44 protein-coding genes, 1 tRNA gene and 1 pseudogene (1 of these 46 running past the window's edge) are annotated in these 49,790 nt (G+C 70.2%); 19 read left to right on the top strand and 27 right to left on the bottom strand.

Annotated elements, in window-relative coordinates:
• The 3 genes in view from ACH5AC_RS08145 to ACH5AC_RS08155 are tightly spaced (at most 39 nt apart) and all read right to left on the bottom strand, a layout consistent with a single transcriptional unit that may run on beyond the window.
• Positions 1-479, bottom strand: partial view of an LLM class flavin-dependent oxidoreductase gene (locus ACH5AC_RS08145; protein WP_398860857.1) — the 5' portion only. 556 nt of this gene lie to the left of the window's left edge; 479 of the gene's 1,035 nt are visible here — the first part of the coding sequence; the start codon lies at positions 477-479; its stop codon lies off the left edge, out of view.
• A 19-nt stretch (positions 480-498) separates the two neighbouring features.
• Entirely contained in the window at positions 499-1,233 is a 735-nt protein-coding gene (locus ACH5AC_RS08150) for an SDR family NAD(P)-dependent oxidoreductase (protein ID WP_398860858.1), read from the bottom strand.
• Between the two features lie 39 nt (positions 1,234-1,272).
• Positions 1,273-1,713: a nuclear transport factor 2 family protein gene (locus ACH5AC_RS08155; protein WP_398860859.1), complete on the bottom strand. Its 441-nt coding sequence runs from the start codon at positions 1,711-1,713 to the stop codon at positions 1,273-1,275.
• A 234-nt stretch (positions 1,714-1,947) separates the two neighbouring features.
• Between ACH5AC_RS08155 and ACH5AC_RS08160 the strand changes: the two genes are divergently transcribed.
• On the top strand, positions 1,948-3,015 hold the full coding sequence (locus ACH5AC_RS08160) for a glucose-1-phosphate thymidylyltransferase (RefSeq protein ID WP_398860860.1): 1,068 nt from the start codon (positions 1,948-1,950) through the stop codon (positions 3,013-3,015).
• Positions 3,012-3,995, top strand: a complete 984-nt coding sequence (rfbB, locus tag ACH5AC_RS08165; RefSeq protein WP_398860861.1) for a dTDP-glucose 4,6-dehydratase — start codon at positions 3,012-3,014, stop codon at positions 3,993-3,995. Before ACH5AC_RS08160 ends, rfbB begins: the two co-directional genes overlap by 4 nt.
• Positions 3,996-4,054: 59 nt before the next feature.
• Here the strand turns inward: rfbB and ACH5AC_RS08170 are convergent, their stop codons facing one another.
• Together ACH5AC_RS08170 and ACH5AC_RS08175 are read right to left on the bottom strand one after the other, a co-directional pair.
• Positions 4,055-5,425: an NDP-hexose 2,3-dehydratase family protein gene (locus ACH5AC_RS08170; RefSeq protein WP_398860862.1), complete on the bottom strand. Its 1,371-nt coding sequence runs from the start codon at positions 5,423-5,425 to the stop codon at positions 4,055-4,057.
• A 37-nt stretch (positions 5,426-5,462) separates the two neighbouring features.
• Positions 5,463-6,695 (bottom strand): nucleotide disphospho-sugar-binding domain-containing protein, encoded by a 1,233-nt coding sequence (locus ACH5AC_RS08175; protein ID WP_398860863.1) that lies wholly within the window; start codon positions 6,693-6,695, stop codon positions 5,463-5,465.
• 195 nt (positions 6,696-6,890) lie between these two features.
• On the opposite strand from ACH5AC_RS08175, the gene ACH5AC_RS08180 reads away from it, so the two are divergent.
• Positions 6,891-7,637: an FkbM family methyltransferase gene (locus ACH5AC_RS08180; protein ID WP_398860864.1), complete on the top strand. Its 747-nt coding sequence runs from the start codon at positions 6,891-6,893 to the stop codon at positions 7,635-7,637.
• 119 nt (positions 7,638-7,756) lie between these two features.
• Complete coding sequence (locus ACH5AC_RS08185; RefSeq protein ID WP_398860865.1) at positions 7,757-7,897, top strand: hypothetical protein; 141 nt, start codon at positions 7,757-7,759, stop codon at positions 7,895-7,897.
• Between the two features lie 674 nt (positions 7,898-8,571).
• Here ACH5AC_RS08185 and ACH5AC_RS08190 read toward each other — a convergent pair.
• The 6 genes from ACH5AC_RS08190 to ACH5AC_RS08215 form a co-directional block, all read right to left on the bottom strand.
• Positions 8,572-8,997, bottom strand: a complete 426-nt coding sequence (locus ACH5AC_RS08190) for a PIN domain-containing protein (RefSeq protein ID WP_039657652.1) — start codon at positions 8,995-8,997, stop codon at positions 8,572-8,574.
• Positions 8,994-9,272, bottom strand: a complete 279-nt coding sequence (locus ACH5AC_RS08195) for a CopG family transcriptional regulator (RefSeq protein ID WP_039657654.1) — start codon at positions 9,270-9,272, stop codon at positions 8,994-8,996. The genes ACH5AC_RS08190 and ACH5AC_RS08195 overlap by 4 nt, the downstream gene beginning before the upstream one ends.
• Positions 9,273-9,336: 64 nt before the next feature.
• On the bottom strand, positions 9,337-10,230 hold the full coding sequence (locus ACH5AC_RS08200; protein ID WP_141594967.1) for a phosphorothioated DNA-binding restriction endonuclease: 894 nt from the start codon (positions 10,228-10,230) through the stop codon (positions 9,337-9,339).
• A gap of 125 nt (positions 10,231-10,355) precedes the next feature.
• On the bottom strand, positions 10,356-12,899 hold the full coding sequence (locus ACH5AC_RS08205; protein WP_398860866.1) for an ATP/GTP-binding protein: 2,544 nt from the start codon (positions 12,897-12,899) through the stop codon (positions 10,356-10,358).
• Between the two features lie 280 nt (positions 12,900-13,179).
• Positions 13,180-14,423, bottom strand: a protein-coding gene (locus tag ACH5AC_RS08210; protein ID WP_398860867.1) for an IS3 family transposase whose coding sequence is annotated in 2 segments (ribosomal slippage) — positions 13,180-14,141 and positions 14,141-14,423 — 1,245 coding nt in all. Because the reading frame shifts where the segments join, the coding sequence is not laid out codon by codon here.
• 207 nt (positions 14,424-14,630) lie between these two features.
• A complete protein-coding gene (locus ACH5AC_RS08215) occupies positions 14,631-15,119 on the bottom strand; it encodes a hypothetical protein (protein WP_237313526.1) in 489 nt (162 codons plus the stop codon).
• Between the two features lie 132 nt (positions 15,120-15,251).
• Here ACH5AC_RS08215 and ACH5AC_RS08220 point away from each other — a divergent pair, with 132 nt between their 5' ends.
• Complete coding sequence (locus ACH5AC_RS08220) at positions 15,252-16,094, top strand: PE-PGRS family protein (RefSeq protein WP_398860868.1); 843 nt, start codon at positions 15,252-15,254, stop codon at positions 16,092-16,094.
• Here the strand turns inward: ACH5AC_RS08220 and ACH5AC_RS08225 are convergent.
• From ACH5AC_RS08225 to ACH5AC_RS08240, 4 genes are all read right to left on the bottom strand, one after another.
• Entirely contained in the window at positions 16,024-17,658 is a 1,635-nt protein-coding gene (locus tag ACH5AC_RS08225) for a PE-PGRS family protein (RefSeq protein ID WP_398860869.1), read from the bottom strand. The genes ACH5AC_RS08220 and ACH5AC_RS08225 overlap by 71 nt on opposite strands.
• 237 nt (positions 17,659-17,895) lie before the next feature.
• A tRNA-Pro gene (locus ACH5AC_RS08230) sits at positions 17,896-17,969 on the bottom strand.
• Positions 17,970-18,002: 33 nt separating this feature from the next.
• Entirely contained in the window at positions 18,003-18,791 is a 789-nt protein-coding gene (locus ACH5AC_RS08235) for a Pr6Pr family membrane protein (protein WP_398860870.1), read from the bottom strand.
• 194 nt (positions 18,792-18,985) lie between these two features.
• Positions 18,986-19,933, bottom strand: coding sequence for a metallophosphoesterase (locus tag ACH5AC_RS08240; protein ID WP_398860871.1), 948 nt, complete (start codon positions 19,931-19,933; stop codon positions 18,986-18,988).
• 75 nt (positions 19,934-20,008) lie between these two features.
• Between ACH5AC_RS08240 and ACH5AC_RS08245 the strand changes: the two genes are divergently transcribed.
• Complete coding sequence (locus ACH5AC_RS08245) at positions 20,009-20,473, top strand: GatB/YqeY domain-containing protein (RefSeq protein ID WP_398860872.1); 465 nt, start codon at positions 20,009-20,011, stop codon at positions 20,471-20,473.
• A 161-nt stretch (positions 20,474-20,634) separates the two neighbouring features.
• Here the strand turns inward: ACH5AC_RS08245 and ACH5AC_RS08250 are convergent, their stop codons facing one another.
• The gene (locus ACH5AC_RS08250) at positions 20,635-22,944 is read right to left on the bottom strand and encodes a transglycosylase domain-containing protein (protein ID WP_398860873.1); all 2,310 of its coding nucleotides are present in this window, start codon (positions 22,942-22,944) and stop codon (positions 20,635-20,637) included.
• 418 nt (positions 22,945-23,362) lie between these two features.
• On the opposite strand from ACH5AC_RS08250, the gene wblA reads away from it, so the two are divergent.
• Positions 23,363-23,701 carry a transcriptional regulator WblA gene (wblA, locus tag ACH5AC_RS08255; protein WP_398860927.1) on the top strand — a complete coding sequence of 113 codons (339 nt, stop codon included), beginning with the start codon at positions 23,363-23,365 and terminating at the stop codon, positions 23,699-23,701.
• Positions 23,702-23,760: 59 nt separating this feature from the next.
• Here the strand turns inward: wblA and ACH5AC_RS08260 are convergent, their stop codons facing one another.
• Positions 23,761-25,329, bottom strand: a complete 1,569-nt coding sequence (locus ACH5AC_RS08260; protein WP_398860874.1) for an ArsA family ATPase — start codon at positions 25,327-25,329, stop codon at positions 23,761-23,763.
• Positions 25,326-26,303: an ArsA family ATPase gene (locus tag ACH5AC_RS08265; RefSeq protein ID WP_398860875.1), complete on the bottom strand. Its 978-nt coding sequence runs from the start codon at positions 26,301-26,303 to the stop codon at positions 25,326-25,328. Before ACH5AC_RS08265 ends, ACH5AC_RS08260 begins: the two co-directional genes overlap by 4 nt.
• A gap of 140 nt (positions 26,304-26,443) precedes the next feature.
• On the opposite strand from ACH5AC_RS08265, the gene ACH5AC_RS08270 reads away from it, so the two are divergent.
• The 5 genes from ACH5AC_RS08270 (at position 26,444) to ACH5AC_RS08290 (ending at position 29,949) form a co-directional block, all read left to right on the top strand.
• The gene (locus ACH5AC_RS08270; protein WP_003975360.1) at positions 26,444-26,605 is read left to right on the top strand and encodes a DUF4177 domain-containing protein; all 162 of its coding nucleotides are present in this window, start codon (positions 26,444-26,446) and stop codon (positions 26,603-26,605) included.
• On the top strand, positions 26,602-27,066 hold the full coding sequence (locus ACH5AC_RS08275) for a RidA family protein (protein WP_398860876.1): 465 nt from the start codon (positions 26,602-26,604) through the stop codon (positions 27,064-27,066). The genes ACH5AC_RS08270 and ACH5AC_RS08275 overlap by 4 nt, the downstream gene beginning before the upstream one ends.
• Before the next feature lie 94 nt (positions 27,067-27,160).
• Positions 27,161-28,105: an NUDIX hydrolase gene (locus ACH5AC_RS08280; protein WP_398860877.1), complete on the top strand. Its 945-nt coding sequence runs from the start codon at positions 27,161-27,163 to the stop codon at positions 28,103-28,105.
• Positions 28,102-28,935 carry an MBL fold metallo-hydrolase gene (locus ACH5AC_RS08285; protein ID WP_398860878.1) on the top strand — a complete coding sequence of 278 codons (834 nt, stop codon included), beginning with the start codon at positions 28,102-28,104 and terminating at the stop codon, positions 28,933-28,935. The genes ACH5AC_RS08280 and ACH5AC_RS08285 overlap by 4 nt, the downstream gene beginning before the upstream one ends.
• Before the next feature lie 48 nt (positions 28,936-28,983).
• Entirely contained in the window at positions 28,984-29,949 is a 966-nt protein-coding gene (locus tag ACH5AC_RS08290) for a DMT family transporter (protein ID WP_398860879.1), read from the top strand.
• Here ACH5AC_RS08290 and ACH5AC_RS08295 read toward each other — a convergent pair.
• The gene (locus ACH5AC_RS08295) at positions 29,906-30,580 is read right to left on the bottom strand and encodes a Crp/Fnr family transcriptional regulator (RefSeq protein ID WP_029382547.1); all 675 of its coding nucleotides are present in this window, start codon (positions 30,578-30,580) and stop codon (positions 29,906-29,908) included. The two genes, ACH5AC_RS08290 and ACH5AC_RS08295, sit on opposite strands and share 44 nt — an antisense overlap.
• Before the next feature lie 276 nt (positions 30,581-30,856).
• Between ACH5AC_RS08295 and nth the strand changes: the two genes are divergently transcribed.
• Genes nth through ACH5AC_RS08310 form a run of 3 tightly spaced genes read left to right on the top strand, consistent with a single transcriptional unit; the run spans position 30,857 to position 33,797 of the window.
• A complete protein-coding gene (nth, locus tag ACH5AC_RS08300; protein WP_398860880.1) occupies positions 30,857-31,840 on the top strand; it encodes an endonuclease III in 984 nt (327 codons plus the stop codon).
• Between the two features lie 54 nt (positions 31,841-31,894).
• Positions 31,895-32,584 carry an NUDIX hydrolase gene (locus ACH5AC_RS08305; protein ID WP_398860881.1) on the top strand — a complete coding sequence of 230 codons (690 nt, stop codon included), beginning with the start codon at positions 31,895-31,897 and terminating at the stop codon, positions 32,582-32,584.
• Between the two features lie 13 nt (positions 32,585-32,597).
• Positions 32,598-33,797, top strand: coding sequence for a MarP family serine protease (locus ACH5AC_RS08310; protein ID WP_398860882.1), 1,200 nt, complete (start codon positions 32,598-32,600; stop codon positions 33,795-33,797).
• A 209-nt stretch (positions 33,798-34,006) separates the two neighbouring features.
• Here the strand turns inward: ACH5AC_RS08310 and ACH5AC_RS08315 are convergent, their stop codons facing one another.
• The 6 genes from ACH5AC_RS08315 to ACH5AC_RS08340 all read right to left on the bottom strand — a co-directional run bounded on the left by ACH5AC_RS08315 (position 34,007) and on the right by ACH5AC_RS08340 (position 42,330).
• Positions 34,007-34,186 (bottom strand): hypothetical protein, encoded by a 180-nt coding sequence (locus tag ACH5AC_RS08315; RefSeq protein WP_398860883.1) that lies wholly within the window; start codon positions 34,184-34,186, stop codon positions 34,007-34,009.
• A 169-nt stretch (positions 34,187-34,355) separates the two neighbouring features.
• The gene (locus tag ACH5AC_RS08320) at positions 34,356-35,309 is read right to left on the bottom strand and encodes an alpha/beta fold hydrolase (protein ID WP_398860884.1); all 954 of its coding nucleotides are present in this window, start codon (positions 35,307-35,309) and stop codon (positions 34,356-34,358) included.
• The gene (locus tag ACH5AC_RS08325) at positions 35,306-35,794 is read right to left on the bottom strand and encodes a phage holin family protein (protein ID WP_398860885.1); all 489 of its coding nucleotides are present in this window, start codon (positions 35,792-35,794) and stop codon (positions 35,306-35,308) included. The genes ACH5AC_RS08320 and ACH5AC_RS08325 overlap by 4 nt, the downstream gene beginning before the upstream one ends.
• A gap of 105 nt (positions 35,795-35,899) precedes the next feature.
• A complete protein-coding gene (gene nhaA / locus ACH5AC_RS08330) occupies positions 35,900-37,363 on the bottom strand; it encodes a Na+/H+ antiporter NhaA (protein ID WP_398860886.1) in 1,464 nt (487 codons plus the stop codon).
• A gap of 216 nt (positions 37,364-37,579) precedes the next feature.
• Positions 37,580-39,535 carry an acetate--CoA ligase gene (acs, locus tag ACH5AC_RS08335; RefSeq protein ID WP_398860887.1) on the bottom strand — a complete coding sequence of 652 codons (1,956 nt, stop codon included), beginning with the start codon at positions 39,533-39,535 and terminating at the stop codon, positions 37,580-37,582.
• 239 nt (positions 39,536-39,774) lie between these two features.
• A complete protein-coding gene (locus ACH5AC_RS08340) occupies positions 39,775-42,330 on the bottom strand; it encodes a SulP family inorganic anion transporter (protein ID WP_398860888.1) in 2,556 nt (851 codons plus the stop codon).
• Between the two features lie 293 nt (positions 42,331-42,623).
• On the opposite strand from ACH5AC_RS08340, the gene ACH5AC_RS08345 reads away from it, so the two are divergent.
• A complete protein-coding gene (locus ACH5AC_RS08345; RefSeq protein WP_398860889.1) occupies positions 42,624-43,898 on the top strand; it encodes a hypothetical protein in 1,275 nt (424 codons plus the stop codon).
• Here the strand turns inward: ACH5AC_RS08345 and ACH5AC_RS08350 are convergent, their stop codons facing one another.
• Entirely contained in the window at positions 43,899-44,879 is a 981-nt protein-coding gene (locus ACH5AC_RS08350; protein WP_398860890.1) for an ATP-binding protein, read from the bottom strand.
• A gap of 101 nt (positions 44,880-44,980) precedes the next feature.
• Between ACH5AC_RS08350 and ACH5AC_RS08355 the strand changes: the two genes are divergently transcribed.
• Positions 44,981-45,805 carry an oxidoreductase gene (locus ACH5AC_RS08355; protein ID WP_398860891.1) on the top strand — a complete coding sequence of 275 codons (825 nt, stop codon included), beginning with the start codon at positions 44,981-44,983 and terminating at the stop codon, positions 45,803-45,805.
• Between the two features lie 353 nt (positions 45,806-46,158).
• Here ACH5AC_RS08355 and ACH5AC_RS08360 read toward each other — a convergent pair whose 3' ends face one another.
• Positions 46,159-46,998, bottom strand: coding sequence for an HAD family hydrolase (locus tag ACH5AC_RS08360; RefSeq protein ID WP_398860892.1), 840 nt, complete (start codon positions 46,996-46,998; stop codon positions 46,159-46,161).
• Positions 46,999-47,550: 552 nt separating this feature from the next.
• On the opposite strand from ACH5AC_RS08360, the gene ssd reads away from it, so the two are divergent.
• Both ssd and ACH5AC_RS08370 read left to right on the top strand, forming a co-directional pair.
• Positions 47,551-48,663, top strand: coding sequence for a septum site-determining protein Ssd (ssd, locus tag ACH5AC_RS08365; protein WP_398860893.1), 1,113 nt, complete (start codon positions 47,551-47,553; stop codon positions 48,661-48,663).
• Positions 48,664-48,859: 196 nt separating this feature from the next.
• A pseudogene (locus ACH5AC_RS08370) lies at positions 48,860-49,702 on the top strand (TadA family conjugal transfer-associated ATPase); the annotation flags it as partial.
• Positions 49,703-49,790: the final 88 nt, after the last annotated feature.

A 49,790-nucleotide genomic window follows, 5' to 3' on the forward strand; every position in this document is an offset into this window, starting at 1 on the left:
AGATAGACGGGGACGGAGGTGCCCGCCGGCTCGGTGATGACGTGCAGCGGGGCCCCCACGGAGCCGGAGTACGGCAGCCGGTAGTGCTCGCCCGCGTAGACGACCGGCCTGCCGGACAGTGCCGCCCGTACGATCTCCACGTACTCGCGGGTCCGCTCCAGCGGCCGGTCGAACGGCACCCCGTACCAGCCGTCGGAGACATCGGGGTTGGACACCCCGAGGCCCAGCCGGAACCGGCCGCCGGAGAGCGAGTTCAGCGTCGCCGCGGTCAGCGCCGCCATCCCCGGTGTGCGCGCCGGGATCTGCATCACGCCCGAGGCGAGCCCGATCCGGTCGGTCTTCCCGGCCACCAGGCCGAGGACGCTGGCCGCGTCCGATCGGTAGCCCTCGGGGGCGAAGGCGACATCGTAGCCGAGACGTTCGGCGGTGACGGCCAGGTCCGACGCCCCTTGGTACGTCAGGTTCACGCCCAGTTTCACAGTCGTAGCCCCTTCCGGCTCAGATCAGCAGATGCGCGCCGCCGTCGACGAGGACGACCTCGCCGGTGGTGTAGGCCGCGCGCTGCAGCCCGGCCACGACCTCGGCCACGTCCTCCGGCGTGCCGACCCGGCGCAGCGGCGTCGTGGCCTCGACCCGGTTCCGGATCTCGGTGAAGCCCTGGGTCCAGGGCGTGTCGATCAGCCCGGGCGCGACCGCGTTCACCCGGACGTCGGGGCCGAGCGCCCCGGCGAGCAGCCGGGTCATGTGGTCCACCGCGGCCTTGCTGACCGCGTACGGAATGGAGCTGCCTGCCGGACGGGTGCCGGCGACCGACGAGATGTTGACGACATGGCCGCCGCCGGGCGAACGGCGCAGCCATGGCGTGGCCGCGACCGTCGTCTGCCACGTGCCGATGACGTTGAGGCCGAGGATGGTCCGCCAGACCTCACCCGTCGCCGCGGTCAGATCCGCGTGCGGGATCGGCTTCGTGACGCCGGCGTTGTTGACCAGCAGGTCAAGCCGTCCGTACTCGGCGACGACACGTTCGACGAGGTGCTGGGCCTCGGCCTCGTCGGAGACGTCGGCGCGGACGAAGGCGGCGTCGGGCAGCGACGCGGCCAGCTTCTCCCCCGCCGCGACACTGCGGACCGAGTTGACGACGACAGCCATGCCCTCGGCGGACATCCGGCGGGCGATGGCGGCGCCGATTCCGGACGACGACCCGGTGACGAGGGCGACGGGCTTGTCAGTCATACGATTCCTTTCCAGGGAGGACAGCGTTCTGCGCGGAGGTCAGGCGAGCGTGAACATGTGGTCGTGCTCCACTCGGCGGGAGCGGTTGCGTACCTCGCCGTCCTCGATCACCAGCACGTCGTGGACCAGGCAGCTCGGGCCGACGACCGGCTCCTTGACGCCGGGACGGGTGGTGAGGACCAGGGCGTAGAAGCGGGCGTCGTAGGCGCCGTCCTCGCGCGGGGTCAGGTCGAGCATGCTGAACATGTGCCGGCGCTGCACCGGGTCGCTCTCGAACCGGGTGTTGAACCGGCGCAGCTCCTCGATGATTCCGGCACGCGTGCGCGCCGGAGGGACACCGGGAGTGTGCTGGAACTCCCCGTCGGGGGTGAAGGTCCGGGCATACTCCTCGAATCGGTTGCTGTCGAGCAGTTGGACCTGCCTGCCGTAGAACTGGCAGACGGCGATGTAGATGTCCGTGAAAGTCGCCGTGGTCGGCATACGGGTGAGACCTCCGCTGAACTCGGGGTGGAGGGGCCAGGGGCGGCCCGGTCCCAGGGCAGCGAGTCTGCGTCGATCGCCTTGAACCCGGCTTGAAACGTGCCATCGCCGCCGCACGCGTACCAGGGGCCGGCATTCCGGTGTACCTCTGCCACGGCTCGACCTGACCTGCAGCGGCGGCGCTCACGCTGCGGACGGAAGAAGACCGGTGCCATCTGCTCTGGAGGCTCGCACATGAAGGCGCTCGTACTGTCCGGCGGGTCCGGGACCCGGCTGCGCCCCATCACCCACACATCGGCCAAACAGCTGGTGCCGGTGGCCAACAAACCCGTTCTCTTCTACGGCCTGGAGGCGATCGCCGACGCCGGCATCACCGACGTCGGTGTCGTCGTGGGCGACACCGCCGAGGAGATCACCGAGGCCGTCGGGGACGGCTCCCGCTTCGGCCTCGACATCACCTACATCCGCCAGGACGCGCCGCTGGGCCTGGCGCACGCGGTCGTCGTCGCGCGGGACTTCCTCGGCGACGACGACTTCGTGATGTACCTCGGCGACAACTTCATCGTCGGAGGCATCACCGGTCTGGTGGACGAGTTCCGCACGGAGCGGCCTGACGCGAGCATCCTGCTGACCCGGGTGCAGGACCCACGCGCGTTCGGTGTGGCGGAGTTGGACGCGGACGGCCGGGTGGTCTCGCTGGTCGAGAAGCCGGAGTTCCCCAAGAGCGACCTCGCCCTGGTCGGCGTCTATCTCTTCTCTCCCGCCGTCCACGAGGCCGTACGATCCATCCGGCCCTCGGGGCGCGGCGAGCTGGAGATCACCCACGCCATCCAGTGGCTCCTCGACCAGGGCCAGGACGTGCGGTCGACCATGGTCTCGGGGTACTGGAAGGACACCGGCAACGTCGCCGACATGCTGGAGGTCAACCGCTCGGTCCTGGAGACGGTGGAGCCGAGCATGTCCGGGACCGTCGACGCCGGAAGCGAGATCATCGGCCGGGTCCGGATCGAGGAAGGCGCGACGGTCAGCGGCAGCCGCGTGGTCGGCCCGGCGGTCATCGGAGCCGGTGCCGTGATCAGCGGCTCGTACGTCGGTCCCTTCACCTCCATCTCCGAGGGGTGCCGCATCGAGGACAGCGAGGTGGAGTACTCCATCGTCCTGCGGGACTCGAGGCTCACCGGTGTCCGCCGTGTCGAGGCATCGCTGATAGGCCGGGATGTCGAGGTGACACCGGCCCCGCGCACCCCGTCCGCCCACCGCCTCGTACTCGGTGATCACAGTAAGGTGCAGATCTCCTCATGACGACCCGTCTCCTCGTGACCGGCGGGGCCGGATTCATCGGCTCCCACTACGTCCGCACGCTGCTCGGCCCCGACGGGCCGGGCGACGTCTCCGTGACGGTGCTGGACAAGCTCACCTACGCGGGCAACCTCGCCAACCTGGACGAGGTGCGCGCGCATCCCCGCTTCTCCTTCGTCCAGGGCGACATCTGCGACGCCGCGACGGTCGAGCAGCTGACGGCCGCGCACAACCAGGTGGTCCACTTCGCGGCCGAGTCCCATGTGGACCATTCCATCGACGGCGGCGGGCAGTTCGTGCACACCAACGTGTTGGGCACGCACATCCTGGTCGACGCCGCGCACCGGACGGGCATCGAGCGGTTCGTGCACATCTCCACCGACGAGGTGTACGGCTCGATCGAGTCCGGCTCCTGGCCCGAGACCGATCCGCTGCGGCCCAACTCCGTCTACTCCGCGTCGAAGGCGTCCAGCGACCTGGTGGCACTCGCCTACCACCGCACCCACGGCCTGGACGTCCGGGTGACCCGCTGCTCCAACAACTACGGCCACCACCAGTTCCCCGAGAAGCTCATCCCGCTCTTCGTCACGCATCTGCTGCAGGGCAGGAAGGTGCCGCTCTACGGTGACGGCGGCAACGTCCGCGACTGGCTGCACATCGACGACCACATCCGGGGCATCGAACTCGTGCGCACCGGCGGCCGGGCCGGCGAGGTGTACAACATCGGCGGCGGCGAGGAACTCACCAACAACGAGATCACCGGCATGCTGTTGAAGGCGCTCGACGCCGACTGGGACTCCAGCGTGGAGTATGTCGCCGACCGCAAAGGCCACGACCGCCGTTACTCGGTCGACTGGACCAAGATCCGTACAGAGCTCGGATACGCCCCGCTCGTACCGTTCGACGAGGGCCTGGCCGCCACGGTGCGCTGGTACCGCGATCACCGTGCCTGGTGGGAACCGCTGAAGGCCGCCACGGTCTGACGGGACCGGTACGACAGCGCCCGGCCGGGGGAGCCCCGGCCGGGCGCTTTTGCCTGCCCCTACGCCGCGTTCCGCAGCACCGGAGCGCGCAGGTCGGCGAAATTGAGGAGGGTCAGGAGGCTTCTGGCCTCCACATTGATGTAGTTGCCGTAGCGGACGAATTCGGTCAGCTGGCGGAGCGTCATCCACGCGTAGTTCGGCCGGGCCTCGGTGGGGAAGTCGTCGTCGGCCTCGACGAGCATGTACCGGTTCTGCGCATGGTAGAAGCGGCCGCCCTCCTCCGAATGGACGGACTCGAAGCGGATCCGCTCGGGGGGAGCGTTGACCACGTCGTCCAGGTAGACGGGCCGCGCGCCATTGAGCGGGTAGTTGGCCGGCTGGCAGTGGACCGTCGGCGCCAGCTCGATCACGTCGCCGGCCCCGGTCTCGGTCCGCGCCTGCACCAGCAGGTGCATCACACCGTTGAGGCGCTTGGCCAGGAAGGCGATGACCCCCTCGCTGCGCGGCTGGAGCATCACCTGGGACCAACTGGCCACTTCCCGGCTGCTGGCACTGACGTCCACCCCCACCACGGTGAAGTGCTTGCCGCCGTCGTGGGCGATGACACCTTCGGCTCTCGACCAGCCGTCCACGTCCGCCAGGGGGATGCGCCGCCGGGTCAGGGAGGACCGGCACTTGGTGTCGGTGAACCAGCTCAGCAGCTCCGCCGTGTCGCGGTACGGCTCCGCATCCGGCCGCCACGAGCGGTTCAGCGCGTCCCGGAAGCCGCCGCCGTCGTGTGCGGGGCCGGTCAGCCGGAACGGGGTCGCGCCGGAGAGCACGGTCCGGGTGTCCATGTTGACCAGGTTGTCGACGGTGAGCAGTTCGCTGATCTGGGCGGCGGTCAGCCAGCAGAAGTCGTCGAGGAGTTCGATCTCCTCGTCGACCTCGATGACCATGTTGCGGTTGCGTTTGCCCAGGAACCAGGATGCCTGCTCGGACTGGAGTGCGTCGTGCAGCACGCGCCCGCCATGCGGGGCGATGAAGTGCTCCAGGTAGGGGACCGGCTTGCCCCCGTGCACCCGGGTGTAGTTGCTCTTCGTCGCCTGCACGGTGGGAGAGAGCTGGACCAGGTTGACGTTGCCCGGCTCCATCTTGGCCTGGAGCAGGAAGTGCGGGACGCCGTGGAACCTCTTGACCAGGATCCCGAGGATCCCGTACTCGGGCTGAACGATGATCGGCTGCTGCCAGGCGTCGACCTCACGGCCCGCGTCCCGCACGTCCAGGCCCTCGACGGAGAAGAAGCGGCCGCTGCGATGGACCAGGTTTCCGGTGCCCCGCTCGAACCGCCAGCCGTCGAGCCGGTCGAGCGGCACCCGGGACACCTGGTACTCGTGCGCCCGGCAGCGGACGGCGAACCAGTTGTTGAAGTCTGCCGTTGTGGAGAACAAGTCGAGCTCCTAAGTGCTGATCCGAGCCGGACAGTGGCTAGCGGAGAGCCAGTTGCCGCACGAGTCGGTCGATCACCGATGCGGGGCTGGGCTGGGTCGCCATCTCCGCGCCGATCGCCCGTGCCGTGTCAGCGAACGCGGTCTCCTCGAGCAGGCGGCGCACCAGCTGCCGTACCTGCGTCAGCTCGATGTCGGCGAAAGGCAGCGACAGACCGGCCTTGCAGTCGATCACCCGCTGCGCCACCAGGGGGTTGTCGGCGCCCTCGGGCAGGATCAGCTGCGGCACGCCGTAGTGCAGCGCGGCGGCCGTGGTGCCCGAGCCGCCGTGGTGCACGATCAGCGAGCAGGTGCCCAGGAAGGCGGACAGGGGGAGATATCCGGGCAACACGACATTGTCGGGCAGCGTCCCCAGAGCCGACACGTCGGTCGAGTGGTCCGCGAGGATCACCTCGGCGTCCAGTTCCCCCAGCGCCTGCATCAGGATCTTGAGTTTGCTGCCGTCGGACATGAGCGGGATGACGGTGCCGAGGGTCAGGCAGATCCTCGGCCGCTCCGGTCGGCGCAGCGCCCAGTCGGGCACCAGCGCGCCGCCGTTGTACGGGATGTAGCGCATCGGCCACCAGGGAGCGCCGCCGTCGCGGTCCGGGGCGTCCGCCGTCAGGCCGCCCAGGCTCGGCGCCCGCGGGTCGATCCTGGCGATCAGATCGGGCTGTCGGTGTCCGATGCCCAGCCGCTCGCGCAGCCCGGCGATGAGCGGCGAGTCCTGCGGGATGACCCCGGTACGGTGGTTCTGCGCGCCGCTGGCCGTGACGTCCTCGTCCCGCATCGACCACGAGACGCGGTTGCCGACCTCAAGGGCCGGCACGCCCAGGGCCGCGGCCGCCAGCATCCCCGCGGCATGGTCGGACGGGTACACCACGAGGTCCGCCCCGAAGCTGCGGCCGGCCTGGATGGTGCCCTCCGTCATGGCCAGTGTGAACAGATCGAACGGGCGCATCGCACCGGCCAGCTCCCAGTACCCGGGCGGAAGGCCGTCTCCGGCCTCCTCGGCCGTCGGGGCCTTCCCCTTGGAGCCCAGCAGCAGGTCGGCGCCGACATCGCGGGCCGGGAAGACGTCCACCGTCGGGAGCCCCGACTCGGCGGCGGCCTTGGTCACATAGGCGGTGGTCGCGAGCAGTACCTCATGGCCGGCTGCCCGGGCAGCCCATGCCAACGGGACGACCGGGAGCAGCAGCCCGTATCCGGGTGCGGCAGGAAAGAGGATTCTCATGGCCCGGATGCTGCCACAGAAAAGCATGAGCGGTCTCGCGGAATTTCACCGGCAACCGCTCATTTCGGGAATGCGCAGCCAGGACTCAAGCGGGCCGCGAGCGGCACTCCACTATTCGCGTGGGAATATCTCTGAGCGGGGCGGGCCGTTGTTGGCTGGCCAACGCTCCGGACCCAACGGAAGGAGACCACAGCCATGGGCCTGCATCTCATCGAACTGGAAGAGGGATTCTCCTGCTATGCCAGCGGGGAGTTCGAAGCCCGTTTCATCTACCAGGAGATATTCAAGGACAATAACTACGAGCATTCGGGTCTCCCCGAGGCACCGTTCGTCATCGACGTGGGGGCGAACATAGGGCTGTTCTCCCTTTACATGAAGCAAAAGTATCCGGCGGCCCGGGTCATCGCCTTCGAGCCCGCACCGGAGAACCGCCAGGCGTTGCGGCAGAACCTGGAACTGCACCAGATCGACGACGTGACGGTGCACCCGTACGCCGTCGGCTCCGAGGCATGTGAGGCCACCTTCACCTATTACCCGGCAATGCCTGGCAACTCAACCCTTCACCCGGAGGAGAAGGCATTGCAGAAGCACCTGATGGGTGAACGTCTCGGTGAGGAGGTGGCCACCGACTTGTTCCAGGCCACGACGATCACGGTGAAGGTGGATCGACTGTCCCACTTCCTTGCGGAGCACCACCCGGAGGCCACGGTCGTCGACCTGCTCAAGATCGACGTCGAGGGAGCGGAGCTGGATGTACTGCGCGGAATCGATGACGTGGACTGGGTGAAGGTGCGGAACGTCCTGCTGGAGGTGGACAACTCGGCCGGCGCACTCGCCCAGGTCGAGTCCCTGCTGCGCGACAAGGGTTTCTCGGTGGTCAGCGAACCCGTACCCATGATGTGGGAGGAACTGGAGCTCTACTACGTCACCGCCCACCGCTGACGCCTTCATGCCATGGCCCCGGCCAGGTTCTGGCAGATGACGAGGCGGAGTCCAGGCCGGCACCGAGGACGACGCCCTGCAGCGCGTCTTCGACGCCCGGGTTCGTCCGGCGCCGAGGGGTGGCGGACGCGGGAGCCCTGGAACTCGGCCGCCTCGATGAGACGGCGCCTCCTATCGGCGCGGACGCCGCCGCGCCCTCCGCCGCCGTGATCGTCTCACTCGTGGGGGTGCGGTCCGCAGCGACCATGGACAAGTACTGAGGACCAACTACCGCAACTCCAAGCAAATCCCGGAGGCCGCGCTCGCCGTCGTGTCCGACGGCACCTTGCGGTACGCCAGGCCGTCGCGGCGTCCACCTGACGTACCCCCGAAGCCGGGCATACCGCCGAGCCAAGGGAATCGAGTTCCACGTCTGGCCCCGGAGCACGTATCCGGCAGGCTCTTCCGGCTCATGGACTGCGAGCTGTACTCGCTGCGCGTCATCACCTGGACGTTGGCTTGGTTGCGCAAGGTGACGATGGAACCACTCAGGGGCCCGACCTGCACTGCGGATCAGGCCCCTGACCTGGTGTTTCGGCTGTCGGAGCGGCAGGATTTGAACCCACGACCTCTTCGTCCCGAATGAGGATCGGTTAATGATCTTTCCTGCCTGGATCGTGTCTGCGCAGGTCAGGTGGGTGGTCCCGCTTGGTCTCGGGTGGTGTGGATGGGGCATCGGGAGCAGGGCGGCTCCCAGATGGCTCCCAAGGGTGCTGCTGCCTGGATGGTGCTGGAGAGTCAGCCCTGCGACCCGAAGGCAATCCACCGGCCACCAGTGCCAGGAAGCCGAGTCGGCCACTCTATTCGCCGTCCGCTGCCTGGCGTCGGAGACTGCCGATGTGGTCCGGACAAAGTACGCGATGGCTTCGCGGGCGCTGGAGAGGCGCGGGTCGGGTCACACCTTCTTGACGACGATCGTGTCCGGGACCAGCTTCTCCAGGTCGTCGACGTCCGAGGTGAAGACGGTGACCTGTCCCCTCTGCTGTCGCGCGATGACGGCGAGCACGGCATCGATCGCGTACTTGTGGCCGTGCAACTTGGCGTCGGCCAGAAGTCGACGCGCCTGGCGGGCCTCGTCCTTCCCGATGTCGACGACCTGGAGCCGGGACAGTACCCAGTCCCAGCGCTGCTCGGTCGTTCTGCCGTCGTACGCCTCGACCAGTGTCATCGGGGACGTCACCACTTCGGCCTCCCCGCGTGCCGCGAGGTCGAGCCAGGCGATCATCTTCCGGTCGCCGCGTACCGCAAGGGACAGGGCTTCACAGTCCAGTACGAAGACGCGGAGGGGGCGCTGTCCGTGCTCACCGGCTCGCTTCTTCACGCAGCCTCTCCGGCGTTGTGCTTTCCGGCGGTTCGACGCCGCTCGTGTTCGGCGTCGAGTTCGTCCAGCTCGACGAGCGCTGCCGCATGCTCGTCCTCGGTGATGGGGCCGTGCTCTTCCTGCAACCAGTCGACCAGTTCCAGGAGCCGGTCCCGGTCACGCTTGAAGCGCAGCGCCTCGGCGACATACGCCGACAGGCCCCGCTCTGCCGCGTCCGCGCGGATCTCGTCCAGGAGATCCTCGGGAATCGTCACGGTTACCTTCTTCGTCGCCATACAAGAGACCATACTCCCGGTATCGCACTCCTTACCAGCGGGTCACGTGATAGGCGCTCGGCGATCAGGCGGCCGGGGCGGGGCGTGGGCTGCCGTGGAAGACCTGGCTGGTGTGCCAGGAGCGGTGGACCGCCGCGACGGGACTGGCACCCGGTTGAGGTCCGATGAGCGGGCGGCCGGCGAGCGCTATGACGTGCTCGCGGGCGGCGGGACTGTGGCCGACGAAGCGCTGCGAGACCAGGATGCGGTGACTGTCACCGATGCCGAGGACGCCCTTGTCGAAGAGCTTGTGGTGCAGCGAGCACAGGCACAGGCCGTTGTCGACGTCGTCAGGGCCGTCGAACGCCCACCAGCGCACATGCGCGGCCTCCAGCCCGACCGGCACCGCGCCGATCCTGCCGTCGTAGCCGCAGAAGGCGCACTGGTACTCGTATGCCGTCAGGACCTGCTCCCGCATCCGGGGATCCCGCCGCCCGCGCACGGCCGAGAACTGTTCGCTCTCCGTCGGCTCCAGCTCCAGGCCGACGGCTTCGCACAGGTCGCCGTGGAGCGAGGGCGGGAAGTTCAGGTCGAGCAGGACCCGTGCCATCCGGCCGAGCAACGACGGCTCGCGCCGCAGCGCCGCCCGTAGTTCCGGCGTCAGCCGCCCTGCGGCTCCGATCTCCCGCAGCTCCCGCACGCCACTGCCGGGGCTGCCCGGTCCGCGATCGGTGCGCACCTCCCACACGCCGTCGCTCACCAGATGGTGGAACGGGTAGGCGGGCGTCGTTCTGTTGGGCGGACCGTACTCGGCCAGCAGCCGTCTGAGGTCGTCCTCCACCGCGCTGTACCGCAGTTCACCGTCGGCGTCCCGCTGGAAACGCCCGAGCGCGTACAGGAACAGCAGCGGCTTGTGCGGAGCGCGGGTCCCGCTTCTGCTCCACTGCCTCAGCTTCGCGGCACGCTCCAGCCAGTCCATGACCGGCGATCGTAGTGGCGTTGGGGTGCGGTGGTTTCGAGGGGGCATGGGGAGCGGGTCGACTCCCAGATGGCGCCCGGACACCGTGGGGTCACTGGCTTCGTGTCGACGTTGCCTGTTGCGGCCTAACGAGTCGTGCCGAGGCGACTGCGACGGGTCTCAACCAGGTGCCGCCATCGTTCGCGCGTCTGTCGTTCTCCGTCGATCCACCGAGCTCGCGCGGTGTGCTCGGGGAACGGAAGGCCGGCCATGAAGTGCGCGATCTCGACGTAGTAGGCGTAGTCGCCGCTCTGCGTGAGTTCGCGTAGGCGGGTGATCGCGTCGACGAGGACGTCCTGGGCGTCGAGAACGGCGTGGTGGAAGCACAGGGCCAGTTGCAGTTTCGCCGCGGCGTAGGAAATACCGGAGACACCGATCTCGGCGAGCAGCACGGCCGCCCGGTCGGGCACGTCCGCGTCGAACCCGGCGTCGCGTACGAGTGCGGCGATGCAAGCGGTCATTTCGCTTGAGCGCAGGCTGAGGGGCGACAGCAGCCGGTCCGCCAGGTCGAGTTCATCGTCGGCGCGGAGCGGGTCGGCGAAGGAGACGGCGAAGGCGAGATGCGCCTGGACCATGGCGGTCTCACCGACCGCACCGTGCTCTTCGGCCTCGCTCCTGGCCGCCAGGTAGGCGGCGGTCGCCCGCTCCATGTCCCCCTGCACCCACCACACGTCTCCCAGCACCCGATGATGCCGCCCCTCCCAGCCCAGCCTCCCCGCGGCCTCCACCGCCGTCGGGAAATCTCCGGACAGTCGGCTCAGGTGTGCCAGGCCGCGTCGAGCGGCGGAAGCGAGCCGACCGTCGGCGGAAGCGACGCGCTGCATGCCGCGCCGCGAATCATCGGTCAGGCCGAGGTCCCGCTGGGCCTTCGCCAGGTAGTACGTGGCCAGTTCGACCAGGTCATCCGGGAGCAGCTGCGATGCAAGGACGGCAGAGAGCCGACCGGCTGTGCGTTCACGGTGTTCGTGCTGGCGCCTGGCGATGGCGCTGAGTGTTTCCACCAGGGCGTCCGCCGCAGTCTGCAGGCCGTCCGACGACCTGGCATCGGCTGCGGGAAGTGCCAGCGGTTCCCAGATGGAGTCCCCTACGTACTGGAATGCGGCATCGGCGAGCCAGCCGAGATCGAGACGGAAGTCCCGTGCGAGGAGCAGCCCTTGCTGGAGACAGCCGACCAGCACGGCGCGGTCGCGTCGCAGGTCCTGGCGCCACTGGGATTCCAGGGCATGGAAGGCGCGCTGGGCCGCGCGCTGCCAGTCCTGGTCCGACCAGCGGTCGTCACTGCCGTCGTCCGCGTTGCGAATAGCGGCGCGGATCAAGTCGTGGACATGGAAGGGCCATACACCGGAGGAGGACTCCCGGATGAAGGGGCGCTCGGTCAGCCGTAGGGCGGGCGCGTCGTGGTCCATACCGGCGACCTGGGTGGCCAGAGGAACAGAGAACGCGTCGAGCAGGCTGACCGAGCGGAGCACGTGGCGTTCCTCGGCGGTCAGGTCGCTGAGGGTACGGGCGATCAGGGCGGGGAAGTCGTGGTCGAAGTCGGTGACCTGTGGCTGCCTGCCACTGCGCCGAAGTTCCAGGTAGCGCATGACCGACAGGTCCAGGTACAGGGGTAGCCCGTGGGAGCGCTCGGCGATGATCCGGCGGACCGGTTCGTCGATCAGCGGCTGCCCGTCGCGGCTGAGCCTGCGGGCCAGATAGTCCTCGCAGTCTTCGGAGGAGAAGTCGCCGATCAGGATCTGGCGGCCGGATACGCCTGACCCGCTATTTGCTGCGTCGGAGACGAGGCCGGGCCAAGCGTTCGGCCCGGTCCAGTCGAGTTGTCCTTCCAGGCTCGTTTCCGCCCACTGGAGGCGGTTGCGTCCGGTGACGACGAAGAACGCGTTGGGCATCAGCCACACGATGCGCTGGAGCAGTCGCTCGAAGTCGCGGTGGGTGCGGTCGCCGGTGTCCTCGAAGGTGTCCAGCAGGATCACGGGTAGTGCGCTCTTGTCGGCCGGAAGTTGGGCCAGGTCCCAGGCGAGCAAGTGCGGGTAGAAGCTGAGGGCGTCCAGGTCGGGCTCGGCTTCCAGGAGGTCGGCCAGGCGCGAGCAGCCGGTGAGGGCGCGTACGGACTGGCGCCGCTCGCGTAACGCCTTGATGAGCGCGCCGGCCCCATGGCCGAGTGCGCCCCCGACGGTGCCGGGCAGGAGCAGCGCCTGGGCCACGTCGCTGAGGGCCGACTGCATCTGCTGCGGCAGGGCGGCAGCGGCGCTGAAGCGGCTCAGCAGCCCGCCCCGGCGCAGGTAGTCCTCGATCGGTTCGCCCGGGTGGTTGTGCTCCCAGTAGCGGCGCAGGGCGAGGTCGAAGGCGGGCATCGGCCGGCCGAGCGCGGCGACGGCAAGTCGGATGGTGAGGATGACGCGTTCGAAGTCCATGCCCGCAGCGCGCGCGAGGTCGATGCGGACCGGCAGCGTCCGCTCCTCGGGGTGGGACGGCGATTCCCATTGCACAGGACGGTGCTCGCTGCTGGCGAGCGACGCCTCGATCTTGCGGGAGAGCGTGGACTTGCCGATACCGCCCACACCGTGGAACACCAGGATGTTGCGGCGGGGAGCCTCCAGGTCCTCCACGTCGAAGTCCGCACGGGTCATGTGCCGTATGTGCTCAGCGAGGCCGGCGGTCACCGCTTGCCACTGTGCCTGCCGGTTCGTGAACGCCTCACTGGCGGCGATGCTCCGGTCGTTCGAGCTGAACAGCGTTCGAAGGTCCCGCCCTGCCACCGCTCCCCCTGACGATCAACTGGAGCCAATCTATGCTCCTTTGAGGGCAGCCTGGCAAGCCCGCACTCAGGCAGGGTGTGCAGGTCACATCCGGCACGTGGCAGTGAACCGCTCCGGGGCTGATTGAACCGCTCCGGGATCGGTGGAGGCTCTATGCGTTGACTCCAGCCGCCGGTTGGGGCTGGTGTTGAGCGTAGTGGTTGGTCTCGTACTCGTGGGGTGGGAGGTTTCCGATCGCGCTGTGGAGCCGTTGGTTGTTGAACCAGTCGACCCATTCTGCAGTGCCGAGTTCGACGTCGGCGAGGCCGTGCCAGGGCTTGCGGGGCTTGATCAGCTCTGCTTTGTAGAGGCCGATCTGGGACTCCATGAGCGCGTTGTCCAGGGCATCACCGACGGTGCCGACCGAGGCGTCGATGCCGGCCTCCAGGAGATGCGCGGTGAACGCGAAAGACGTGTACTGACTGCCTGCATCCGAATGATGAACCAGCCCCGGTCCAGCGGGGGTTCCCGCGCGGTCGCGGCGCCACAAGGCCATGTCGAGGGCGTCGAGGACGAGCTTGGCCCGCTTGCTGGTGGCCGCTGACCAGCCCCCGATCGCCCGGGAGAAGACGTCCACGACGAACGCGACGTAGACGATCCCCGACCAGGTGGCCACGTAGGTGAAGTCGGCGACCCACCTCTCGTTCGGCCGGGACGCGGTGAAGTCGCGCCTGAGCAGATCAGCTGCCCGTTCGTGCCCGTCGTCGCGCACGGTGGTGCGGATCTTCCTGCCGCGACGGGCGCCTTCCAGCCTCAGCTCGTGCATCAGCCGGGCGACCGTGCAGCGGGCCACGGGTATGCCCTCACGGTGCAGCTGCCGCCAGACCTTCCGCACTCCGTAGACGCCGTAGTTGTCGGCGTGGACCCGGCTGATGTGCGCCCTTAGCTCCGCATCCCGCACCGCGCGGGCGCTGGGAGCACGGTTCTTGGCGGCGTAGTAGGTGCTCGTTGCGATCTTCAGTCCGTGGTCGGACAACACACGGCAGATCGGCTCGACCCCGAACACCTGCTTGAACTCGTCGATGAACGCTACGAGCGCCTGGACGGCCGGTCGAGCTCGGCCGCGAAGAAAGCCGACGCCGCCTTCAATATCTCGTTGGCCCGCCGCAGTTCGGCGTTCTCGGCCCGCAGCCGCTTGATCTCCGCGGCCTCCTCAGACGTCGTGCCGGGCCGCTGACCGGCGTCCACCTCCGCCTTGCGGACCCACGTCCGCACCGTTTCCGCTGCTCCGATACCCAGCTTCGCCGCGACTGCCTTCATCGCGGCCCACTCGGTCGGATAGTTCGGATGAACCTCCGCGACCATGCGCACCGCACGCTCACGAAGCTCAGCAGGGTAGGGGGACGGACGTGCCATGACTCGATCTTCTCAGGGAATCGAGCCTCCATCAGACCCGGAGCGGTTCACTCTTCGGCGATCTACCCCATGCCCGTCCTCTGTTGTGGTTGGCATGCCTTGCTCCCTGCTGATGTACGAGAGACCTGTGCTACTCGACGTTAGCGGCAGGGTCTGACAACGGACTCAGCTGACGAGCTCTCCACGGCCACGGTGCTCAAGGTCCTCTTACCCATCCGCCGCTGGCGCCCGGCTGACGATGTCGGACAGAGGTCCGCGGTAGGTGGTGCCGAGCTTGCTCACCACGCCCAGGGTGGGACCGGGCCCATTCTTCATGCGGCTCACGTAGTTTTCGGGCAGCAGTACTCGGTCGCCGACCTCAAGTGGTGTGCTCCCTCGCCAGCGGTAGGCGTATCCGCCTATGTCCACGACCTGGTGGCCGCCGATCTCGTAAACGCGCCTCGCGTCGTCCAGCTGCTCCTCGAGCTCTTTGACGCGCTGCTCCAAACGCTCGATCCGGGATCTGGAGTAGCTTGCGCTGCTCTCGCTGCCGGACTTGTAGCCTTCGCTCCACCCGCGTCGGTGGGCCTCGGCCACGGCTTTGTCCTGCTCCGTTGCATGCGTGCCGCAGGCCACGTCCGAGCCCGATATCCGGACCTTGCATGGGTTCCCGGAGCGGGTCGGGCGCCCACAGGTGCGGTTGTGCTGATCTGTCATGTGGGATCCCCTTGGGAGAAGCTGACCGTGATCCTCTCTCAGGTTAGCCCCCGAGGGGACGACAGAAATCAGACATACCTCGGATCTGTTGATTGGTGCGTGGCGGTGCCGTCGACCTGGCTCAATGGATGCATGGAGACCGGGGAACGCTGGGCGTATCGGGCCACGCCGAAGGAACTGGGTGGCGCGGTGCGCCAGGTCGAGATTGTCCGGGTCCGCGGTTCTGGAAGATCAGGGAACATCCATGTGCGGTTCCTGGATGGTGATGAAGCTGGCCTGCAGGAGTGGGTGAGCCCCAGCTGCCTGATGGCCTCGTGGAATGACGTTGACTCCTTCAGAGCGGATGACACGGCGGAGCTGGCGCTGGCCGAGACGTCGAGGGAGGTCCGGGGCAGTACGGAGTTCGAGGCCGCCCGCATGATCCTCGGCTTCGTCCGTCCGAAGAACAGGCTGCGCCTGCGCCGAACGGTGGCTGACGCCGGGGTCCTGGAGCTGATCCGCCTCGATGAGACGGCACCGCTCATCGGCATGGACACGGCTGAACTCCGCAGTGACGCCATGGTCTACGAGAACCGCCACGGCATGTGCCTGGCCGGGTGGCCGGTCACCGAGCGCGTTGCCCGCCAGGTCGCCGGCCGCCTCGCCGACGAGATCCTTCCGGAGGTGGACCGCAAGCAGCAGGGCATCGAGCAGGAGCGTGCCCAGTCCTCCTGGTACTCCTACAGTCGGCGGGACGACCGGAAGCTGGACGCAGACGCAGCTGTCTTGCGAACCGTCCGGGCCTGGTGCGGCGAAGACAAGGCCGACCGCTACGACGAGTTGGTCGCTCTGCGTGCCGAGGTCATCAGGCTCGGGGAGCTCGTCGAGAAGGCGGTCAAGGCCCTACGCGACCGAGGTCACGGTGTCATCGCCTCCACCATTGAGCGCGACCTTGGCGTCCATATCGCCACCCTTGATCCTGATGTGCGTCGATGACGCCGCGCCATGGGTCCTGCTCCGGCTTGGGAGGCGCTGGCTGTGCAGGAGGCTTCTCCTTCTCCGGCCGGTCCGGGTGCCACCCGTCGAGGAACGGCCGGAGCTGCTTTTTCGTCGGCTCCGCGTGGAAGTCGCGGGTGGCCAGGCCCTGGCCGTTCGTGGTGGGGTCGAGTTGATCGGCCTCCGCGTTTCCCCAAGCCGACCACTCACGCAGCCTCTCAGCTTCGCGGGCATCTTCCGACGCGGCGGCGACTTCATCCAGCGCGGCGCAGAACGCCCGGATCTCACCTGCGGCCCGCCACTGTTCCAGGGCTGTGCCGAAGTGCTCGGCCCGTACCGCGTGAACCGCCTGGACCGAAGCCGCACTTACCGCGGCCTCCCACTGCCGCCGCTCGCGCTCCTCCCGCTCCGCCGCCAGCCGCCGGCGCTCGGCCTCCTGGCGCTCACGCTCCTCTCGCAGACGCCGCTGCTCCGCCTCTCGTTCTAGCCGGGCCCGCTCCTGCTCCTCCGCGCGTGCCTTCAACGCCCGGAAGATTGAAGCGATCTGCTCCTCCAACGGCTTCTTCGCCGTGTCGGCCCATTCCTTCTTCCAGCCGTAGCTGTAGCCCGATTTCTCGCTGACCAGCAGCTCCAGTTCGCCGGACGGCTCGGACTTGTGGGCCGGCGTGACCCGCTGCCAGTCGTACGTGCGTCGGCCCGGCTGCTTGGGGACGTACCGGACCTGCTTCTGCCGCTCACGGAAGCCGACCTCGTACGTCCTGCCGTGGACAGTGAGCAGCGGCCTCGGCTGCCTGCGCTTCTTGGACACTGCGATCTCGCCGTACCGCGCGAGTGCCTGATCGGCGAGGAGCCGGATCAGAGCGAGCACCCTCGGCAGAACCTCCTCGGAGATCTCGAAGGCGCTGTGGTCCTTGGTAACAGCGGCGAGCACGTCCTCGACGTCGGTGATCACACGGCTGCGCGCCAGGCGGATCCGGTTCCACTCGGTGTCGTCCTCACCGGTCACCCGGAGCAGGCCGAGGAAGAAGTCTCCCTTCGCCCGACCGCTGTACTTCAGGTGGTACCCGTCGGGCGCACACTGCCGCGCCGCGTCGAACGCCCTGCGGTAACGGGCCCGCTCCTCGTCGCTGGGGTTCGGGATCCTGAGGAACCGCCCAGCCTGCTGTACTTCCGCGATCAAAGCGGCGCCGACTTCCGCCGGCGACGGCTGTGGGGGCTTGGCCGCGCGCTGCGGCGCTGGCTTCGTCGTGGACGGGGCTGCGGCTTGCTTCTGTGGTGAAGGGGTCGCTCGTGCCCGTTGCTCGGAACCCGCCAACCGCTGCTTGCGCTGGGCTGGCTCCGGGCGGTCAGGGTGATGGCCGTGCTCCAGATAGAAGCGCCCCGCGTCGGTGATCTCCGCCCGCCATTTCCCACCCTGTTTGGGCATGGTGATCAGGCGCCGCTCCTTGAGCGCGCGGGCGGTAAGAGCAAGCTCGGGGCTGTCCGACGTGACAGGGTCGGTTCCGTCGCCGATGCGGGTGAGGAGTGCGAGCTGCCGGTCATTTAACGGAGACCATGGGTGCATGGCGATCGTCGTACCGTCCGTGGGCTCCCCGGCACAAGCCGTGGGGAAGGGCTCTCCCGGGGTGCACCCGGCGCACAACGCGCTCGAAGGCCGAACGCCCCTCGCTGGGAGCCGCCGGGAGCCGCATCCCGAAGATCACACCCAGTTGGCTCCCAAATGGCTCCCAAAACGGGGCCGCACAGCAAATCAGGCCCGGTGCTGATCTCTCAGCACCCGGCCTGACCTGGTGTTTCTCTGTCGGGGTGGCGGGATTTGAACCCACGACCTCTTCGTCCCGAACGAAGCGCGCTGCCAAGCTGCGCTACACCCCGATGTCGCTGCTTGTCGCGGCGACGTCGTTAACTTTAGCCCACTGGAGGCTGGAGGCGAAATCCGGTTTTCCAGCGGTGGCGGAGTGGGTTCGGGCGGACGCGGTCGAGGGCGGCGAGGAGGATGGCGAGGGTGTAGAGGGCGAGGCCGAGGAGGAGGGCGTTGGCGAGGGTGTTCTTGTAGCCGTCGGTGTCGACGTCGAGGAAGGGGTAGAGGTAGCGGGTGGGGGAGCCCGGGGTGATCAGTTCGGCTCGGGTGAGGGTGAAGGCCAGGTAGGCCAGGGGGTAGAGGAGCCAGGGGGCTGCTTGGCGCAGGCGTAGGCGGCCGGAGGGGGTCAGGAGGAGCCAGTCGAGCGTTGCCGCTGCCGGGACCGCTGTGTGGAGGAGGACGTTCGGGAGGGCGTGCCAGCCGGTGGGGGGAGCGCCGCCCGGGTTCGTGATCGAGAACGGGGGGCTCGTGTCCGCCAGGAGCAGGTGGTACGCCAGGGCCGAGGCCATGGAGTAGAGGAGTGCCGCGCCGGTGACGGCGGCGGAGAGGGGTTTGCGGGCTGTCCACGCTCGGCGTGCCGACGCGGCCGTCGCCAGGGCCAGCAGGATGGCGCTCTGGACGGAGAAGTGGCTGAGGACCTGGAGGGGGCTGCCCAGGAGAAGGGCCAGGGTCACGCCGGCCGCGGCGACTGCCGCGATCAGCAGGCGCAGGATTGCGGCCAGTGTGCGGCGTACGGGGGTCACCACCGCGGCCGCGGGGACGGCCGAGGGCAGGAGCGCGTGCGTGCGCGGGATCGCCGGTAGCTCCGGGATGTCCCTGGGTATCGGGGCGGTCATGCCCCCAAGCTAGGCAAATTGGGTGTATCGGGCCATGTGGGTGGGGCTGTATGGGTTAGCCCGTCGGCTTGGTCGCCGTGAGAGCGTGGGCACCTGCCGACTTGGCTGCCCTTCGGCAGCACTAGGCAGCACTACGGCAGATTCGGCCACCGGCGGACCCGGTCCACAGCCGCCCCGGTCCGCCGCCGCCCGCCTCACCGTCCCGCGCCGGCCCCCTGCTCCCCTGCCACCAGCGTCAGCAGTGTCGCCTCCGGGGGGCACGCGAAACGTACCGGCGTGTAGCGGTTGGTGCCGCAGCCCGCCGAGACGTGGAGGTACGACGTCCTGCCCTCGGCCGTGTGGGTCGACAGGCCCTTCACCCGGTCCGTGTCCAGGTCGCAGTTGGTGACGAGCGCGCCGTAGAAGGGGATGCACAGCTGACCGCCGTGGGTGTGGCCGGCCAGGACCAGGGGGTAGCCGTCCGCCGTGAAGGCGTCGAGCGTGCGCAGGTACGGCGCGTGCACCACGCCCATCGAGAAGTCCGCCGAGGCCGACGGGCCGCCGGAGACCCGCTCGTAGCGGTCCCGCTTGATGTGCGGGTCGTCCAGGCCCGTCATCTCGACCGACACGCCCTCGACCTTCAGCACACCCCTGGTGTTCGTGAGGTTCAGCCAGCCGGCCGCGTCGAAGGCGTCGCGCAGGTCCTCCCAGGGGTTGTGGACCACCCCTACGGCCGGCGGGTTGCCGTTCAGGCCGTGGCGGCCGCTGAGCTTCTCCAGCAGATAGCGGGCCGGGTTGCGCATCATGGGGCCGTAGTAGTCGTTCGAGCCGAAGACGTACGCCCCGGGGAACTCCATCAGCGGGCCCAGCGCGTCCAGCGTCTCCGGGATGCCCTCCGGGTCCGACAGGTTGTCGCCGGTGTTGATCACGAAGTCGGGGCGCAGACCGGCCAGTGAGCGCAGCCAGCGCTGCTTCTTGCGCTGCCCGCTCACCATGTGGATGTCGGAGACCTGCAGGACACGCAGGGGCCGCATGCCGGAGGGGAGGACGGGGACCGTCACTCTTCGGAGCCGGAACGAGCGGGCCTCGAAGCCCGCCGAGTAGAGCAGTCCGGCGGCGCCGACCGCCGCGATTCCAAGGGGCACTCCGTATCGCGCGTGCATACACACATCGTGTCAGACCCGCGGCCCCGTAAATGAACGGGCGTCGGTCCGTACGCACCTGCGACAATCAACGCCATGACCACGCTCAAGTCGAAGCTGCAGGAAGACCTCAACGCCGCGATCAAGGAGCGCGACGAGCTCCGCTCCTCGACGCTCCGGCTGACGCTCGCCGCGATCACCAAGGAGGAGGTCGCGGGCAAGGAGAAGCGCGAGCTCTCCGACGACGAGGTGCAGAAGGTGATCACCCGCGAGGCGAAGAAGCGCCGTGAGGCCGCCGAGGCGTTCGCCCAGGGCGGGCGCGCCGAGCAGGCCGAGCGGGAGAAGGCGGAGGGTGAGGTGCTCGCCGCGTACCTGCCCAAGCAGCTGTCCGACGAGGAGCTGGAGCAGATCGTCACCCAGGCCGTGGAGGAGGCGAAGGCCGCCGGGGCCGAGGGGCCGCGGGCCATGGGTGCCGTCATGAAGATCGTGAACCCGAAGGTGGCCGGCCAGGCCGAGGGCGGCCGCGTCGCCGCCACCGTCAAGAAGCTCCTCGCGGGCTGATCTACGGTTCAGCAGCTGCGGGTCCGTCACCGCGCGACCATCAACAAGGACGACAAAGGGCGACAGAACAAAGAACGGCCCCCGCCTCCCAGGCAGGGGCCGTTCCTCATGCTCGCCCGGTCCGGCGTGCTCAGCCGGACCGGCTCACCCCGGTGGCACGCTCAGTCGCGCCCACCCGAGCCGTTCCCTCCGTCGCCCTGCCCGCGGATCCAGCCCTCGGGGATGGTGATGTCCGGGCTCGGGGAGCCGGTGTCGCCGCCGGTGGTCGTGCCGGTGGTGGCGCCGGTCGAGGCACCGCCGGTGAAGAGGCCGCCGATGAATCCGTCGCCGTTGCCCCCGTCGTCGTTCCCGCGGCCCCGGCCGCGGTCCCGGTCCTCGTCCTTCTCCTTGTCCTCCTGGACGGGGTCGGGGATGTAGATCCGGTTGAAGCGCGCGGCGTCCTTGCCGACGAGGGCGCCGGTCATGGCGTCCTTCCAGATCGGGCCGGGAGTGTCACCGCCGTAGACCTGCCCGTGGTACTGGCCGCCGATGTAGATGTTGGTCATCTCGACCTCCTGGCTGGCGCTGCCCACCCAGACCGCGCCGGAGAGGTTCGGGGTGTAGCCGACGAACCAGGCGTTCTTGCGGGAGTCGGTGGTACCGGTCTTGCCCGCGTTGTCGCGGTCGCTCAGGCCGGCCGCCCGGCCCGTACCGGAGTCGATCACGCCGCTGAGCAGGGAGTTGACGGTGTCCGCGGTCTGCTCGCTCATCGCGCGCGAGCAGGTCGACTTCGGCACCTCCAGCGACTTCTTCTGACCGTCCACGGTCTGGATGATCGACTCGATGGCGATCGGGGTGCAGTACATGCCGCGGTTGGCGAAGGCGGCGTAGGCGCTGGCCATCCTCAGGGGCGAGATGCCGTTCGAGCCGAGGGTCAGCGCGGACGGGGACACCGGGAGCTTCTTGCCGTTGCCCTGGACCACGCCCAGCTTGTCGGTCATGTTCACCACGGGGCACATGCCGATGTCTTCCAGCATCTGCACGAAGTACGTGTTGACCGACATGGCCATGGCGTCCTTCAGCGGATACGGGCCGACCTCGGACTTGCTCTCGTTCTCCAGCTTGTCGCCCTGGTTGCGCCAGACCTTGCCGTCGCACATCCGTACGGTGTCGGGGTAGGGCATCGAGTACGGCGAGGCGTACGTCTGGGTCGGCGGGCGACCCTCCTCCAGCGCGGCCGCGGCCAGGAACGGCTTGAACGTCGAACCGGTCGGGAAGCCGAAGTTGGAGCCGCCCATCGCGTAGTCGACCGAGTAGTTGATCTCGGTCTCGTTCTTGCCGTAGCCGTACGGCTTGGACTGGCCCATGCCGAGGATCTTGCCGGTGCCGGGCTCGACCAGGGTCACGGCCGCGGCGACCTTGTCGCTCTTGTAGACGTGGTCCTTGATGGACTCCTCGACGGACTCCTGGGCCTGCGGGTCGAGGGTGGTCTTGATCGTCAGGCCGCCCTGGTTCCAGATCTTGGCCCGCTCCTCGCGGGTCTTGCCGAAGACCGGGTCGCTGAGGAAGACCTTCTCGACGTACTTGCAGAAGAAACTGGCGCCGTCGACGGCGGTGATGCAGCCGTTCTTCGGCTGGGTGACCTTCAGGCCCAGCGGGGTCTTCTTCGCGGCGTCGGCCTCCGCCTGGGAGATGTCGCCGACCTCGGCCATGCGCTGGATCACGACATTGCGCCGCAGGGTGGCCTGCTTGGGGTCGTTGATCGGGTCGTAGACGCTGGGGGACTGCACGATGCCCGCCAGCAGCGCCGCCTCCTGCAACTTCAGGTCCTTGGCGTGCTTGGAGAAGTAGCGCTGGGAGGCCGCCTCGACGCCGTAGGACTGCTCGCCGAAGAAGGTGATGTTCAGGTAGTTCTCGAGGATCTTCTTCTTGCCCAGCTCCTCCTCGACCTGGATCGCGTACTTCAGTTCGGCGATCTTGCGGCCGAGGGTCTGCTGGGTGGCCTGGGCGACCTTCGTCGGGTCGTCGCCGGCCTCCTCGACGAAGACGTTCTTCACGTACTGCTGGGTGAGCGTGGAGGCGCCCTCGCTGACGCCGCCGCTCTGCGCGTTCCTGTTCAGGGCGCGCAGGATGCCCTTGAGGTCCACCGCGCCGTGCTCGTAGAAGCGGGAGTCCTCGATGGCGACGATCGCCTTCTGCATGTACGGCGAGATGTCCTTGAGGGCGACGACCGTGCGGTTTCGGGAGTAGACCGTGGCGATCTGGTTGCCCTTGGCGTCCAGGATGGTGGTGCGCTGGCTGAGGGGTGGCGTCTTGAGGTTGGCCGGGAGTTCGTCGAACGACTCCACCGACCCCTTCGCGGCCAGGCCCAGCGCGCCCACGGCGGGCAGCGCGAGACCGGCCAGCAACGCTCCCGCGAGCACACTGACACCGAGGAACTTGGCGGCCTGCTGCGTCGCCGACAGACCACCGCCCGAGCGCTTCTTTGGCATGAGGGCAGCCTACGTTCTCATTCGCCGGACACGCGTATATGCCTTGGCCTAAGCTGCTCTCGACTGTCACAGCAGCAGGGCTACGTATCAATACGTCCGGCGACCCCGAATCGTTCCGGAGGTTCCCCACTTTTTTGGTGGGGGCGTGCCCGAATCCGCCTCGTGTGTCATCCGGCGTCCGTTGTGACGGAGCGGAGACACAACAGAACTGTCCTGGTTTGCCGGGATGGTCGCGCATGTCGCGGGCTCACTCCCCCGGGTGATCTGCCGCTTACCCATAGTCCGTTCGGGCCATTCAAGATTGGGCCCGAAGGGGGTGTTGCGCTGTGCCCACCTTCCGTAACGTCCTCAACTGGCGGCGGTGAATATGCCGCTGCCGCCGTGGGGGAGCCTCGATTCGGGAGAGGACGGCGCCGGTATGGGCTGGGTAACCGACTGGAGTGCGCAGGCTGCCTGTCGCACTACCGATCCGGATGAACTGTTCGTTCAGGGAGCAGCGCAGAACAGGGCCAAGGCGGTGTGCACGGGCTGCCCGGTGCGCACCGAATGTCTGGCTGACGCGCTCGACAACCGCGTCGAGTTCGGCGTGTGGGGAGGCATGACGGAGCGCGAGCGCCGCGCACTGCTGCGCCGGCGTCCCACGGTGACGTCCTGGCGCCGACTGCTGGAGACTGCGCGCACGGAGTACGAGCGCGGCGCGGGCATCGTGTCGCTCGACGACGACCAGGTGTACGAGAACTACGCGGCGGTGAGCTGAGGGCGAGCGCCCTCTCAGGACCCGCCTCGGGCACCCGCCTCGGGCAGCTCCGGCCGCGCCTAGGGCAGTTCCGGCCGGTCGGCCGCGAGCCGGGTACCGATGTCCCGCAGACCCGCGAGGTCGTGGACGTCGCCGGGGAGCGCGGCGACTTCGGCCACCGCCACCTCGGGGTGGAGCGCGGTGAAGCGGTCACGCGTGCGCTGCTCGCGCAGGAGCAGGTGCATACGGTCGGCGTGCAGCCTCAACAGGGCTGCGGTGAGCTGATCGACGCCCTGCTCCGCGGCCGGTGCGCCGGGTGCGGGGTCGGTGGGGGAGCCGCCGCCCGGTGCCAGTGTTTCGGAAGCGGGAGATTCTGAACTGCCGTACGTGTCGGGAGAGTTACGAAGTCCAGCTTTCCCGCCGTCCTGATCGACAATGCGGGACTCCTCAAGATTTTCCGCGCCGGACGAAGCCATGGCCGGAGCGGCGGCAGGGCCGGCGCCGGACGGGGCGTCAGCATCGGGTGCGGGGTCGGACGGGGCGACGCCGCCGGAGGTGCGGTCGGCGGCGGCACGGGGCGCCTGGGCGCCCGGACTGAGGGCTTCCGCGGCGTCGAGGGACTCCGCGCCGTCCAGCGTCTCCGCTCCGTCGAGGACGTCCGTCGCGTCAAGGAACTCCGCCGCCGCCAGCGCACGCTCCGCGGAGAGTTGGGCGGCGCCGCTGCCATGGACCCGGTTGAGCACCAGACCGGCCAGCGGCATGTCCTCGGCGGCCAGCCGCTCCACGAAGTACGCCGCCTCCCGCAGCGCGTCCCGCTCGGGCGCCGCCACCACCAGGAACGCCGTCCCGGGCGCCTGGAGCAGCCGGTACGTGGCGTCCGCGCGCGTGCGGAAGCCGCCGAACATGGAGTCCATCGCCGCCACGAACGTCTGGACGTCCTTCAGCAGCTGGCCGCCGAGCAGCTTGCCGAGGGCGCCGGTCATCATCGACATGCCGACGTTCAGGAATTTCATCCCCGCGCGGCCGCCGACCTTCGCCGGGGCCAGCAGCACCCGGATCAGCTTGCCGTCGAGGAAGGAGCCGAGCCGCTTCGGCGCGTCCAGGAAGTCCAGCGCCGAACGGGACGGCGGCGTGTCGACGACGATGAGGTCCCACTCGTCCTTCGCGCGCAGCTGCCCCAGCTTCTCCATCGCCATGTACTCCTGCGTGCCCGCGAAGCCCGCCGAGAGCGACTGGTAGAAGGGGTTGCCCAGGATCGCGGCCGCCCGCTCGGGGTCCGCGTGCGCCTCGACGATCTCGTCGAAGGTGCGCTTCATGTCGAGCATCATGGCGTGCAGCTCGCCGCCGGCGGAGTCGTCGATGCCCTTGACCCTGCGCGGGGTGTTGTCGAGGGAGTCGATGCCCATCGACTGGGCGAGCCGGCGGGCCGGGTCGATGGTGAGCACGACCACCTTGCGGCCGCGCTCGGCGGCACGCAGCCCCAGCGCCGCCGCGGTGGTCGTCTTGCCGACGCCGCCCGAGCCGCAGCACACCACGATGCGGGTCGTCGGGTCGTCGAGCAGCGGATCGATGTCGAGCACGCGCGCGGGGGACAGGTGATGGCCCTCCTGGAGGGGGGCCGGATGGACGGGCGCCGGTTCCGGACTCATGCGATCCCCTGCTTCCGCAGCTCGGTGGCCAGTTCGTACAGACCCGCCAGGTCCATGCCCTCGGCGAGCAGCGGCAGTTCGTGCAGCGGAAGGTCCAGGCCGGCGAGCACGGCCCGCTGCTCGTGCTCCAGCGTGTACCGCTCGGCGTACTCCTCGGCCTGCGCCAGCAGCGGATCGACCAGCTTCTGCGCGTGGCCGCCGCGGCGGGCCCCGCCGAGCCCGGCGGCGGACAGGGAGCGGGCGAGGGCCGTACGGGGCAGCCCGCGCACGAGTTCCAGCTCGGCCGTGTCCAAAACCTCCGGCCGGACCATGTTGACGACGACCCGGCCCACCGGCAGCCGGGCCGCGCGGAGTTCGGCGATGCCGTCGGCGGTCTCCTGGACCGGCATCTCCTCCAGCAGCGTCACCAGGTGCACGGCCGTCTCCGCGGACTTCAGCACCCGCATCACCGCCTGCGCCTGATTGTGTATCGGGCCGATCTTGGCGAGGCCCGCGACCTCGTCGTTCACATTCAGGAAGCGGGTGACGCGGCCCGTCGGCGGGGCGTCCATGACGACGTGGTCGTAGACGAACCGGCCCTGTTTGTCCTTGCGGCGGACCGCCTCGCACGCCTTGCCGGTCAGCAGGACGTCCCGCAGGCCGGGCGCGATGGTCGTCGCGAAGTCGATCGCGCCGAGCTTCTTCAGCGCGCGGCCCGCGCCGCCCAGCTTGTAGAACATCTGGAGGTAGTCCAGAAGGGCCAGTTCCGGGTCGATGGCGAGGGCGTACACCTCGCCTCCTCCCGGAGCGACGGCGATCTTCCGTTCCTCATAGGGCAGCGCCTCCGTCTCGAAGAGCTGCGCGATGCCTTGCCGGCCCTCCACCTCGACGAGAAGCGTCCGCTTCCCCTCCGTGGCGAGGGCCAGCGCGAGGGCCGCGGCGACCGTCGTCTTTCCGGTCCCGCCCTTGCCACTGACGACCTGGAGCCTGCTCACGTCTTCGAGCGTAACCACTCCACGCGCACACCAATCAGCAGGCTGTGGACAACCAGGGGTCCAGTACTACGAATGACCGCCGCGGGGTGACGCCGACCGGGGCGCCGAGCCGCCCACCGGCAGCGGCTACAGTCGGGCCCATGACCAAGTGGGAATACGCAACCGTGCCGCTGCTCGTCCATGCCACGAAGCAGATTCTGGACACCTGGGGCGAGGACGGCTGGGAGCTCGTCCAGGTCGTGCCCGGGCCGAACAACCCCGAGCAGCTGGTGGCCTACCTGAAGCGGGAGAAGCAGGCGTGAGCGCGGTCGAGGCGAAGCTCGCCGAACTGGGCCTGGAGCTGCCGGCGGTCGTGCCGCCGCTCGCCGCGTACCAGCCGGCCGTGCAGTCCGGCCCGTACGTGTACACCTCCGGCCAGCTGCCCATGGTGGACGGCAAGCTGCCGGTCACCGGCAAGGTCGGCGCCGAGGTCACCCCGGAGGAGGCCAAGGAGCTGGCCGCCCGCTGTGCCCTGAACGCCCTGGCCGCCGTGAAGTCGGTCGCGGGCGACCTGGACCGCGTCGCGCGCGTGGTGAAGGTCGTGGGCTTCGTCGCCTCGGCCGCGGACTTCACCGGCCAGCCCGGCGTGATCAACGGCGCGAGCGAGCTGCTGGGCGCGGTCCTCGGCGACAAGGGCGTGCACGCGCGCAGCGCGGTCGGCGTGGCGGTGCTGCCGCTGGACGCGCCGGTGGAGGTCGAGATCCAGGTCGAGCTGGTCCCGTAGGCCCCTGGCCTCTGGGCCGCTGACCTCGGGCAGCGGTGGCCACCGGCCACAGACACCTCTCGAACATTCACGCACCACGGGATAGCCTCCGCCCATGGCGAATGGGCAGTGGTTTCCCCCGGACTGGCCGGACCGCATCCGGGCGCTCGCGGACGGCACGCTGGAACCGGTCGTCCCCAAGCGCGCGGCCACCGTCATGCTCCTGAAGGACGGGGACGGGTCGGCGGGCCCGTCCGTGCACATGCTGCGCAGACGCGCCTCCATGGCCTTCGCCGGAGGCGCGTACGCGTACCCGGGCGGCGGCGTCGACCCGCGCGACGACGAGCGTCATGTCGGCTGGGCGGGCCCCACGCGCGCGTGGTGGGCCGAGCGGCTCGGCGTCGACGCGACGGCGGCCCAGGCGATCGTCTGCGCGGCCGTGCGGGAGACCTACGAGGAGGCCGGCGTCCTGCTCGCCGGCCCGACCCCCGACTCCGTGGTCGGCGACACCACGGGCGCCGACTGGGAGGCCGACCGCGCGGCTCTGGTGGCCCGTGAGCTGTCCTTCGCGGAGTTCCTGGAGCGCCGCGGCCTCATCCTCAGGTCGGACCTACTGGGCGCCTGGACGCGCTGGATCACCCCGGAGTTCGAGGCGCGCCGCTACGACACCTGGTTCTTCGTCGCCGCCCTCCCCGAGGGACAGCTCACCCGCAACGTCTCCACGGAGGCCGACCGCACGGTGTGGATCCGCCCGGAGGACGCGGCCGCCTCGTACGACAAGGGCGAGCTGCTGATGATGCCGCCCACGATCGCGACCCTGCGCCAGCTGACGCCGTACGCCACCGCCGCCGAGGCCCTGGCCGCGGCCCCCGGCCGGGACCTCACCCCCGTGCTGGCGCGGGCCCGCCTGGTGGACGGCGAGGTCGTGCTGTCCTGGACCGGGCACGAAGAGTTCACCAAGCACATCCCGACGCGCACCGCTACGGACAGTGCCCCGCACACCCCCACAGCCAGCACCCCGCACACCCCGACGTCCCCGACCGGTGGAGCCCCCGCATGACGGACGCCAGCACCCTGCCCGGCCGGCCGCGCGGCGAGGTCGTCTCCGGAGCGGCCACCGCGCGCGCGGTCAACGTCCTCGCGCCCAACGCGTCCGCGATGACCCTGGACGGTACCAACACCTGGATCCTCGCCGAGCCGGACGCCGACAGGGCCGTCGTGGTCGACCCCGGGCCGCTCGACGAGGACCATCTGCGCGCGGTGATCGACACCGCCGAGCGGGCCGGCAAACGGATCGCCCTCACCCTGCTCACCCACGGCCACCCGGACCACGCCGAGGGCGCCGGCCGCTTCGCCGAGCTGACCGGCACGCGCGTGCGTGCCCTCGACCCGGCACTGCGGCTGGGTGACGAGGGCCTGGCCGCCGGGAACGTGATCGAGGTGGGCGGCCTGGAGCTGAGGGTCGTACCGACCCCGGGACACACCGCCGACTCCCTGAGCTTCCATCTCCCGGCCGACCGGGCCGTCCTGACCGGCGACACCGTGCTCGGGCGCGGTACGACGGTCGTGGCGCACCCCGACGGCCGCCTCGGCGACTATCTGGACTCCCTGCGCCGCCTGAGGTCCCTCACGGTCGACGACGGCGTCCACACGGTCCTGCCGGGCCACGGCCCCGTCCTGGACGACGCCCAGGGCGCCGTCGAGTACTACCTCGCCCACCGCGCCCACCGCCTCGCCCAGGTCGAGACGGCCGTCGAGGACGGCCACCGCACCCCCGCCGAGGTCGTCGCCCACGTCTACGCCGACGTCGACCGCTCCCTGTGGCCGGCGGCGGAGCTGTCGGTACGGGCCCAGTTGGAATACCTGCGGGAACACGGGCTGATCCCGTAGCGCCGCCCCCGGTCGCCGGGGTGTCCCGCCGGGCCTACCGTGGGTGCCGTGGGGCCGACAGACCGGACGGCTCTCGTCTGTTTCGGCGCGACCGCCGTCCTCGGTGGGGGCAACGCGGTCGGGATCCGGTTCAGCAACCGCGAGCTCGACCCCCTGTGGGGTGCCGCGATGCGCTTCGGTACGGCTGCCCTGCTGCTGCTCGCCCTGATGGCCGTACGACGCCTGGCGCCGCCCCGGGGGCGCGCGCTGGCCGGTGCGCTGCTGTTCGGGGCGCTCAACTTCGCCGTCACCTTCGCCCTCGCGTACTACGCGTTGCAGTACGTCCACGCCGGCTTCGGCCAGACCGTGCTCTCCCTGGTGCCGCTTGCCGCGCTGCTGCTCGCGGTGGGACAGGGGCAGGAACGCTTCCGCGCGCTGGCGCTCGCGGGTGCGCTGCTCGCGGCGGCCGGTGTGGCGGTGATGACCCGGGGGCTGCAGGGCGATGTGCCGTGGCCTGCGCTGCTGGCGATGCTCGGCAGCGTGCTGTCCTTCGCGCAGGCCGCTGTGCTCGTGCGCCGGCTGCCCAAGGTGCATCCGGTGACCATGAACGCGGTGGGCATGACGGGCGCGTCCGTGCTGCTGTTCGCCGGTTCACGGCTGGCGGGCGACCACTGGGCCCTTCCCGACCGCGCCGCGACCTGGTGGGCGCTGGCCTATCTCGCGGTGGCGGGCTCGGTGCTGACCTTCGTGTTCTATCTGCTGGTCATCGAGCACTGGGGCGCGTCCAGGGCGGCGTACGTCTTCGTCGTCATCCCGCCGGTGACGATCCTGCTGTCGGCGTGGCTCGACGACGAGCCGCTGTCGGCGGGACTGCTGCTGGGCGCGCCGCTGGTGCTCGTAGGGGTCTACCTGGGGCTACGTGTCTCAGCCCGGCCGGTGCTCGAGGAGCCGCCACGGGGGTCTGGGGGCGCACCCCCCGGAAGACCCGGCGTCAGCGGGACCGCTTCGCCAGCCGCTCGACGTCCAGGAGAATGACCGCACGCGCCTCCAGGCGGAGCCACCCGCGCTGGGCGAAGTCGGCCAGGGCCTTGTTGACCGTCTCGCGGGACGCGCCGACCAGTTGGGCCAGTTCCTCCTGCGTCAGGTCGTGGACGACGTGGATGCCCTCCTCGGACTGCACGCCGAAGCGGCGGGAGAGGTCCAGCAGGGCGCGCGCGACACGGCCGGGGACGTCCGAGAAGACCAGGTCGGACATGGCGTCGTTGGTCTTGCGCAGGCGCCGGGCGACGGCGCGCAGCAGCGCGGCGGCCACCTCGGGCCGGGCGTTCAGCCAGGGCTGGAGGTCGCCGTGGCCGAGGCCCAGCAGCTTGACCTCGGTCAGGGCGGTCGCCGTCGCCGTACGCGGGCCCGGGTCGAACAGCGACAGCTCGCCGATCAGCTCGCCGGGGCCGACCACGGCCAGCATGTTCTCGCGCCCGTCGGGGGACGTGCGGTGGAGCTTGACCTTGCCTTCGGTGACGACGTAGAGCCGGTCGCCCGGGTCGCCCTCGTGGAAGAGGGAGTCGCCGCGTGCCAGGGTCACCTCACTCATGGAGGCGCGCAGCTCCGCGGCCTGCTCGTCGTCGAGAGCCGCGAAGAGCGGGTTGCGCCGCAGAACGTCGTCCACGAGTTCTCTCCTTGTCGACCTGCTCAGGGGATCTTGCTCCCCCTTGGTACCAGGGGACCGTGCTCCCCATTTTGCCGGACGGTCCAAACAGTGTGATCTGTCACAAGGATGCCGCACACGTGTCCCGCGGTAAGCGGCAGGGGGCCAATCGGGGGCTGATCTTCAGGGTCCGGGGCGGATGTCGGTGTCGGGCTTTAGGCTGGCCGGGTGTCCAAATCGCCGGTGAGAGCACAGGCCAAGGGGGCTGGGCGGGTGGCTGTACGTCGTGATTCCGCTGTGGGCGAACAGGGTGCCGACGGCCGCGGGAAACCGGCCGAGGGACCGGCAAAGGCGGCGAAGGCGGCGAAGGCGGCAAAGGCCGCCCCGGTGAGGAAAGCGGCCGCCAAGAAGGTGGCCGCCGCCGCGAAGAAGGCCGCCCCCAAGAAGGCCGTCGCCGGGGTGCGGAAGGCCCCGCCGGCGAAGACGGTGACCGTGCGGCCGCCGAGCGGGGAGTCCCGTACCGCCCTGGTCCGCCGCGCCCGCCGGATCAACCGCGAGCTCGCCGACGTATACCCGTACGCCCATCCCGAGCTGGACTTCACCAACCCCTTCCAGCTGGTGGTCGCCACCGTGCTGTCCGCGCAGACCACCGACCTGCGCGTCAACCAGACCACCCCCGCGCTCTTCGCCAAGTACCCCACCCCCGAGGACCTGGCCGCCGCCAACCCGGAGGAGGTCGAGGAGATCCTGCGGCCCTGCGGGTTCTTCCGCGCCAAGACCAGGTCGGTCATAGGGCTCTCCAAGGCCCTGGTGGAGGACTTCGGCGGCGAGGTGCCCGGCCGGCTGGAGGACCTGGTCAAGCTGCCCGGCGTCGGCCGCAAGACCGCCTTCGTGGTGCTGGGCAACGCGTTCGGCCGGCCGGGCATCACCGTGGACACGCACTTCCAGCGGCTGGTGCGGCGCTGGCAGTGGACCGACGAGACCGACCCCGACAAGATCGAGGCAGCGATCGGCGCGCTCTTCCCGAAGAGCGACTGGACCGACCTCTCCCACCATGTGATCTGGCACGGCCGCCGCATCTGCCACGCCCGGAAACCGGCCTGCGGCGCCTGCCCCGTCGCCCCGCTCTGCCCGGCGTACGGCGAGGGCGAGACGAACCCGGAGAAGGCGAAGAAGCTGCTGAAGTACGAGAAGGGCGGCTACCCGGGGCAGCGGCTGAACCCGCCGCAGGCGTACCTGGACGCGGGCGGCCGGGCGGCGCCGCCACTGGGGGCCGGATGACGGAACGATCGCGGGTGGCTCGGGCGTTGTGCAGGTCGGACGGGGGGTGCGCTGATGGCGCGGGCGAGTGACATCGAGGACGTGGCGCTCAGCAAGGAGGGTCTGCCCGACTGGCTGGACCCGGTGGTGGACGCGGTGGAGACGGTCGAGCCGCTCCAGCTGAGCCGCTTCCTGCCGCCCGCCGACGGCAGAGGGCGGCAGTCGGCGGTGCTGGTGCTGTTCGGCGAGGGCGAGCGCGGGCCCGAGCTGCTGCTGATGGAGCGGGCCGGGTCGCTGCGCTCGCACGCCGGGCAGCCGTCCTTCCCGGGCGGCGCCCTCGACCCGGAGGACGGCGATCCGCAGGCCGACGGCCCGCTGCGGGCCGCCCTGCGGGAGGCCGAGGAGGAGACCGGGCTCGACCCGTCCGGGGTGCAGCTCTTCGGTGTGCTGCCCAAGCTGTACATCCCGGTCAGCGGGTTCGTGGTGACCCCGGTGCTGGGCTGGTGGCGGCGGCCGAGCCCGGTCGGCGTGGTGGACCCGGCGGAGACGGCCCGGGTCTTCACCGTCCCCGTGGCGGATCTCACGGACCCCGCCAACCGCGTCACCACTCACCACCCCAGCGGCCACCGCGGCCCGGCGTTCCTGGTCGAATCGGCCCTGGTGTGGGGCTTCACGGCCGGCCTGATCGACCGCCTGCTGCACTACGCGGGCTGGGAGCGACCATGGGATCGCGACCGGCAGGTCCCGCTGGACTGGCGCGCATGACAGGGTGTCCTCCGTGAATGTGCTGGACATCCTGCTGCTGGTCGCGGCCGTGTGGTTCGCCGTGGTCGGCTACCGACAGGGCTTCGTCGTCGGCATCCTGTCGGTGATCGGGTTTCTGGGCGGCGGCCTCGTCGCCGTGTACCTGCTGCCGGTCCTGTGGGACGCCCTGACCGACAACTCCGAGGTGAGCACGACCGCCGCCGTCGTCGCGGTGGTCATCGTGATCGTCTGCGCCTCGGTCGGCCAGGCCCTGACCACTCACCTCGGCAACAACCTGCGCCGGTACATCACCTGGACCCCGGCCCGCGCGCTGGACGCGACGGGCGGCGCGCTGGTCAACGTGGTCGCGATGCTGCTGGTGGCATGGCTGATCGGCTCCGCCCTGGCCGGTACGACCCTGCCGACCGTCGGCAAGGAGGTCCGTAACTCCAAGGTCCTGCTCGGCGTGTCGCGGGCGCTCCCCGACCAGGCCGACACCTGGTTCGCCGACTTCTCCTCCGTCCTCGCGCAGAACGGCTTCCCGCAGGTCTTCAGCCCCTTCGCCAACGAGCCGATCACCGACGTGCAGCCGCCCGACCCGGCCCTCGCGGGCAGCGCGGTCGCCGTGCGCGCGCAGCGCTCCATCGTCAAGGTGATGGGCACCGCCGAGAGCTGCGGCAAGGTCCTGGAGGGCACCGGCTTCGTCTTCGGCGAGCGGCGCGTCATGACCAACGCGCATGTCGTGGGCGGCGTCGACGAGCCCACCGTCCAGATAGGCGGTGAGGGCCGCAAGTACGACGCGACGGTCGTCCTCTACGACTGGAAGCGCGACATCGCGGTCCTGGACGTGCCCCACCTCGACGCGCCCGCCCTGGAGTTCACCACCGAGGACGCGGGCAGCGGCGACGGCGCCATCGTCGCCGGCTTCCCGGAGAACGGCGCGTACGACGTGCGGGCCGCGCGGGTGCGCGGGCGCATCACGGCCAACGGCCCGGACATCTACCACCGCGGCACCGTGCGCCGCGACGTGTACTCGCTGTACGCGGTCGTCCGCCAGGGCAACTCCGGTGGCCCCCTGCTCACCCCCGACGGCAAGGTCTACGGCGTCGTCTTCGCGAAGTCCCTCGACGACCCCGACACCGGTTACGCGCTCACCACGGACGAGATCCAGCAGGACATCACCGCGGGCCGCACGGCGAACCAGCAGGTGGACAGCGACAACTGCGCGCTGTAGGGCCTGCCGTCACCTTCCGGCCTGCTCCGCGACGCCTGGCGCCCACGGTCCCACCTGCCTCGACGGCGGCGCGGGGTATGCCCGGCGCGGGCGCTGCGGCGATCGCGCCCTCGGCTTCGCACGCGCGGGAGTGCCCCCATCGATGCCGCGGAGCCCACCCCTCGGGCGGACGTCGGGAAGGTGACGACAGACCCCAGCGCGCGGGGGCGTCAGCCTCGGGGGTGACGCAGGCGTACCGAGACCCAGCGGGCCCGGCGGCGCAGGATGCGCGGGATGCCCACCCGAGGATCGCTGCCCGACTGCGGGGCGGTTCCTCGCTGGTGGGGGCTCAGACCGGTGGTCGAGCGGCGGTTGCGTGCTGCGTCACTGTAGTCGTGCGTCCAGCCCATACCCCGACGTCTGCCCCTGCCCCAAGGTCGATAACCGCCCTCGGGCCCGCCAATTGGCCTATGCGCCGGGCATTTGGCTGTTCGTAGGACAGGCGTTCCGGTCCGGATACCGGGCGCGATGGCGCGGTCACCGACCGGGGCCGTATTCTTTCGGCCGGTCGGCCGGGTCTCAGCGGTCCGGTTCCGGATCCTTCAGCCAGTTGACCAGCTCGGTGGAGAAGGCGACGGGGTCCTCCTCGTGCGGGAAGTGCCCGAGCCCGTCGAACAGGCGCCAGCGGTACGGCGCCTCCACGTACTCCCCGGAGCCCGCCGCGCTGCGGATGCGGCTCACCGGGTCGAGGGAGCCGTGCAGGTGCAGCGTCGGCACCCGCAGGGGGCGCTTCATCCGGCGGTAGAACTGGATGCCGTCGGGGCGGGCCAGTGAGCGCACCAGCCAGCGGTACGGCTCGACCGAGCAGTGCGCGGTGGAGGGGACGCACATCGCCCGCTGGTACGTCACCAGCGTCTCGTCGTCCGGCAGGCGCGGGCCGGACCAGTTCCGGATCAGCTCGCCGACCAGCGCGCCGTCGTCGGCGGTGAGCTGCCGCTCGGGGATCCAGGGCCGCTGGAACCCCCAGATGTGGGAGCCGGCGGCGCTCTGCCGGGCGTCGGTGAGCATCGCCGAGCGCCAGCGCCGGGGATGCGGCATCGAGGCGACCGCGAGCCGTCGTACCAGCTTGGGACGCATCACGGCCGCCGTCCAGGCCAGATAGCCGCCGAGGTCGTGGCCGACCAGCGCGGCGTCCGGTTCGCCCAGGGAGCGGATCACGCCGGTGATGTCGAGGGCGAGGTTGGCGGGGTCGTAGCCCCGGGGGGTGCGGTCGCTGCCGCCGACGCCCCGCAGGTCCATCGCGACCGCGCGGAAGCCGGCGTCGGCGAGCGCGGTCAGCTGGTGGCGCCAGGTCCACCAGAACTGCGGGAAGCCGTGCACCAGCAGGACCAGCGGTCCGTCGCCGAGCTCCGCGATGTGGAAGCGGGCGCCGTTGGCCGCGACATCCCGGTGCGTCACCGCTCTCCCGCCGGGGACCTCGGGGCGTACGACCGAAGCGGGGTGTGCGGAAGGCGTCGTATCCGGGTCCGTCATGACGACGAGCGTGCCACAGCCTCGATGGCCTTGGGGCCCTGGTCCTGCGCCAGCTCGGGCCGCGGGTGCGGTCGGGCCTTCTGCAGGACGCCCGCCGTCTCCTTGACCGACGCGGCGACCTTCTGCGGGCCCTGGCTCTTCTTCGCCTTCTTCGCGAAGGCCACGCCGATCAGCACGAGGAGGACGGCGACCAGCACGTTCGCAGCGAAGGAGAGCAGGAAGCAGATCGCCAGGTTCCAGTCGCTCCAGGTCCGGATGCCGTACGCCAGCGCGAAGTTGAGCATCGGCAGCGAGAACAGCAGCACGGCACCGGCCAGGGAGAACGCCCCGCCGCTCGCCGCCCCGCGCTTGACGTCCTGCTTCAGCTGCGCCTTGGCCAGCGCGATCTCGTCGTGCACCAGCGCGGACATCTCGGTCGTCGCCGAGGCGAACAGCTGGCCGATGCTGCGTTCGGCGCCGACCGGGCTGCCGTCGGGTGCGCTCATCGCGGTCTCCCTCGTCCGTGTACGGGTGGGTGTGCGCGTCCGGCCGCCTTGTGCCGGAGCGCGCACGGTCCCGTCTTTCCCGTCTTTTTGTACCGTCCCGTCAGATCATGCCGGACGGTCGCGGTCACCGCCCGCCCCGCCCGGCACTTCGGCGAGTGCGCGCCGCGCGGCTTCCCGTTCCTTGGCGATACGACGGTGCTCCGCGGCCTTCTCCTCATAGATGGCCGCCATCCGCAGGTGGTACTCCGGCCGGTCCTCTTCGTAGATGTCCGGGATGCCGTCGTGGTCCTCGTCGCGCTCCTCCTCGTCGCACAGCTTGCGGTACTTGGAGTTGCGTATCTTCAGCAGCACGGTCGCACACAGGGCCGCCATCAGCGAGCCGATGAGGACGGCTGCCTTGACCTCGTCGGTCAGCACCGCGTCGCCCTCGAAGGCGAGTTCGCCGATGAGCAGCGAGACGGTGAAGCCGATGCCGGCCAAGGAGGCGATGGCGAAGACGTCCGCCCAGGCGAGGTCGTCGCTGAGGGTGGCGTGGGTGAAGCGGGCGGTCAGCCAGGTGCCGCCGAAGATGCCGAGCGTCTTGCCGACGACCAGGCCGAGGACCACGCCGAGGGTCTCCGGCTTGGTGAAGACGTCCCCGATCGAGTGGTGGGAGATGGACACGCCGGCGCTGAACAGGGCGAACAGCGGGACGGCGAGGCCGGCGGACACGGGGCGCACGAGGTGCTCGATGTGCTCGCCGGGGGAGTGCTTCTCGCCCTCGCGGGGGGTGCAGCGCAGCATCAGGCCCATGGCGACGCCGGCGATGGTGGCGTGGACGCCGCTGTTGTACATCAGCGCCCAGATGACGAGGGCGAGCGGCACGTACACGTACCAGCCGCGGACGCCCTTGTGGAGCAGCAGCCAGAAGACGGCGAGGCCGACGAGCGCGCCGCCGAGCGCGGCGAAGTTGATCGAGTCGGTGAAGAAGACCGCGATGATGAGGATCGCGAACAGGTCGTCGACGACGGCGAGGGTGAGCAGGAAGGCGCGCAGGGCGCTCGGCAGGGACGTGCCGATGACGGCGAGGACGGCGAGCGCGAAGGCGATGTCGGTGGCGGTGGGCACCGCCCAGCCGGCCTGGGAGCCGCCGCCGGTGACATTGGTGAGGACGTAGACGAGGGCCGGTACGGCCATGCCGGACAGCGCGGCGACGACCGGCAGGGCGGCCGCCTTGGGGTCGCGCAGATCACCGGCGACCAGTTCGCGCTTGAGTTCGATGCCGGCCACGAAGAAGAAGATCGCGAGCAGGCCGTCGGCCGCCCAGTGGGCCAGGGACAGGTCCAGGCCGAGGGCGGCGGGGCCGAGGTGGTAGTGGCTGACCTTCTCGTAGCTGTCGTGCAGCGCCGGGATGTTGGCCCAGAGGAGCGCGGCGACGGCCGCGACGAGCAGCAGCACACCGCCGACGGTCTCGGCCCGAAGGGCGTCCGCGACGAAGGTCCGCTCGGGCAGGGACAGGCGTCCGAAGAGCTTGCGGGGGGTGGAGGAGGGGGTGGCGGTGGTCGTGTCGGTGGGGCGGGGCGCGGGCAAGGGCGAACCTCCGGTCGGTGGGCAGGACTGAACGCATGCCGACCAGACTTCCCGGCGCACCTTGCTTGGAGCGGATTTTTGCTTAGTTTACCTAAAAAGTGGCCGAGAGGCATCCGGCTGATTATCACGCTAGGCACACAAAAGGCACCCGGCACGCTGGGTGCCGGGTGCCTCTTGCCTGTCGGTGTCAGTCCTGTCGCTGCAGTCCTGTCGGTGTCAGTCCTCGCTGGGCGCCGCCGGGAGCTTCGCCTGGATCAGGTCCATGACGGTCGAGTCCGTGAGGGTGGTCACGTCACCGAGCTGCCGGTTCTCCGCCACGTCCCGCAGCAGGCGCCGCATGATCTTGCCGGATCGGGTCTTCGGCAGTTCCGCGACCGGCAGGACCCGCTTGGGCTTGGCGATCGGCCCGAGCGTGGCGCCGACGTGGTTGCGCAGCGCGTCGACGAGACCGTCCTCCTCGGACGCCGTGCCGCGCAGGATGACGAAGGCGACGATCGCCTGACCTGTCGTCTCGTCCGCCGCGCCGACCACGGCCGCCTCCGCGACGGAAGGGTGGGAGACGAGCGCGGACTCGACCTCGGTGGTGGAGATGTTGTGGCCGGAGACCAGCATCACGTCGTCGACCCGGCCGAGCAGCCAGATGTCGCCGTCGTCGTCCTTCTTCGCACCGTCACCGGCGAAGTACTTGCCCTCGAAGCGCGACCAGTAGGTGTCGATGAACCGCTGGTCGTCGCCCCAGATGGTGCGCAGCATCGACGGCCACGGCTCGGTGAGGACCAGATAGCCACCGCCGCCGTTCGGCACCTCGTTCGCCTCGTCGTCGACGACCGTCGCGGAGATACCGGGCAGCGGCCGCTGCGCGGAGCCCGGCTTGGTCTCCGTGACGCCCGGCAGCGGGGAGATCATCATCGCGCCGGTCTCGGTCTGCCACCACGTGTCGACGATGGGCGTGGCGTCCGCGCCGATGTGCTTGCGGTACCAGATCCATGCCTCGGGGTTGATCGGCTCGCCGACCGAGCCGAGGATCCGCAGCGAGGACAGGTCGAACTTCGCGGGGATGTCGTCTCCCCACTTCATGAACGTACGGATGGCCGTGGGCGCCGTGTACAGGATGGTCACCCCGTACTTCTGCACGATCTCCCAGAAGCGGCCCTGGTGCGGGGTGTCCGGGGTGCCCTCGTACATGACCTGCGTGGCGCCGTTGGCGAGCGGCCCGTACACGATGTACGAGTGGCCGGTGACCCAGCCGACGTCGGCGGTGCACCAGTAGACGTCGGTCTCCGGCTTGAGGTCGAAGACGGCGTGGTGGGTGTAGGCCGCCTGGGTGAGATAGCCGCCGGAGGTGTGCAGGATGCCCTTCGGCTTACCCGTCGTACCGGAGGTGTAGAGGATGAACAGCGGGTGCTCGGCCCCGAACGCCTCCGGGGTGTGCTCGGCCGACTGCCGCTCGACGGCCTCGTGCCACCACACGTCCCGCTGGTCGTCCCAGGCGACGTCCTGTCCGGTACGGCGGACCACCAGCACGTGCTCGACGTTGCCGGCCTTCTCGATGGCCTCGTCGACGGCCGGCTTCAGTGCGGACGGCTTGCCGCGCCGGTAGCCGCCGTCGGCGGTGATGACGACCCGCGCGTCGGCGTCCTGGATACGGGTCGCGAGCGCGTCCGCCGAGAAGCCGCCGAAGACGACGGAGTGGGCGGCGCCGATCCGCGCGCACGCAAGCATCGCGATCGCCGTCTCGGGGATCATCGGCATGTAGACGGCGACCCGGTCGCCCTTCTGAACGCCCAGCTCCAGCAGGGCGTTGGCGGCCTTGGAGACCTCGTCCTTGAGCTCGGCGTAGGTGATCGCTCGGCTGTCGCCGGGCTCGCCCTCGAAGTGGATGGCGACCCGGTCTCCGTGTCCGGCCTCGACATGCCGGTCGACGCAGTTGTACGCGACATTGAGCTCGCCGTCCTTGAACCACTTCGCGAACGGCGGGTTCGACCAGTCGAGGGTCTCGGTCGGCTCCTTGGCCCAGGTCAGCCGGCGGGCCTGTGCGGCCCAGAAGCCGAGCCTGTCAGCCTTGGCCTCCTCGTACGCCTCGGCCGTGACGTTGGCGTGCGCGGCCAGGTCAGCGGGCGGCGCGAAGCGTCGCTCCTCTTTCAAGAGGTTGGCCAGGCTTTCGTTGCTCACGACATCTCCCTTTCCCAGGGTGTCCGTTGTGTCCCAGGCCACAGCTCATCAGAACCGAGGGGCCGCTGACAAGGGCCGACGGCCGATTGGTTTAGACCTGTCGGTTGTCTTTCGAGGTGGTCCTTCCGAGGTGGTCATCCGTAGCCACGGACGCCGCCCTGCCCGGGTTCAGCCGAGTTGGCCATGTCGCAGCGGCGGGGCGCGGCTCCCCCAGGTGAGAGCCGCGCCCCGGGACCCGTTCAGGCGGACAGGTCCGCCGCCCGTACGTGGTCGAACACTCCGCCGTCGCGCGCCTCGGTGAGCAGATACGCCTGCGCCTCGCCCACGTGGAAGTACATGCCGTGCAGCTCCAGCGCCCCGGCCCGCAGCGCACGGGCCACCGACTCATGGGCGCGCAGATGGTCCAACTGCTGCACCACATTGGTCAGGCACAGCTGCTCGACCGCGTCCGCCGGAGCCCGCCCGGCCAGCCGGGCCCAGGGGCGGCCGCCGTCGGCCATCCGCTCCAGGCTGGGCAGTCCGTGCCGCAGCCACCGCTTCAGCGGCGTCTGCGCGCCCCCCGGCTCGGAGTTGAGCAGCGCCTGCATGGCTCCGCACCCGGAGTGCCCGCACACCGTGATGGAGCGCACCTGCAGCACGTCCACCGCGTACTCGATCGCCGCCGCCACCGAGTCGTCCCCGCTCTCCTCGCCGGGCGGGGGCACGAGGTTGCCCACGTTGCGCACCACGAACAGGTCGCCCGGACCACTGGAGGTGATCATCGAGGTGACGAGGCGGGAGTCGGCGCAGGTGAGGAAGAGCTGCACCGGCCGCTGCCCCTCCCTGGCCAGCCGCGCCAGCTCACCCCGCACCAGGGGCGCGGTGTTGCGCTGGAACGCGCTGATGCCTCGGACCAGTTGGTGGTTTCCCGGCCCAGGGGTCGGGGTGGGGTGGGCGTGGGGAAGGCGGCGGGAGGCGGGATCGGGGTCGGGGGTGTCGGCGGCGGTGGGGTCGGCGGGGTCGGCCGGGGCGCCGTCCGGCGCCTGGCCGGGGTGTTCGGCTCCGGGGGCGTCCGGCGTGCCGGCCGGGCTCGCGGCGGGCGGTGGCGCGGGGAGCGGCCGGTCGCACTGGTGGTTGCGCCAGGGCGTCCAGGGACCGCACCCGCAGTCCGCGTCGGCGACGGGCTGCGCGTCGGTGTCGGTGTCGGTGCCGATGTCTGCGATCCGTACGCCGCCCCGGCGACGGCCCGTGATCTCGGCTGTGCCGCCGTGCGCGGTGTGGGTCTTCTGCCAGTCCTGCAGGGTCTCGTACGCCGCGTGGTCCATGAACGAACCGTTCAACTCCACGACGGCGTGGGAGTCCTGGGGCACGAGATGCAGGGCCCGGCTGAGCCGCGGGACCGCGAGGAACGTCAACTGGCCGCGTACATGGACGTGATGGACTCCTTCCTTCTCGTCGTGCGTGATACGGGTGTGGGTGAGGCGGTGCAGGGCGACGGCCACGGCGACGGCGATGCCGAGCAGCACGCCCTGCAGGACGTTGAGGAACACCACGCCGAGGGTGGTGACGGCGTACACCAGCACCTCTCGGTGGCGGGTCACCGTGCGGATGTGGTGCAGGGACACCATCTGGATGCCGATGGCCATCACCAGGGCGGCGAGCGAGGCGAGCGGAATGAGCTCCAGGATCGGGACCATCAGCAGCGCGGCGATCACTACGAGAACGCCGTGCAGCATCGTGGAGTTCCGGCTCACGGCACCCGCTTGCACATTCGCCGAACTGCGCACCGCCACCCCGGCCACGGGCAGCCCGCCGAGCGCCCCGGAGACGACGTTGGAGGCGCCCTGGCCGAGCAGCTCCCGGTCCAGGTCGGAGCGGACGACACGGCCGGGGCTGCCGGGGCGGGTGGCCTGGGCGGCGCGGGCGGCGGCCAGCTTGTCGACGGCGACCGCGCCGAGCAGGGACTGCACGCTGCACACCAGCGTGATCGTGAGCACGGCGGCGGCCAGGCCCAGCACCGGTCCCTCGGGCAGCCCGACCAGGGAGTGGCTGTGCCAGGACGGCAGCTCCACCTTGGGCAGGGTGAGGCCGGCGAGCGCGGCGGTGGCGGTGGCGCCGGTGACGGCGACGAGCGCGGCGGGGACCTTGCGCAGCAGGCGGCCCGCCCGGCCGGGCAGGCGGGGCCAGAGCAGCAACAGGGCCAGGGTCAGCACACTCACCACCAGGGCGGCGGGGTGCAGATCGGCGAGCTGGGCGGGCAGGGCGCGCAGATTGTCGAGGACGGAGCTCTGCGGGCTGCCGCCGAGGACGATGTGCAGCTGTGCGACGGCGATGGTGACGCCGATGCCCGCCAGCATGCCGTGCACGATGGCGGGGCTGACGGCGAGCGCGTTGCGCGCCACGCGCAGACAGCCGAGGCCGAGCTGGGTGAGCCCGGCGAGGACGGTGATGGCGCAGGTGGTCCGCCAGCCATAGCGGTGGATGAGGTCGGCGGTGACCACGGTGAGTCCGGCGGCCGGGCCGCTGACCTGCAGCGGGGAGCCGCCGAGCCGTCCGGCGACCAGGCCGCCGACGGCGGCGGCGACCAGGCCGGCCTGAAGGGGCGCGCCGGTGGCGAGGGCGATGCCGAGGGACAGGGGGAGGGCGATCAGGAAGACCGCGATCGAGGCGGACACATCGGCACCCGCGAGCCGGAAGCGGCGGCGCGGGGCCGGGGGCGGGCTGTGGGGCGGGTGGATGCGCTCGGATGCGGCAGGTCCGGTGGATCCGGACGAGTCGAACGAGTCGGATGGGCGAGTGGGGACGCAGGCGGACATGTTTCCCGTCTCCTCCGGGGCAGCGCGGTCGCGGATGGGGGGACCCCCCGTCGATGGCGGGGGCGGTCGCGGCCGTGGGTCACGGCGTGCAGCGGCGGGATGAATCAACGCTCGGTAAACGGATCGTAATGCAGAGTAAAGGGCTGGCATGGATTTTCGAGGCATATGGGGCAACTAATCACTCAAGCGGGTGATGCGGGCATGTGATCGGCTTGTCGTACTAATTCCTTCTCGCTCCCGTGCGACCTTGGCCGCGCTGTCGGCACCCGAGAGAAGGAAGAAGGTGGGCGGATATGGCCGCCACCCGCAAGATCGCCACGGGCACCGTGATCGCCGCGGCCTGCGCCGCGGCGCTCGCCGGATGCGCGACCGGAGACCAGGGCACCTCCAAAGGGGTCCCCGGTCCGCCGAAGGCGAAGCCGGCCGCCCCGGCGCCGCAGAGCGCCATCCGCCTGATCGGCGACGGCTCCACCGCGTACACCGGGGCCCAGCCGCACCTGCCCCGGGCGGAACGGATGAAGCCGGGTCAGAAACCGCCGCAGTTCGTGGTCTTCTCCTGGGACGGCGCCGGCGAGGACAGCCAGCGGCTGTTCTCCCACTTCCGCGAGGTCGCCAAGAACAACAACGCGACCATGACGTACTTCCTCAGCGGTGTGTACCTGCTGCCCGAGGAGAAGCGCGACCTGTACCGGCCGCCGCAGCACTCACCCGGCCGCTCCGACATCGGCTTCAACGACACCAAGGGCATCGCCGACACCGTCGAGCAGCTGCGCCTGGCGTGGCTGGAGGGCAACGAGATCGGCACCCACTTCAACGGCCACTTCTGCGGCAAGGGCGGCGGCGTCGGCGAGTGGACGGTCGAGGAGTGGAAGGACGAGATCGCCCAGGCCAAGAAGTTCGTCAAGACCTGGAGGACCAACGCGGGGCTGACGCAGACCGAGCCGCTGCCCTTCGACTACGACAAGGAGCTCATCGGCGCCCGCACCCCGTGCCTGGAGGGCCGGCAGAATTTCATGAAGGCCGCCCGCGAGCTGGGCTTCCGCTATGACACCAGCGGCGTCAACAACCAGGTCTGGCCCGGCCGGAAGGAGGGCCTGTGGGACCTGTCCATGCAGCTCGTGCCCTTCCCCGGTCACTCCTTCGAGCAGCTCACCATGGACTACAACTTCATGGTCAACCAGTCCGGCACGACCACCCAGGGCAACCCGGCCCAGCACCGGTTCTGGGGCGACCAGATGCGTGACGGCCTGCTCCAGGGCTTCCGCCGCGCCTACGACGGCAACCGGGCGCCCCTGATCATCGGCAACCACTTCGAGTCCTGGAACGGCGGTACCTACATGCGCGCCGTCGAGGAGGTCGTCGAGACGGTCTGCAACAAGCCGGACGTGCGCTGTGTGTCCTTCCGGCAACTGGCCGACTGGCTGGACGCGCAGGACCCGAAGATCCTCGCCAAGCTGCGCACCCTGAAGGTCGGCGAGGCCCCCAAGGAGGGCTGGCAGACCTTCCTGACGGCCCGCCCCGCCCCGGCCCCGAGGGGGGTACCCGGGGCGCCGACGGACAGGCCGTAGCTACGCGGGCGCGGCGATCCCCTCGCGCAGCACGAACGACGGGTCGACCTGCGCGGCCAGGTCGGCCCCGGTGCGCTCGTTGCCCCAGGACCGGGCGTTCTTCAGGTGGAAGTGGACCATCTGGCGGGTGTAACGCTCCCAGTCGCGCCGTTCGTACGACGCCTCGACGGCCGACCGCAGCCGGCGCAGGGCCTCGTGGTTGGTCTCCTCCAGGAGGTCGAACCGGGGTGGGCGGCCCTTCTCCATGGCGCGCACCCAGTCCGAGTGCCCGACCGTCACGAGCAGGTCGTCGCCGATCTCGGCGCGCAGGAAGTCGAGGTCGTCCTGCCCCTGGACCTTGTTGCCGACGACCTTCAGCTCGACGCCGAAGTCGCGGGCGTACTCCTTGTACTGGCGATGGACGGAGACCCCCTTCCGGGTCGGCTCGGCGACGAGGAACGTGATGTCGAAACGGGTGAACATGCCGGAGGCGAAGGAGTCCGAGCCCGCCGTCATGTCCACCACGACGTACTCGTCGCGCCCGTCCACCAGGTGGTTCAGGTACAGCTCCACCGCTCCCGTCTTGGAGTGGTAGCAGGCGACCCCCAGGTCGGCGTCGGTGAAGGGGCCGGTGACCATCAAACGGACGGCGCCGCCGTCGAGTTCCACCGGGCGGGCGCATGCGTCGTAGACCGGGTTGTTCTCACACACCCGCAGCAGCCGGGAGCCCCCGCCGGGCGGGGTCGTCTTGATCATCGTGGCTGCGGAGGTGATCCGGGGGTTGGAGCCGCGCAGATAGTCCTTGATCAACGTCAGCCGGTCGCCCATCGCGGGCAGGTCCGCGGCCTCCGTCTCGTCCAGGCCGAGCGCGGCCCCCAGGTGCTGGTTGATGTCCGCGTCGACCGCGATCACGGGCGCGCCGGTGGCGGCGAGGTGGCGGATGAACAGGGAGGAGAGCGTGGTCTTGCCGCTGCCGCCCTTCCCGGCGAAAGCAATTTTCATGTTCACGAAGGGTAGTGGCGTGATAGCTGTACGTGGCGGGCTTGCGTGAAGAAGACCACTCAATCGTGGGGCGAAGCTTGCGGGTGCGTAGTGTCGTACGTATGAGTACGACAGGCGCGACCGCCGATCCGCTAGCGGCGCTGGGCTCGTTGCCCGGCGTGGCCGAGTCCGTGGAGTCCGTGCGCAAGGCCGTGGACCGGGTCTACGGGCACCGCATCATGCGACGCCGCAGTACGGAGATCACCGCCGAGGCGGCGCTGCGCGGCGCTCGCGGTTCGGCGGCGCTCTCCGGTGCGGACTGGGCCCTGGAGGAGGTGCGCCGGCGCACCGACTTCAGCGGTGACGACGAGGCGCGTGTGATGGGTGCCGCCCTGCGGCTCGGCGCCGAAGCGGGTCAGCTGCTGTCCATCTGGCGTCAGTCGCCCCTGCGGGTGCTGGCCCGGCTGCACCTGGTGGCGGCCGCGGACCGCGGTGACGAGGTCGGACGGCCGCGGCAGGCGGGCGAGAACGTCGACGAGCCACTGATCGAGCTGCCGCTGCCGGGCGCGTCGGAGGTGTCCGGGCGGCTGGAGGGCCTGGCCGAGCTGATCGTCACGGGCAGTTCCGCGCCCGCCCTGGTCACCGCGGCCGTGGTGCACGGCGAGCTGCTCGCGCTGCGTCCCTTCACCTCCCACAACGGGCTCGTCGCGCGCGCGGCCGAGCGGATCGTGCTGATCGGCAGCGGTCTGGACCCCAAGTCGGTCTGCCCGGCGGAGGTGGGCCACGCCGAACTGGGGCGCGCGGCCTATCTGGCGGCCCTGGACGGCTATGTCTCCGGCACCCCGGAGGGCATGGCGGCCTGGATCGCGCACTGCGGCAGGGCGGTCGAGCTGGGGGCCCGGGAGTCGACGGCGGTGTGCGAGGCGCTGCAGCGCGGGGCGGCGTAGAACAGCTGCGGGGTGGCCGTATAGCGCCGTAGAGCGCTGCGTGGACGCGGCGTGGGCAACAAGGTGCGGCGGTACGAGGACTCGTACCGCCGCTGGCATGACCACCGGGTTACCAAGCGTCCTCGATATGTCGCCCATCAGGTCGGGATCTTTGCCCGTCACCTGGTGCGGCTGGCCCGTAATCGACGGGTCGACGTCGCGTGGGTGCCCGGTGTTCATGCGCGGTCCGTGGGGCCAAAATGCGTTTAAAGGTGATCCTCTCGGATGTCCTTCGGTCTCGCGGGCCGACAACTCCTTTGTACTCCAGAACCCAGACAACCGGAACCCCTGCCTGCAGTTCTTTGCTTTCGCTCTCAGGCAGGAGCCAATCGGGCGCGGCGTCGGCTGGCGTACCAGACGATGCCCGCGGTGGCCGCCGCCGCTCCTATGGCCGCGGCCGCCACCAGGGCCGGGCGGGGCGGCACGGAGAAGTTCGGGATGCGCTGCTTGAGCCGTACGGGCCGGTGGAAGTCCAGAATCGGCCACCCGCGCGCGACAGCCTCGCGGCGCAGCGCGCGGTCCGGGTTCACGGCGTGCGGATGCCCGACCGACTCCAGCATGGGCAGGTCGGTCGCCGAGTCGCTGTAGGCGTAGCACCGGGAGAGGTCATAGCCCTCGGACTCCGCCAGCTGCCGGATCGCCTCCGCCTTGGTCGGGCCGTAGGCGTAGTACTCGACCTCGCCGGTGTAACAGCCGTCGTCCCCTACGACCATACGGGTGGCCACGACCCGGTCCGCGCCGAGCAGCACGCCGATCGGCTCGACCACCTCGGCGCCCGAGGTGGACACGATCACCACGTCGCGGCCGGCGATGTGGTGCTCCTCGATGAGGGAAGCGGCCTCGTCGTAGATGATCGGGTCGATCAGGTCGTGAAGGGTCTCGGCCACGATCTCCTTCACCTGTTGGACGTTCCAGCCACGCACCATCCCCGAGAGGTACTCGCGGGTGCGCTCCATCTGGTCGTGGTCCATACCGCCGAGGAGGAAGACGAACTGGGCATACGCGGTACGCAAGGCGGCCCTGCGGTTGATCAGCCCGCCTTGGTAGAAGGACTTGCTGAAGGTGAGCGTGCTCGACTTCGCAATGACCGTCTTGTCCAGGTCAAAGAAGGCGGCTGTGCGGGGCAAGGAGTGGTTTTCCACGTCCTTGAGCATAGGGGCAGCCCATTCGGCGTAAGGTGGGCGCGTGGGTTTGCCTGAGAGGGCTCTCGGGTACACCATGGAAGTCACGGATCGTTCGCGACCGTGCTAACCCGGTCCGACTCCTCCCCCCCCGAGTCGGCCGTGGAGACGACCCCCGCTCTCCCCCCCGGCGGGGGTCGTCGCATGTCCGGGTGCGTTTTCCCCTTCTGTCCACGGCTGGGCCGCCCGTATCGAGGCGGTCGCGGCCGTCCCTTCCGCATGCCCGCATGTCGTCACGGTACGTAGTCGTCGGACTGCTCTCCGGAAGTCGCACACGAGTGGTGCGGGGCTCACCGGTATGGGTGACGGCGATATTCACAAGCCCTGACTCGTCCACAGATATCGACCAAGATCCACATCATTTCCCGGCTTCGCTGCACCGTGATTCCAGCGCGTCCGCTCGGGCCGACTTCACGACCAGTTCCGTTTGCGGCGCGCGCCGTTCATATGGAGACCGCTTGCCGGTTCTTCACACGTTTGGGAATCGCGGGGCCGCGGGGGCTGCGCGACCCGCAGCGAAGGGGGATGAAAACCGTGGCTGGAGCCGTCACACACGACCCGCCGCCCGCCGCCTCGGGACGGCAGGGCAGGCCGCTGATCGTCACCGAGGACGCCGAACTCCTCGACGACCTGCTGCGCCTGTGCGCCGCCGCCGGCGCCACACCGGAGGTGCGCCCCTGCCTGCCGGACGGCAGAGGGGGCTGGGACGCCGCGCCGCTCGTCCTGGTCGGCGACGACGTCGCGCGGCACGTGCGCGGGGCCGCGCGCCGACGCGGAGTGGTCCTCGTCGGACGCGACCAGGACGATTCCGGGGTGTGGCGCCGGGCCGTCGAGATCGGCGCCGACCACGTCCTGGTGCTGCCCGACGGCGAGCAGTGGCTCGTCGACCGCATCGCCGACGTCGCCGAGGGCGTCGGTCGGCCCGCGCTCACCGTCGGCGTCATCGGCGGGCGCGGCGGGGCCGGGGCGTCCACGCTCGCGTGCGCCCTCGCCGTCACCTCCGCGCGTGAGGGACTGCGCACCCTGCTCGTGGACGCCGATCCGCTGGGTGGCGGACTCGACGTACTCCTCGGCGGGGAGACGGCCGAGGGCCTGCGGTGGCCCGCGTTCGCCGCCTCGCGCGGCCGGGTCGGCGGCGGCGCGCTGGAGGAGTCGCTGCCCGAACTGCACTCGCTGCGGGTCCTCAGCTGGGACCGCGGCGACTGCGTCACCATCCCGCCGCCGGCCGTCCGCGCGGTCCTCGCCGCGGCGCGCCGACGGGGCGGCACCGTCGTCGTCGACCTGCCGCGCCGCGTCGACGCCGGGGTCGCCGAGGTGCTCGGACAGCTCGACGTCGGGCTGCTGGTGGTCCCCGCCGAACTGCGCGCCGTCGCGGCGGCCGGCCGGATCGCGTCCGCCGTCGGGATGGTCGTCCGAGACCTGCGGGTGGCCGTGCGCGGGCCGTACGCGCCCGGCCTCGACGACCGCGAGGTGGCGCGGCTGCTCGGCCTGCCCCTGGCGGGTGAGGTGCCCGTGGAGTCCGCCCTGCTGCGGCCGGACAACGGCAATTCACCGCCGGGCGCGACGGCACGAGGACCGCTGGGCCGCTTCTGCAAGGGCTTCTGGGAGCGGGCGTTGGTCGAGGTGGGTGGCGTATGAGGGGCGGCGGTCTGAGGTGTGGCGTGGGGTGTCGGGTGCCGGTGTCGGTCGAGGTGGGGGCGTATGAGGGGCGATCTGGAGCGCGGCGTGGGGTGTCGGGTGCGGATGTTGGTCGAGGTGGGTGGCGTATGAGCGGCGGCGGTCTGACGTGTGGCGTGGGGTGTCGGGTGCGGGTGTCGGTCGAGGTGGGTGGCGTATGAGTGCGGTGTTCGATGGGGGTGGTGGCCGTGCGCTGCTCGACGGGGTGCGGCAGTGGCTGGCCGAGAGCGGAGCCGAGCCGACGCCCGCGCGGGTGGCGCAGGCGTTGCGGGAGCAGGGGCGGGTGCTCGGGGACGCGGAGATCCTCGGCGCGGCCGAGCGGTTGCGGTCCGAGCTGGTCGGCAGCGGACCCCTGGAGCCGCTGCTCGCCGACCCGTCGGTGACCGACGTGCTGGTGTCGGCACCCGACCGGGTCTGGGTGGATCGCGGGGGCGGCCTGGAGACGGCCGATGTCTCCTTCCCGGACGCGGCGGCCGTACGACGCCTCGCACAGCGCCTCGCCGCGGTGGCCGGACGGCGCCTGGACGACGCCCGGCCCTGGGTGGACGCACGCCTGCCCGACGGCACCCGGCTGCACGCGGTGCTGCCCCCGGTCGCGGTCGGCTGCACCTGCCTGTCGCTGCGGGTCGTACGGCCGCGGGCGTTCACCCTCGACGAACTGGTCGCCGCGGGAACGGTCCCGCCCGGCGGGGACCGCGTGCTGCGGGCCCTGATCGAGGCGCGGCTGTCCTTCCTGGTCAGCGGCGGCACCGGAAGCGGCAAGACGACCATGCTCAGCGCGCTGCTCGGGCTGGTCGGACCGCGGGAGCGGATCGTGCTCGCGGAGGACTCGGCGGAACTGCGCCCCGACCACGCGCATGTGGTGCGGCTGGAGACCCGGCCCGCCAACCAGGAGGGCGCGGGCCTCGTCACGCTCGAGGACCTGGTGCGCCAGGCGCTGCGGATGCGGCCGGACAGGCTGGTCGTGGGCGAGGTGCGCGGGCCCGAGGTCGTCGAACTCAACCCCCAGTACGCACCAACACTCCGCGCATAGGTAAACCCGCAGGTCAACAGGGGTGTGCTAAGCGCTGCGCTGCTGCTGGCCCCGC

This window comes from Streptomyces sp. NPDC018693 (assembly GCF_044391385.1).
GTDB lineage: Bacteria > Actinomycetota > Actinomycetes > Streptomycetales > Streptomycetaceae > Streptomyces.

Bases quoted from the DNA above. Each gene is read 5' to 3' on its own strand.
- ACH5AC_RS08215 (WP_237313526.1), bottom strand. From the start codon at position 15,119: ATGACAGATCAGCACAACCGCACCTGTGGGCGCCCGACCCGCTCCGGG.
- ACH5AC_RS08350 (WP_398860890.1), bottom strand. From the start codon at position 44,879: ATGAAAATTGCTTTCGCCGGGAAGGGCGGCAGCGGCAAGACCACGCTC.
- ACH5AC_RS08155 (WP_398860859.1), bottom strand. From the start codon at position 1,713: ATGCCGACCACGGCGACTTTCACGGACATCTACATCGCCGTCTGCCAG.
- ACH5AC_RS08355 (WP_398860891.1), top strand. From the start codon at position 44,981: ATGAGTACGACAGGCGCGACCGCCGATCCGCTAGCGGCGCTGGGCTCG.
- ACH5AC_RS08260 (WP_398860874.1), bottom strand. From the start codon at position 25,329: ATGAGTCCGGAACCGGCGCCCGTCCATCCGGCCCCCCTCCAGGAGGGC.
- ACH5AC_RS08280 (WP_398860877.1), top strand. From the start codon at position 27,161: ATGGCGAATGGGCAGTGGTTTCCCCCGGACTGGCCGGACCGCATCCGG.
- ACH5AC_RS08250 (WP_398860873.1), bottom strand. From the start codon at position 22,944: ATGCCAAAGAAGCGCTCGGGCGGTGGTCTGTCGGCGACGCAGCAGGCC.
- ACH5AC_RS08160 (WP_398860860.1), top strand. From the start codon at position 1,948: ATGAAGGCGCTCGTACTGTCCGGCGGGTCCGGGACCCGGCTGCGCCCC.
- ACH5AC_RS08205 (WP_398860866.1), bottom strand. From the start codon at position 12,899: ATGACCCGTGCGGACTTCGACGTGGAGGACCTGGAGGCTCCCCGCCGC.
- ACH5AC_RS08200 (WP_141594967.1), bottom strand. From the start codon at position 10,230: ATGGACTGGCTGGAGCGTGCCGCGAAGCTGAGGCAGTGGAGCAGAAGC.
- ACH5AC_RS08345 (WP_398860889.1), top strand. From the start codon at position 42,624: ATGGCCGCCACCCGCAAGATCGCCACGGGCACCGTGATCGCCGCGGCC.
- rfbB (WP_398860861.1), top strand. From the start codon at position 3,012: ATGACGACCCGTCTCCTCGTGACCGGCGGGGCCGGATTCATCGGCTCC.
- ACH5AC_RS08195 (WP_039657654.1), bottom strand. From the start codon at position 9,272: ATGGCGACGAAGAAGGTAACCGTGACGATTCCCGAGGATCTCCTGGAC.
- ACH5AC_RS08180 (WP_398860864.1), top strand. From the start codon at position 6,891: ATGGGCCTGCATCTCATCGAACTGGAAGAGGGATTCTCCTGCTATGCC.
- ACH5AC_RS08245 (WP_398860872.1), top strand. From the start codon at position 20,009: ATGACCACGCTCAAGTCGAAGCTGCAGGAAGACCTCAACGCCGCGATC.
- ACH5AC_RS08315 (WP_398860883.1), bottom strand. From the start codon at position 34,186: ATGGGCTGGACGCACGACTACAGTGACGCAGCACGCAACCGCCGCTCG.
- ACH5AC_RS08325 (WP_398860885.1), bottom strand. From the start codon at position 35,794: ATGAGCGCACCCGACGGCAGCCCGGTCGGCGCCGAACGCAGCATCGGC.
- ACH5AC_RS08305 (WP_398860881.1), top strand. From the start codon at position 31,895: ATGGCGCGGGCGAGTGACATCGAGGACGTGGCGCTCAGCAAGGAGGGT.
- ACH5AC_RS08220 (WP_398860868.1), top strand. From the start codon at position 15,252: ATGGAGACCGGGGAACGCTGGGCGTATCGGGCCACGCCGAAGGAACTG.
- ACH5AC_RS08320 (WP_398860884.1), bottom strand. From the start codon at position 35,309: ATGACGGACCCGGATACGACGCCTTCCGCACACCCCGCTTCGGTCGTA.
- ACH5AC_RS08150 (WP_398860858.1), bottom strand. From the start codon at position 1,233: ATGACTGACAAGCCCGTCGCCCTCGTCACCGGGTCGTCGTCCGGAATC.
- ACH5AC_RS08225 (WP_398860869.1), bottom strand. From the start codon at position 17,658: ATGCACCCATGGTCTCCGTTAAATGACCGGCAGCTCGCACTCCTCACC.
- ACH5AC_RS08285 (WP_398860878.1), top strand. From the start codon at position 28,102: ATGACGGACGCCAGCACCCTGCCCGGCCGGCCGCGCGGCGAGGTCGTC.
- ACH5AC_RS08235 (WP_398860870.1), bottom strand. From the start codon at position 18,791: ATGACCGCCCCGATACCCAGGGACATCCCGGAGCTACCGGCGATCCCG.
- ACH5AC_RS08360 (WP_398860892.1), bottom strand. From the start codon at position 46,998: ATGCTCAAGGACGTGGAAAACCACTCCTTGCCCCGCACAGCCGCCTTC.
- ACH5AC_RS08270 (WP_003975360.1), top strand. From the start codon at position 26,444: ATGACCAAGTGGGAATACGCAACCGTGCCGCTGCTCGTCCATGCCACG.
- ACH5AC_RS08175 (WP_398860863.1), bottom strand. From the start codon at position 6,695: ATGAGAATCCTCTTTCCTGCCGCACCCGGATACGGGCTGCTGCTCCCG.
- ACH5AC_RS08240 (WP_398860871.1), bottom strand. From the start codon at position 19,933: ATGCACGCGCGATACGGAGTGCCCCTTGGAATCGCGGCGGTCGGCGCC.
- wblA (WP_398860927.1), top strand. From the start codon at position 23,363: ATGGGCTGGGTAACCGACTGGAGTGCGCAGGCTGCCTGTCGCACTACC.
- ssd (WP_398860893.1), top strand. From the start codon at position 47,551: ATGAAAACCGTGGCTGGAGCCGTCACACACGACCCGCCGCCCGCCGCC.
- ACH5AC_RS08340 (WP_398860888.1), bottom strand. From the start codon at position 42,330: ATGTCCGCCTGCGTCCCCACTCGCCCATCCGACTCGTTCGACTCGTCC.